The organism is Bradyrhizobium sp. CCBAU 53338, from assembly GCF_015291665.1.
Lineage (GTDB): Bacteria > Pseudomonadota > Alphaproteobacteria > Rhizobiales > Xanthobacteraceae > Bradyrhizobium.
In genome coordinates, this window is sequence record NZ_CP030048.1 from 4,691,134 (window position 1) to 4,746,889 (window position 55,756).

The following is a 55,756-nucleotide window of genomic DNA, read 5'->3' on the forward strand; positions in this document are numbered from 1 at the left end:
TCGGCAGCCCCGCCATCTTGGCGAGGAACGCCACGCCATAGGCGCCGAGGCCGAAATAGGCGGCGTGGCCGAACGACGCAAGCCCGCCGACCGACATCAGGAAATGGAGGCTGACGGCAAAGATCACGAAGATCGCGATCTCCGAGCCGACGGTCAGCGCGTAGTTGCCGGCAAACAGCGGCAGCATCGCCGCGATGACGAGCGCCGCGAGGGACGCCAGCCGCTCGTTCGACGTCAGCGGCCGCCAGGGATTGACTGACAGCCCCGGCGTCTTGCGCGCGGCCGCCTCCGGCTTGCCGAACAGGCCCCAGGGCCGGACGATCAACACCACCGCCATCACCAGGAAGACCAGGATGATGGAGATTTTTGGGAAGATCAGGATGCCAAACGCATTCAGCTCGGACACAAGCACGGCCGCCACGAAGGCGCCAACGATGCTGCCGAGACCGCCGATCACGACGACGACGAAGACCTCGACGATGATGCGCAGATCCATGGCGTGGTGCACGGCATCACGCGGGATCTGGAGCGCGCCGCCGAGCGCGGCGAGGAAGACGCCGACCGCGAACACTGATGTGAACAGCCACTTCTGGTTCACGCCGAGCGCTGCGACCATGTCGCGGTCCTGCGTCGCGGCGCGCACCAAGACGCCCCAGCGCGTGCGCTGGAACAGCAGCCAGAGAATGCCGAGCACCACAGGGCCCATCGCAATCAGGAACAGATCGTAGCTCGGGATGTTCTGGCCGAAGAAATCGACCGCGCCCCTGAAGCCCGGCGCGCGGCGGCCGACGAGATCGTCGGGCCCCCAGATCAATACCACGAGATCCTCGACCATCAGGGTCAGGCCGAAGGTACCGAGCAGCTGGAACAGTTCCGGCGCATGGTAGATACGCCGGAGCAGCACCATCTCGACGAGGACGCCGATCAGCGCCACCGCCAGCGCAGCCATCACCACGCCGCCCCAGAAGCCGAACGCACCGGAGAAACGCTCGGTGAGCGTGAAGGCGATGTAGGCGCCGATCATGTAGAAGGCGCCATGCGCGAAATTGACGATCCGCGTCACGCCGAAGATGATCGACAGGCCCGAGGCCACCAGAAACAGCGACGCTGCGCTGGCGAGACCGGTCAGAAACTGTACGACGTAAAAGGCCATCGGCGGTCCGGGTTAGGTCTGATTTTCACCTCTCCCCGCGAAGAGCGGGGAGAGGGAGAGCTAAAGAAGCCTTAATCCTTCGGCCGCAGCTTCTCGACTTCGGCATCGCTCGGCAGATAGTCCGAGCCCTTCCTGTAGACGGCGTCCACCATCACGCCCTTGCCGTCCTTCTGCGCTGTCTTGCCGACGAAGGCGCCGAGGGTCGACTGGTGGTCGATCTTGCGGAAGGTGATCTCGCCGAACGGCGACGGCATCGAGATGCCCTCGGCCGCCGCAATCATCTTGTCGGTGTCGGTCGAGCCGGCCTTGGCGATGATCGCCGCCGCCGCCTTGATGGTCTGGTAGCCGACGATCGAGCCGAGGCGCGGATAGTCGTTGTACTTGGCCTGGTAAGCCTTCAGGAACGCATCATGCTCCGGCGTCTTGATCGAGTACCAGGGATAGCCGGTGACGATCCAGCCTTCGGGAGTCTCGTCCTTGAGCGGATCGAGATATTCGGGCTCGCCGGTCAGGAAGGACACGACCTCGCGTCCCTTGAACAGGCCACGGGTGTTGCCTTCGCGCACGAGCTTGACGAGATCAGGACCGAAGGTGACGTTGAGGATCGCTTCGGGATTGGCCTGCGCCACCGCCTGCACCACCGGACCCGCATCGATCTTGCCCTGCGGCGGCCACTGTTCGTCGACCCACTGGATGTCAGGACGCTTCGCCGACATCAGTTTCTTGAACACCGCCACCGCCGACTGGCCGTATTCATAGTTCGGCGCGATCGTCGCCCAGCGTTTTGCCGGCAATTTGCTGGCGGCTTCCACCAGCATCGCGGCCTGCATGTAGTTGGAGGGGCGCAGGCGGAAGGTGTACTTGTTGCCCTTCGACCAGGTCACGGCGTCCGTCAGCGGCTCCGCCGCGAGGAAGAACACCTTCTTCTGGTTGGCGAAGTCACTGACGGCAAGACCGATGTTCGACAGGAACGTGCCCGTCAGCATCGCCACGCCCTCGCTGGAGACGAGCTCATTGGCCGCGGTCTGTGCGTCCGCGGGCTTGCCGCCGTCGTCCTTGGAGACGACGACGAGCTTCTTGCCGTTGATGCCACCGGCGGCGTTGATCTCTTCCACCGCAAGCTGCCAGCCCTTGCGATAGGGTTCGGTGAAGGACGGCAGCAGCGAGTAGCTGTTGATCTCGCCGATCTTGATGTCCTCCGCCACGGCCGAATGGCCCATGCCGGCAGCCAGAAGCGCAAAGGCCGCGCCGACGACGTAATTTTTTGCTCGCATCCCAACCTCCAGTTTTGAACTCTCTAACGTCTCTATCTCAAACCGTCTTCGCCCTTGACCTCGGCAACCGTCAGCCCGCCGACGCGCGGCAGCGGACGACCGCTGTCGGTGACGGCGACCGCGACCATGATCTCGTTGGCGCGCGGCGCGTCGTTGATCTGAACTTCCATGCCGTCGAAGTGACTGCGCACGAAGGCAGCGTCCTTGTGACCAAGCGGAATGTCCAGCGTCGTGCCGGGACCGCTGCGCTTCTTGGACGAGGGAATCAGCGCCGCGCCCTTGCCCAGAACTTTCCGCACCGGTGCACCCATCTTGGGGTGAAGGATCGCAGCGGCATGCTCCAGTTCGCCATTCTCGCCGACGGCGGCGGCCTTGCCGTAGCTCTGCGCTTTCGCACCATCGATACCGAGCGCCGCGACCGCGCGCTTCGACAGCAGCTCGCCAAGCTCCTCACCGATGGCGATCAGCGGCGAGAGGTCCTCGACATATTTTCCGGCAAAGGGATTTTCGATGACGGCGATCGCAGCGGCGCGCCGGGTCGGCGGCGAGACCTGGCGGCCCATCTCCATCTGCGTCTCTTCGACGACGGTGACGATCTTGCGGATGATCGCGCTCATGTTTCACGTCCCTGTTCAGGCATCGACCGCGTTCTCCAGCGCGAGCGGGCGCGCTCTTTGCTCTTCCATATCCTTGGTTCCGATCACAAGCATATCACCACAAAGCCGCAGCACGGCACCCTCGATCAATCCGCGGTCGAATAATTGCCGTGCACATTCCGCGCCAGATTCGAGCGCAGCCGCGATCTCCTCTTGCGATAATTCACCGACGTCACGGGTGACCAGACGTGCGCCAAGATCGCTGTCGGGCTGAAGCTCGTTGGCGGGTTGCCTGGTGATGGCGGGATGTCCGGGCAAATCGACGGCGTTCGCAATCACGGTCGCGGCCGCATCAGCCTGCGACGCCGTCGCCGCCAGAACCGTCACCGCGTCGGCAATGCCGAGCGAAAAGCTGCGGCCATGGCGGCCGCTGGTCGCAATGCCGCGCACGGGATCATCCGCGTCAACCCTCATGACCCTCATCACGCCGTCACGATCCGGCCGATCCATCAAGCCGACGGAAAAATGCTCGCCGCGCCCGAGATGCAGCGCGATGTCGCCGCCATTGTTGACATAGACCCGATCGAGCGGCGCTGCGTTCAGCATCGCAGCCAGGATTTCTTCAGCCACACTGCCGGCCACCGCGGCCATTGGGGTGATGAAGCAATCCGCGGCATAAGGCGCGACTGCGGCGTGCATCCGACGCGCGACCACGCCCTTCAGCGACGTCCGCGCCTTGGCGGCCGCCCGCAATTCCGGCAGCTCCGCACAGAGTTCGTCGAGCAGGCCCGTGAAACGCCGCGCCGCAGCCTCGTAAGCCGCGCGCAGCTCGTGCTCGCGCCCTCTCGCCTGCACGATCAGATCAATCGGTCCATCCTGCAAATGCAGCCGCCGGCCATCAGACAGCAATGCGATTTGCGGGAGCCGTGTCATGCCCGCCGTCCCGGGATCGGATTCTGCCAGGGCAACTGACGGACATCATCGCCGCCCCTGACCTCGGCGAGCGGCTTGACGTAGTCCATGTGTCCGCCGAGCGCGGCATAGTCGGTGAGTTTCATCGTGAACTCGATCGGCGCGACCAGCGCCGGCGTCGGCACATAACCGAATGCACCCGCCGGCATCTGCGTCACGTCCACCATGTAGGTGATACCGCCGCCGGGCCAGACATAGACCGCCGCGCCGCCGCTGGTGACGCGCGTCAGGGCGTCCTTCACCGACCGCGTCAGCCGCACCGGATTGTCGGTCACCCCGGCACGCAAGGAACCGCCGGCACCAGCCATGAACAACACCGTGCACAGCGCAGGCTCGCAATTTTCCTGGATGCGCTCGACCGAGAATTGCAGGTCGGCGGGCATTTCGGTCTCGATCGGCTTCAGGGCGTCGTCGAGCACGTAGTAGGACGAATGCTCGCCCGTGGTGGACACCATCAGCATCGACAGCCCGGGCCTGGCCTCCTTGGCGTCGAACGGCCCGAGGATGGCCAGCGGATCGGAGATGTTGGTGCCGCCCCACCCGGTGCCGGGATCGGCGACCTGGAAATAACGGCCGGGCGTCGAACGCCGCCCCTTCATCTTGATGCCCGTGTCGGCGATGTCGAGCAGCTTGCCGGCCTGGTGCTCCGAGAGCACGCCGGTGATGTGATCGTCGACCACGACGACCTCGTCGACCTTGCCATGCCATTGCTTGGCGAACATGCCGATGGTCGCCGAGCCGCAGCCGACGCGCATGCGCTCTTCCTTGACGCCGTTGACGATCGGCGGCTGGCCGGCCTGCACCACCACGCTGGCGCCGCCGTCGATGGTCAGCTCTACCGCCTTGCAATTGGCGAGGTCCATCAGCGTGTCGCAGGTGACGCGACCTTCTTTCTTCGAACCGCCGGTGAGATGATGCACGCCGCCGAGCGACAGCATCTGCGAGCCGTACTCGCTGGTCGTGACGTGGCCGACCGCCTCGCCCTGCGCGCGCACGGTCGCGGTCTCCGGACCGAGATAGCGGTCGGTGTCGATCTTCACCTTGATGCCGCAATAGGAGAAGATGCCCTCGGTGACGACGGTCACCATGTCGACACCGTCGACCTCGGAGGAGACGATGAACGGCGCCGGTTTGTAGTCGGGATAGGTCGTGCCCGCGCCGATCGCGGTGACGAAGGTCGAGGGCTCGTGGACGATCTTGCCGTCCCAGTCTTCGGTGCGGCTGAACGGCACGAGCTTGCCGCCCTGCGACACCGTGCGTTCGAGAATGATGTGGGGATCGACGCGGACGAGCTTGCCATCCTGGTTGGCATAGCGGTCGCAGGCGCCCGCCGCGCCCGGCTTGATGTAGCACATCACCGGACAAGCGTCGCAGCGGATCTTGTCGATGGCAGCGCTCGTTGTTTCCGTCACCATGTCAAAGCCAGCGGACATTGCGGTTATCATTCGTATACGAACGATGTTGCGCGCGGTCCTGATGGCTGTCAAGCGGCGCCGCGCGCGAAAAGTCGCGCCTGCCGAATAAAACCTCATTTGCCTCTCGCCTTGTCCACAAAGCGGGCAGTTGCGCTGCACTGCGGCATGGCCGCTTGCACGTTTGTGTACAAACGGTATCGTCGCAACGTACATTTCTGCGACCGCAGGACTTGGAAACGAGTAAGGCTTGGAAACGGGTAAGGCTTGGGAACGAGGATGACGCAAACACCGATCCGCCTCACCGTGAACGGCAGGATCCACGACGTCACGGCAGAACGCCAGACGCCGTTGCTTTATGTGCTGCGCAACGATCTCGGACTCAATGGCCCGAAATACGGTTGCGGCCTGGGTGAATGCGGCACCTGTACTGTCCTGATTGATGGCATGGCTGCGCGATCCTGCGTGATTCCGATCGGCGGCTGCGCCGGGCGCGACATCGTGACGCTCGAAGGCCTCGGCACGCGCGACAAGCCTGATGTGGTGCAGCAGGCCTTCATCGACGAGCAGGCCGCGCAATGCGGCTACTGCCTCAACGGCATGATCATGACCACCAAGGCGCTGCTCGCGGTCAACCCGCAACCGTCAGAGCAGGAGGCGCTCGCGGCGCTGCGCTACAATCTCTGCCGATGCGGCACGCATGTCGAGATCCTGCGCGCCGTGATGCGTGCTTCGGGCCAGCTTGCCGAGGCCGGTGATTGATGGCCTCCCCTGTTTCGAACGGATCCGAGCGGGGGTCGCTCGTCGTCTCCCGTAGCGTGGACGAAGTCACGTCCGAAACATTCGTGCGGATCACCGCGGATGGCTCCGTCACCGCCTATAACGGCCATGTCGATCTCGGCACCGGAATTCGCACCGCACTTGGCCAGATCGTCGCCGAAGAGCTGGACGTCTCCTTTGCGCGTGTCGTCGTCGTGCTCGGCGACACTGCGGTGGTGCCGAACCAGGGCGCGACGATTGCCAGCGAAACGATCCAGATCACTGCCGTGCCCCTGCGCAAGGCCGCAGCCCAGGCGCGTCACTTCCTGATCGCGCGCGCGGCCGAGCGGCTGGAGCTGCCGGCAGAGGAACTGAAGATAGAGGACGGCCTTGTCCGAGGTCACAATCGCAGCGTCAGCTATGGCGAGTTGATCGGCAGCGAGACCATCCGCCTCGAGCTTGCCGACGACGTCGCCGTCAAGGCCGTCGGTGACTACGCCATCGTCGGCCAGTCGATGCCGCGGGTCGATCTCCCGGCCAAGGCCACGGGCGAGTTGACCTTCGTGCACGATATCCGCCTGCCCGGCATGCTGCACGGCCGCGTGGTGCGCCCGCCCTATTCCGGCGTCGATGCAGGTCCCTTCGTCGGCACCAGCCTGATCGCGGTGGATGAAGCTTCCGTACGCGACATTCCCGGTCTCATGGCCGTCGTGCGCATCGGCGATTTCGTCGGCGTGGTGGCCGAGCGCGAGGAGAATGCGATTCGCGCCGCGGAGCAGCTCGCGGTGAGCTGGAAGCCGACGCCCGCGCTGACCGACCTTGCCGATGTCGAGACCGCACTGCGCGCCAATCCGTCGACGCCGCGCACGCTGATCGACAAGGGCGATGTCGATGCGGCGATCGCGGGCTCAGCGAGGCCGATGCAACGCACTTATGTCTGGCCGTACCAGATGCACGCCTCGATCGGCCCGTCCTGCGCGGTCGCGGATTTCCGGGACGGCAACATTCGCGTCTGGTCCGGCACGCAGAATCCGCACGTGCTGCGCGCCGACCTTGCGCTGCTGGTGGAGCGTCCCGAGAGCGAGGTCGAGGTCATCAGGCTCGAGGCCGCCGGCTGCTACGGCCGCAATTGCGCCGACGACGTCACAGGGGATGCGCTGCTGCTGTCGCGCGCGGTCGGCCGGCCGGTACGCGTCCAGTTGACGCGGGAGCAGGAGCACGCCTGGGAGCCGAAGGGCACCGCGCAGCTCATCGACGTCAATGGCGGCCTGGACGCGGACGGCGGCATCGCCGGCTACGATCTCGCCACGCGCTATCCCTCGAACGCCGCGCCGACGCTGGCGCTGCTGCTCACGGGGCGCATCTCGCCCGAGCCCTCGGTGCTCCAGATGGGCGATCGCACCGCGATCCCGCCTTACGACTACGATCACATGCGCGTCGTCGCCCACGACATGGCACCGATCGTGCGCGCGTCCTGGTTTCGCGGCGTCTCGGCGCTGCCGAACACCTTTGCGCATGAATCCTACATCGACGAGGCGGCATTCGAGGCCGGCGTCGATCCCATCGAATATCGGCTGCGCTACCTGAAAGACCAGCGGGCCGTCGACCTCGTCAATGCCGTGGCCGAACGCGCAGGCTGGACTCCGCGGCCGGTCCGCGAGGAGAAGGACGGCGACATCGTGCATGGGCGCGGCTTTGCCTATGCGATCTATGTCCACAGCAAGTTTCCCGGCTATGGCGCAGCTTGGTCGGCGTGGGTCGCAGACGTCGCCGTGAACAAGACGACGGGCGATGTCAGCGTCACCCGCGTCGTCGCGGGCCAGGACTCCGGCCTGATGATCAATCCGGACGGTGTCCGCCACCAGATCCACGGCAACGTCATCCAGTCCACCAGCCGCGCGCTGATGGAGGAAGTGTCGTTCGAGCGCGGCGCGGTCGCCGCGCGCGAATGGGGCGCCTATCCGATCATCCCCTTCCCCGACGTGCCCAAGATCGACGTGCTGATGCTGCCGCGCCAGGACCAGCCACCGCTCGGCGTCGGCGAATCCGCATCGGTGCCGAGCGCAGCCGCGATCGCCAATGCGATCTTCGATGCCACCGGCGTGCGCTTTCGCGAGCCGCCGTTCACGCCGGAACGGATCCTGAGGGGATTGCACGGCGAGACATCGCCCGTGCCGCAGGCCCTGCCCGCGCCCGCTGCGCCGAAGCCCTCTCGCTTCTGGGAAAATCCCTTCGCGAAGCGTGCCGGCATCTTCGCGACGATTGCCGCCGTGTGCACTGCTGCGATTGGCGTCGGCGCAGCACTTCTGCCGGGCCGAGCGATCGCGCCGATCGCGCGGCCCGATGCGTCGGTCTATTCCGCTGCGACCATCGGGCGCGGCGAGCAGCTCGCGGCGCTCGGCAATTGCGCGGAGTGCCACACCAGTTTGAGCGGCGTGCTCAACGCCGGCGGCCGCGCGCTGGAGACGCCGTTTGGCACGATCTACTCCACCAATATCACACCTGACATCGAGACCGGCATCGGCGCCTGGTCCTATCCCGCCTTCGAGCGCGCCATGCGCGACGGGCTGCATCGCGACGGCCGGCAGCTCTATCCCGCCTTCCCCTACACGCACTTCTCGAAGACCAGCGATGCCGACATGCAGGCGCTGTACGCCTATCTGATGGCACAGCCCGCGGTGCGCGCGACGGCGCCTGCGAATGCGCTGGCCTTCCCCTTCAATCTTCGCCCGCTGCTCGCCGGGTGGAATGCGCTGTTCCACCAGGCCAGGGAGTTCAAGCCCGATCCCGCCAAATCCGAGGCGTGGAATCGCGGCGCCTATCTGGTCGAGAGCCTCGGCCATTGCAGCGCCTGCCATTCGCCGCGCAATGCCCTCGGCGCCGAGCAGCGGCAGGCCTATCTCGCCGGCGGCTTTGCGGAAGGTTGGGAAGCGCCGCCGCTGACCTCGCTCTCTCACGCGCCGATCCCGTGGAGCGAAGACGAGCTGTTCGCCTATTTGCGCACCGGCCATTCGCGCTATCACGGCGTTGCCGCCGGCCCGATGGCGCCTGTTGTCCGTGATCTAAAAGCTCTGCCCGATCATGACATCCGCGCGATGGCGGTCTATCTCGGCTCGTTCAACGACGGCGCCGCCGACGCGCCCGCGCTCGCGACGAAGCTCGAGAGCGCAACGCAAGTCACCGTCGCCTCGTCCACCGGTGCGCGGCTCTATCAGGGCGCCTGCGCCGTCTGCCACGAGGTCGGCGGCCTGCCGCTGTTCGGCAGCCGTCCCTCGCTCGCGCTCAACAGCAATCTGCACAGCGCGACCTCGGACAATCTCGTGCAGGTGATCCTGCACGGCATCACCGAGCCCGCATCGAGCGATCTCGGCTACATGCCCGCGTTCGGCAACAGCATGAGCGATGCGCAGGTCGAGGAGCTCGTCAGCTTCCTGCGCAGCCAGTTCGCGCCGGACAAGCCGGCATGGACCAACCTGCGCGAGACGATCGCGCGCGTTCGCGGATCAACGCACTAGAGAGCACGCCATCAAGCGTGCTTCTTCATCTCCACCGGCGGCGTGCCGTGGGTGTGGAAGGATTCGATCGTCTTCAAGCCCCACGCCTGGCCCTTCTTGCGCTCTTCTTCCGTCCACACGATCGGCTTCCAGTCCGGCGCCAGGATGAGGCGGGCGCCGGCATTGGCGACTTCGACGCGGTTGCCGCCGGGCTCGTAGACATAGAGGAAGAAGGTCTGCTGGATCGCGTGCTTGTGCGGCCCGGTCTCGATGTGCACCCCGTTCTCCAGGAAGATGTCTGCGGCGCGCAGAATCTCCTCGCGGCTGTCGAGCGCGTAGGTGACGTGGTGGAAGCGGCCGGGCGTGCCGGAATGATCGAGCGAATAGGCGAAATCGTAGCTCTTGTTCGACATGGTCAGCCACATCGCCGCTTCCCGCCCGTCATTGAGCACGATCTGCTCGGTGAGGCGGCAGCCGAGGTAGTTTTCGAAGAACTCGCGGTTGGCCTTGATGTCGACGGCGAGGCAGTTGAGATGGTCGAGGCGGCGGACATTGACGCCGCGCGCCGGAAAGCGCTGCGCCTGGTTCTTCAGCGCCGGCTTCAGCTCCGGCGGCGCCTGATACCATTCGGTCTCGTAATAGAGCTCGACGATGTGCCCATCGGGGTCGCGGCAGCGGAACGTCGGCCCCTGCCCCATGTCGCCGTCGATCCAGCCGATGTCGAAGCCCGAGCCCTTCAGCGCGGCGACGCGGCGCTCCAGCGCCTGCTGGCTGCGCGCGCGCAGCGCCATGTGCTCCATGCCTGAGGTCTTCGACGCCGTGAGCTTGAGCGAATAGCGCTCGTAATCGTCCCAGCCGCGCAGGTAAACCGACTCGCCCTTCCGTCCGCTGACCGTCATGCCCATGACGTCGACGAAGAATTTCAGGCTCTCGTCGGGCTTCGGCGTCAGCAGTTCCATGTGGCCGAGATGGGCGAGATCGAGGATCGGTTCGGGCTGCATGGTGTCCTCCAAAGCGTTTCTTGCGATCCGTCTCACGGAATCGCGCAATCGGGCGCGGAGCGCAATGTTCATGGATGCGCCCGGGCGGCATCCGGGGCCGCGGGCTCATTTGTACTAATGTACAAATGATTAGGTCCCGTCAACAAATGAACGCCAACCGGCCGACGGCGGAGCCGGCCTTCCCAAACGCGACCATTCGTCCACAAAAGGTTGGCGGAGTGCCCGGATGGTAAAATCTTCCTTAATGCGATTTGGGCTCGAAGGCCTCGAAAAGCAGCATTTCCGGGCCGAATCTGCCCAAGAGTATGCATTCCGAACAAATCTCCTGGCCGAATTGTCGCAGATTTAACAAAGCCGCCGCGGCTCCCGTTTAACCGTTTGTCCAGCGACGGCGCCGCATAGTCCGAGAAACATTTTGTCTTCTCGGGTTCATCCATCGTGACATCCTTTGGACGTGTGATTTCGGTGCGCGGATCGCTCGCCCGGGTCGGGCTTCTGGCGCAAGGCCAGATGTCGATCTCGGAAGTTCGGGCCACCGTCGGCCGTTTCGTCAGCATCCGCAGCGGAAGCTCGGTCATCGTCGCCATGATCACCGAGGTGTCCTGCGAGAATTTGTCGAGCAGTGACAACTACATCGCGATCGCCTCGGTCGACCTGCTCGGCGAAATCCTCAATGCCGCCGACAAGGCCAAATTCCAGCGCGGCGTCACCAATTACCCGACCATCGGCGACGCCGTGGACCTGATCACCAGCCAGGAGCTGCGCACCATCTACGCGCCGACCGGGTCGGACCAGATCAACGTCGGCTTCCTCCAGCAGGACCGCTCGGTCATCGCCTATGTCGATGTCGAGGAAATGCTGTCGAAGCACTTTGCGGTGCTGGGGTCGACCGGCGTCGGCAAGTCCACCGGCGTCTCGCTGCTGCTCAACGAGATCCTGAAGGCGCGTCCGAACCTGCGCATCTTCCTGCTCGACGTGCACAACGAATATGGCCGCTGCTTCGGCGACCGCGCGCTGGTGCTCAACCCGCGAAACCTGAAGCTGCCGTTCTGGCTGTTCAATTTCGAGGAAATCGTCGACGTGCTGTTCGGCGGCCGTGCCGGCGTGCCCGAAGAACTCGACATCCTCGCGGAAGTGATCCCGCTCGCCAAGGGCGTCTATACCCAGTACCAGAACGCCGACCGCATCGGTCTCAAACGCATCGACCCCAAGCAGGTCGGCTACACCGTCGACACGCCGGTGCCGTACCGCCTGGTCGACCTGATGTCGCTGATCGACGAGCGCATGGGCAAGCTGGAAAACCGCTCCTCGCGCATCATCTATCACAAGCTGATCTCGCGCATCGAAGCCGTGCGCAACGACCCGCGCTACGCCTTCATGTTCGACAACGCCAATGTCGGCGGCGACACCATGGCCGAGGTGATCAGCCATCTGTTCCGCCTGCCCGCCAACGGCAAGCCGATGACGGTGATGCAACTCGCCGGCTTTCCGGCCGAGGTCATCGATTCCGTCGTCTCGGTTCTATGCCGCATGGCCTTCGATTTCGGCCTGTGGAGCGACGGCGTCTCGCCGCTGCTGTTCGTCTGCGAGGAGGCGCACCGCTACGCCTCCGCCGACCGCAACATCGGATTCGGCCCGACTCGCAAGGCGGTCTCGCGCATCGCCAAGGAAGGCCGCAAATACGGCGTCTATCTCGGCCTGATCACGCAGCGACCGGCCGAGCTCGACGCCACCATCATCTCCCAGTGCAACACGCTGTTCACGATGCGTCTTGCCAACGACCGCGACCAGGCGCTGCTGCGCGCCGCGGTGTCCGATGCGGCCGCGAACCTGTTGTCCTTCGTGCCGTCGCTCGGCACCCGCGAGGTGCTGGCGTTCGGCGAAGGCGTCGCGCTGCCGACGCGGCTGCGCTTCAAGGAAGTGCCGCCGCATCAATTGCCGCGCGGCGAAGCCACCATCTCCAGCGTACCCTCGGTTACCGCCGGTCACGACATGCATTTCGTCAGCGCCGTGCTGGAGCGCTGGCGCGGTGCCACCTCGCAGCGCGACGTGCCGAACGATCCGGTGTTCTCCGCGCCTCCCGCCAAGACGCTCGCGCCCGCCGAGGCGCCGATGCTGCAACCCTCGTTGGGCCTCGATCCGGATCGCTTCTCGCTGCTGAAGAAGCCGCTGCGGTAAAGCCAGGCTCGCGCCTCAGGTACGCCGCGGCCTCTTCGATCACTTCCGTCTCTGAAATACTGGATCGTCCGATTGAATCGGACGATGACACCGAGTTCGTGGCGCGTGCGCCCCGCCGGATATCGGCAGCACATTGAGGCTATCGCCCGCATGGACTATGTTTCCCGGCCCCAAGCCGGAATCCATGCCCATGACAAAGCTCGCGCAACGCTTCCCCGCACCCGCCATCGACAGCCTGCCCGACGACATCCGCACGCGCCTGCTCGCGGTGCAGGAGAAGAGCGGCTTCGTGCCCAACGTCTTTCTGACGCTGGCCTACCGGCCCGACGAGTTCCGCGCCTTCTTCGCCTATCACGACGCGCTGATGGAGAAGGACGGCGGCCTCACCAAGGCCGAGCGCGAGATGATCGTGGTGGCGACCTCGGCGGCCAACCAGTGCCAGTATTGCGTGATCGCCCATGGCGCGATCCTGCGCATCCGCGCCAAGAACCCGCTGATAGCCGACCAGATCGCGACCAACTATCGCAAGGCCGACATCACGCCGCGCGAGAGAGCGATGCTCGATTTCGCGATGAAGATCTCGGCCGACGCACAGCGCAGTTCGGAAGAGGATTTCGCGGCCCTTGCCCCGCACGGCTTCAGCGACGACGACATCTGGGACATCGCCGCGATCTCGGCCTTCTTCGGATTGTCGAACCGGCTGGCGAATTTCACCGCCATGCGGCCGAATGACGAATTCTACCTGATGGGGCGCCTGCCGAAAAAATGACGGAGCTCGACTGGTCCGATATCCTGCTGCGCCTCGGCGTCTAGCGGCCTGTGCTCAAATCTTCCACTCGCTTATTGATCTGAAGCGCCGATAATTGCCGCGACGGGTCTTCGCGGCTGTCGGCCAGCGGAACACGTTCGAACCCGAGAGACACGATGGATAGCAGTGCTCACGATCCCGGCGACGTCACGTTCGATTTCCGCGAACTGTCACCGCGCGACAAATACAAGCTGCTGATCGGCACCGTCGTGCCGCGACCGATCGCGCTGGTGACGACGGTCGATCCGCAAGGGCGGATCAACGCCGCGCCGTTCAGCTTCTTCAATTGCCTGTCGGCCGATCCGCCGATCCTCGCGCTCGGCGTCGAGAACCATCCGGACATGCGCTTCAAGGACACCGGTCTCAACATCCGCCTGACCGAGGTCTTCACCGTCAACATCGTCTCGCACGCCATAGCCGAGGCAATGCACGTCTGCGCCGTGCCATTCTCGCCCGAGCATGACGAATTGAAGGCCGCGGGCCTGACCGCAATGCCCGGCAAGACCGTGGCTTCGCCCTGGATCAAGGAAGCGCCGGCCGCCTTCGAATGCCGTCGCCATATCACGCTCGAGCTCGGCAAGTCGCGCCAGATCATCATGGGTGAGATCTTGTTCGCGCATTACCATTCAGACGTCGTCGACGCCGAGCGCCTGCGCATCGACCCTGCGAAGCTCGATGCCATCGCAAGGCTCGGCGGCAGCACCTGCTCGACCATTCGCGACCGTTTCGACATGGAGACGCCGACGCTCGACGACTATTGGAGCCAAAGGGAGTCGTAGACGGGCGTCGACTTCAGTCCCGGTCGGCGCTCACGACGTATGTCCGTCGAAGTCGCCCTCGACAGGGGTCTTCTTGGCGCGCTGGGGAGTCATTCTGGCGGGATCCGGCTGTCCGGGAACACCGCGCGGACCAAGCTGCGCCCGCTGAAGATCGTCCTCGGAGAACGACGGCTCGACCCCATTGGGTTCCGTCCGACGGGTGGCGTGGATGTCGTCTTTTCTGCTCATGCCGTGCTCCTGTCGCAGCTGGAGACGCCGGAGTTCCGCGTCGAGCGAGCTAGTTCCGCCGAGGCGATTTCGGAATCAGGCGTCGATCGTGCACTTCGTACGTGGCGTCATCGCCGTCCTCGCGAACGAGCTCACTCGCCCGCCGCGTCCAATCCTCGGCCTGTTGAAGCCAGTGTTGGCGCCGGGCCGGTTCATGCTCGGCCTGTTCCAGGCAAATCCGCGCCTTGTCCAGATATGTCTTGCGCTGCTCGTCCAATTTGGTGTCCCGCATCGCTTGCCGATGCGTGTCAAATCGGCACCCGGTGCGAGCGTTCCACCCCGGAGCAATTGTTGAAGTGTGGGAACGGCCTCTAAGCTTGCATTTCAAGGGAACAACTGCGTCTCTTCCGCGTCTCGGCGGAGCTAGCCATCCGCTTGTTCCTCCACCTCGAGCTTGATCGACACTTTCAGGCACGGCGCGTGCTCGTCCTCGCGAACATCGACGACGACATGATCGGCGCTGCCGGCCACGAATGCATCGCGCGCAATAGACGTCCCGGTCAGCACGGCCTCCTTGCGTGCAACGTCGACATTCGCGAAGTCCTGACCGTCTTCGTCGCGGAACAGGTGGCCGTCCTCGTGAACGTCGAAATGAAATCGCGGCATCGGGTGCCTCAAAGCGCTGGCGATTGATGGAGATAACGGCCGTCGAAATCAGCAAGTTCCAGAAATCTCCGCTCGTCGAGTACCGTGACGCGGCCGCGGTTGAGCTCGACGATTCCCTCCTCGCGCAGTTGCCTGATCACGCGATTTGCATGCACAGCGGTGATGCCCAGGGCCTCGCCGATCTGTTCCTGGGTCAGCGGCATCTCGAAGCTCGCCCCGTCGACGCGCCCGACGATCCGCAGGCGTTCGCGCAGCTCGATCATGACGTGGACAAGCCGCGCCGGCGCAGGACGCTGGCCGACATTGACGATCCATTCGCGGAACATGGCGGCGTCGATCAGCGTGTCCCGCCAGAACATCTCGGCGACGACAGGCCTGCGGCGATGCAGCTTTTGCAGCGTCTCGTGGCTGATGAAGCCGAGCGTCGCCGGCGTCAGAGTGGACAGATCATGGTCCATCACGTGGAGGAACAGGCTCATCAGGTCAGGGATTTCGCCGGGAATATGCAGCGAGAGAATCTGGCGCTTGCCGCTCGCGATCGTCTTGGAGCGCGCGCAGAAGCCGTCGGCAATCAGGACGCAGTCGGTCGCGCGCTCGCCGTCACGCACCACCGCCCTCTCGGCCGGATACTGGCGCACCGAAATGGGGAGGGATTCGATCTCCTTGATGTCCTCGTCCGCGATCGCGGACGATATGCGCAGGCGCCTGATGAGAGCCGCGCGGATCGCGTCGCTGGTCACTTCGCTTAACTCCGGTCGTGAACAAGGAGCCGAGGTTGGGCTGCGATGGCGTCATGCGCCATCGCGGGGAAAAACCCGCAATCGGCTTCACTGGTTCCAACAAAAGTTAAGGACGCGGTTTTCCCGCACATGATCTGCTCGACTCTCGAAAGGGCAAATCATGACCAAGAAACGCAACCGTACGCGACCGGCCTTGTCCCTCCAGGAGCGCCTCAACAAGTTCACGGAGGCAGCCAGAGCCGCAGCCAGGAAGCTCCCGGCCGGCGCCGAACGTCACGCCTTGCTGCAGAAGGTGCGTGACGGTGAAACCGCGGCCGACATGGAGCGATTGCTGTCCTCGCCCGACCAGCCAAATCCGAAATGATCGCGCGCGATAGCGCTATGGCGCTAGTGATTGACCATCAGCGGAAGCGCGGGCGCGAAGCGCTCGGCAAATGTCAGAGTCCTCGCCTGGTGGACTGCAGCGAACGAGGCCGAAATTCCTGCTGAAGCGACCGCCACCAAGGCAATTGCAAAAACCAGACGGCGCATGTGAGCCTCCTGTGTGAGCTCGACTACAACGATTAAGTGGGTCGCTGTGTTTCAGGACGGTTTCGTCGGCGCGGAAAATGATTGCGTTCAAGCGGCTGTGATCGGATTCAGCTTACCGGGCCGCAGGTCATAACCAACTCATGAGTATCGCCGTCGTCTTGCGGCCAACGCGAGCGGGGAATTTCACTCCCGCGATCACGATCATGAATCGCAAGACGGCCGCGAGGAGCAGCAATTTGCTCGAGTGCGGAGTCTTCGAGGAATGTTCAGATGAAAATCGTGATCCAGAGGCTCAATGGTCTATGGCACCTCATCGTCGGGTCGTGTCGGATCCGTACGCCGTTCCTGGAAACCCAGGATCGCGCACTGGTCGTCACTTACGCCCGCCGTGCTTATCCCGGCGCCAAGATCTTCCAGCGCGACTGATGCGAGCGTCAGCGCCTCAATCGTCCGATGCCGGCCCGCACCAGCCGGGCAGATAGACCGCGTCCCTGCTCCTGGCCGCGGCCAGGGCTTTCTCGAGCGCCTTGTCGAAATTGGCATCCACCGCCTTGCGCGTCAGTTTTCGGCGCAGGAAGTCGGCCCACAGGAATTCGGAGAACGGCGTCGTATCCTTGGCAAAGCCCCCCATGCGGCGCAGCTCGCCGGCGAGGCTGCGGAAAGGATCGTCCTTGAGATCGGCGACCGATTTCGGCAGATCGCGAAACGGGCGGCGCTCGCCCTTGGAGTCGTAAGGATAGACCCAGCGCTTGTTGTCCATCACGCCCCAGAACGCTTCGCGCTCGACCATGCGGAGATCGCCGACCACCGTGACCAGCACCTGCTTGATGCCCTCGTCGTGCAGCGCGCGGCCGAGATGGTGATGGTCGATGACGTAGTAGCGCCCGTCGGGTCCGGCGACGACGGGGATCATGTGGGTGCCGAGCAGGTCGGACTGCTTCTTCTTGTCGTGCTCGCGCCAGCGCTTGCGCTTCTCCTTGACCTCGCGCATGCCGACCGTCATCTGCGTCGGCCGCAGCGACAGGATCGACACCGGGTGCACTCTCGGCTCGCGCGCATTGGTTGTCATGATCGAACGGCCTCTCGTCTGGTGGCGCCTGTGGTCCGGGTTCCCGATTATGCCATGGGCCTTGCCGCGGCAATATGGGCTCGGGGCTGGGCAGCGCGGTTGTCCCGGCTGTTGTTGCAGTGCAATCCGTGCGCCCCTGACGCCGCGATGACAACCTGCTCCGAACGGCGTTCGCCCCTCGCCGAGAGCGCCCAAAAGCAGCGTCCGAGACGGGCCAGGAAAAATGATGCGAACGTGGAATGCACGTGCGCGTCGAGAAGATTTTCTGCAACGACTGTGTTGCCTATGCTATCTAAAAATCGCTGCTTCGGAGTAATCCCCGCCCCATGAAATCCCAGCGGCCCATAACCTCAGACGACGAGCACCGGGTGCTCCAGTTCAGGCCGCGCACGACGCCCTCTCCGGTGGTCCACCGGGGCAGCGGTATCGTACAGCCACTGCATGCAGCGACGCCCGAGCCGCTCGACCTGTCTCGCTACGAGCAGCCGCGCGAGGAGACGGACGATTTCCGCCATCGCATGCTCGCCAATATCGCCGCGCTCGCCTTCACCATCGCGCTGATCGCAATCGGGATCTGGCTCGCCGTCAGCATCGCCGATCTGCGCCGGACCCAGGATTGCGTGCTGATGGGCCGTCGGGACTGCGTCAAGATCACGACGCCGCACATCTAGGCCTCACCCCGGCCCCAAGGCCGTGCCCCCGGTGGACACCGCTCCGGACCGGCGTCCCCAGGCCTGTCCACGGCCCTGTCCGGCTCCATTGAACTCAGGGCGGCGCTCCGATATACGGGCTCTCGACCCATCCAGAGGGGGGTTAGAGGGCGTCATTTGGGGCGCGATGCCCACCCACCGTGCCACTCTGGGATATCTGAAAAATACCTGCAATATATCAAAGGCTTAGTGATGTCCTCTACATTCGATCAGGTCGCTACGATCATCGCTGAAACCTGCGACATCCCGCGCGACACGATCACGCCGGATAGCCACGCCATCGATGACCTCGGCATCGACAGCCTCGATTTCCTGGACATCGCGTTCGCGATCGACAAGCAGTTCGGCATCAAGCTGCCGCTGGAAAAGTGGACGCAGGAAGTCAACGACGGCAAGGCCACCACCGAGCAGTATTTCGTGCTGAAGAACCTGTGCGCGCGCATCGACGAGCTGGTTGCCGCCAAGGGCGCGAGCGCCTAATCGGGCGATCATGCAACTCGAATACTTCCACATGATCGATCGCATCGTCGACCTCAAGGTCGACGAGAAGACGATCGTCGTCGAGGCCCAGGTCCCCCAGGAGAGCACCATCTTCGAGGGGCACTTTCCGGGCTATCCCCTGATGCCTGGCGTGCTGCTGATCGAATCGATGGCGCAGGCTTCGGGCTTTCTCCTGCTTGGCGTCTTGAAGTTCGAGCGCATGCCGATTCTGGCCGCCGTGAAGGAAGCCAAGGTGCGCGGCTCGGTGTTTCCGGGTGACCTGATGACCCTCGAGGCGAGCGTGGCCCATGAGGGCTCGGGCTATGCCATGACCGAGGCCAAGATCCGGGTCGGCGGCAAGCTGCGCGCGAATTCGACACTCACCTTCACGCTGATCCCCTTCCCCAATGCGGATATGCGCGGATACATGGACGCGGTCGCGCAACGCGTCGGCTTTCCGCAACAGGCCGTCTCGCCATGACTGACACCGCTTCGAAGCCGGGCCAGACCGAAGTCTGGATCACCGGTATTGGTCTTGCCACCTCGCTCGGCGAAGGTCTGGACGCCAACTGGGCTGCGCTCCAGGAGAAGCGCACCAATGTCGACGAGAAGGGCTTTGCGCCCTTCATCGTGCATCCGCTGATGCCCGTGTCCTTCGACAGCCAGATCCCGAAGAAGGGCGACCAGCGCCAGATGGAAGCCTGGCAGCGCATCGGCGTCTATGCCGCGGGTCTCGCGCTCGACTCGGCCGGTATCAAGGGCAACAAGGACATCCTGTCCAAGATCGACATGGTGGTGGCCGCCGGCGGCGGCGAGCGCGACCTCAATGTCGACACCGGCGTGCTCAACGCCGAAGCCAAGGGCGCCAATGCACCCGGCTTCCTCAACGAGCGGCTGATGAGCGATCTCAGGCCGACGCTGTTTCTGGCGCAGCTCTCCAATCTGCTCGCCGGCAACATTGCCATCGTCAACGGTCTCGGCGGCACCTCGCGCACCTTCATGGGCGAAGAGGTTGCGGGCGCCGATGCGCTGCGCATCGCGCTGTCGCGCATCGCCTCGGGCGAGAGCGACATTGCGCTGGTCGGCGGCTCGCACAATGGCGAGCGCAAGGACCTCCTGGTCCTCTACGAATTCGGCGACTTCAACCTGAAGGACAAGTTCGCCCCCGTGTGGGCGCGCAAGGACCACGCCGGCTTCGCGCTCGGTTCGGCCGGCGCGTTCCTGGTGCTGGAATCCAAGGCGCATGCAGAAGCGCGCGGTGCCAAGCCTTACGCCAAGCTGTCGAGCGTGGTGACGGATCTCGCCCGCCGCAAGCAGTCCGGGGACATGAAAGCGACGCTGGACAAGCTCTGGGACAAGCTGCCCAAGCGCGACGGCAAGGGCGCAATCATCTCGGGCGCGACAGGCGCGGAGCCGGCAACGTCCGAGGAGCGCGACTTCCTGAAGAAGCACGCCGACTTCCCGGTACGCGCCACCGGTACGATGTTCGGGCACACCATGGAAACGCAATTCCCGCTCGGGATTGCGCTCGCGGCGCTCTCGATCTCGCGCGGTGCGCTGTTCCCGCCGAACGATTCGACCGGCACCGAGATTGAAATGCAGGGGGCGCCCACCCAGATTGTCGTGGTGGGAGCCGGACACTGGCGCGGCGAAGGCATGGCGCTGGTCGAGGCGATAAGCTAGAGCGCGCAGCGCTTTAGCCGGTTGTTGTTTTGAGCATGATCTGGTCGGAAAACCGCGTCACACTTTTCCGGATCATGCTCTAGCTCTATCTGGGGACGATCGACATGACTGCACCACGCGACAAACTCGGGCGTCCCGTTGTCGTCGTTACCGGCATGGGCATCACGACCTCGCTCGGCGCCGGCAAGGCCGACAATTGGTCGAAGCTGGTCGCGGGCGAATCCGGCATCCGCACCATCACGCGCTTTCCGGTCGACGGCCTGAAGACCACGATGGCCGGCACGGTCGATTTCGTCAGCGTCGATCCGTTCTCCTCCACCGGCCTGTCCGAACGCATGGCGGAGCTGGTCACCCAGGAAGCCCTCGAGCAGGCCGGCATCGGCGCCAAGGGCGATTTTCCGGGCCCCCTCTTCCTCGCGGTCGCACCGGTCGAGGTCGAGTGGCCGCAGCGCCGCGAGCTCGGCCGCGCCGTCGGCTCGCCCGACTTCACCTACGACGATCTGTTGCGCATCTCCGGCGGCGGCAAGTACACCGCCTATCACCACCGCTTCATGTTCGGCTCGGTCGCAGCCCACCTCGCCGAGACCTTCGGCACCAAGGGCTCGCCGATCTCGCTGTCGACGGCCTGCGCCTCCGGAGCCACCTCGATCCAGCTCGGCGTCGAGGCGATCCGCCGCGGCGAGACGGATGCGGCACTTTGCGTCGCCACCGACGGCACCGTGAATCCGGAAGCCTTGGTGCGCTTCTCGCTGCTCTCGGCGCTGTCGACCCAGAACGATCCGCCGCAGGCGGCCTCCCGCCCCTTCTCCAAGAACCGCGACGGCTTCGTCATGGCAGAGGGCGCAGGCGCCCTCGTGCTCGAAAGCTATGAGGCGGCCACCGCGCGCGGCGCGAAGATTCTCGGCGTGATCGCCGGCTGCGGCGAACTCACCGATTCCTTCCATCGCACCCGCTCCTCGCCCGACGGCAAGCCGATCATCGGCTGCATGAACAAGACGCTGGCCGATGCCGGCATGACCCCGGACCAGATCGACCACATCAACGCGCACGGCACCGCGACGCCCGAGAACGACAAGATGGAGTTCAACACGACCTCGGCCGTGTTCGGCGATCTCGCGCAGAAGATTCCGGTCACGTCGAACAAGTCGATGGTCGGCCACACCATCTCGGCCGCAGGCGCGGTCGAGGCGATCTTCTCGCTGCTGACGCTCGAGCATCAGCGCATTCCGCCGACCATCAACTACGAGACGCCGGATCCCACGATCCTCTTCAACGTGGTAGGCAACAAGGCGCGCGACGCCCGCGTCACCGCGGTGATGTCGAACTCGTTCGGCTTCGGCGGCCAGAACGCCTCGCTGATCCTGACCCGCGAACCGGCCTGACCGGACGCAAGCCATGGCGCTGATTCCCATCAGCACGAAGATTCGTGCGCGGAATGCAGCCAAATCGATCGGCGGAGGCCTGATCGGCGCTGCCACCGTCGGCATGCTGCGCACGACTCGCTATTTCGACCCGGTCAAGACTTCGGACTTTTTCGCGCGCGTCACCAAGACGATCGGTCCGCGCCTGCGCGAGCATCGCATCGGTCGCGCCAACCTGACCGCAGCCTTTCCCGAGAAGTCGCCGGACGAGATCGAGCAGATCCTGATGGGCGTCTGGGACAATCTCGGTCGCGTCGGCGCCGAGTTTGCCCATATCGATCATATCTGGGACTACGACCGCGCCCATCCGGAGCGCAGCCGGATCGAGCTTCCGCCGCGCACCGTCGAACTGCACGATCAACTCAGGGACGACGGCAAGCCGGCGCTGATCTTCGCCTCGCATCTGGCCAATTGGGAATTGCCGGCGCTCGCCGCCGTCGCGCACGGGCTCGACACCGCGATCCTCTACCGCCGTCCGAACATTGCGTCCGCCGACCGCATCATCGAGGAGATGCGCCAGGTCAACATGGGCACGCTGATCCCGGCGGGCCGCGACGCCCCCTTACGGCTCGCGCAGGCGCTCAAGGACGGCAAGCACGTCGCCATGCTGATCGACCAGTATCTGACCGGCGGTGTCGAGGTCACCTTCTTCGGCCGCAAGACCCGCGCCAACCCGATGCTGGCGCGCCTGCTCCGCCAGGTCGAATGCCCCATCCACGGCGTCCGCATCATCCGTCTTCCCGGCTACCGCTTCCGCGCCGAGCTCACCGAAGAGATCCCGCCGGTGCGCGATGCCGAGGGCAAGATCGACGTCCAGGGCACGACGCAGGCGATCACCGATGTGGTGGAAGGCTGGGTGCGCGAATATCCCGAGCAGTGGTTGTGGCTGCACCGGCGATGGCGGTAAGGCACAAGGCTCTGCCGACAGCGAAGCGACGGTGACTTTGCGCGCGGGCGCCGATTCGACGAGTTCGCGTCACGACTTAACCGCCGCCAGCGCCGCCAACCCTCCGGTCACGGTTCTACTGTGCATGGGGTTGTTTTGCGGATTTGAGTGGCCGGGCCGGTGCCGCGACCGGCCGCGCCCCTACCTTCCCGTCTTCACCCTGGTCCAGAGCCGGTTGATGATGCGCTGGGTGGCGGGATCGCGGGCGGTGATGACGAACAGTTTTGCGAGCGTGGCGTCGTCCGGATAGATGTTCTTGTCGTTCAGAATTTTCGGATCGACCAGCTTCTGGCTAGCGAGGTTGCCGTTGGCGTAGGACAGGAAGTCCGAGTTCTTGGCGGCCACATCCGGGCGGTAGAGGTAGTTGATCAGCTCGTAGGCCTCTTTGACGTTCTTGGCATCCGCAGGGATCGCGAGATTGTCGAAGAACATCTGCGCGCCCTCCTTCGGAATGGCGTAGCCGATCTCGATGCCGTTCTTCGCCTCGGCCGCGCGAGCGCGCGCCTGCATGATGTCGCCGGACCAGCCGACCACGAAGCAGATCTCGCCGGTCGCGAGCGCGCTCAAATATTCGGACGAGTGGAACTTGCGCACGAAGGGGCGGATCTTGGCGACCACGTCGGCGGCCTTCTCGAGGTCGGCCTGCTTGGTCGAGTTCGGATCGAGCCCGAGATAGTTCAGCGCCGCCGGAAAGATGTCGTCGGCGGAGTCGAGCATGTGCACGCCGCAGTCCTTGAACTTGGCGAGGTTCTCCGGCTTGAAGACGATGTCCCAGCTGTCGATCTTCGCATCCGCGCCCAGGATCTCCTTCACCTTGGCGACGTTGTAGCCGATGCCTGTCGTGCCCCACATGTAGTTTGCGGCAAACGCGTTGCCGGGATCGTAGGTCGCGAGATTCTTGGTCACCATCGGCCAGGCGTTGGCGAGGTTCGGCAGCTTCGACTTGTCGAGCTTCTGGAAGATGTTCGCCTTGATCTGGCGCTGCAGGAAGTAGGCGGTGGGCACCACCACGTCGTAGCCGGACTTGCCGGCCATCAGGCGCGTCTCCAGCGTCTCGTTGGCGTCGAAGGTGTCGTAGACCACCTTGATGCCGGTCTCCTTGGTGAAGTCATCAAGGACATCGGGCGCCATGTAGTTCGACCAATTGTAGAAGTTGACGACGCGCTCCTCGGCCCCGGCGGGTGGCGAGAGCAACGTCAGCGCGGCGGCGATTGCAAAACCAAGGCAAAGCCCCAAGCGGCCGACGTTCGTCATCTCGGTCTACCTCTTGCGTCCGCGTATCGCGTCCGACAGCCGCTCCAGCGCGGTGTCGAGCGTCTGATCCTTCTTGGCAAAACAGAAACGGACCACCGAGGTCACGGGGTCCTGCTCGTAGAACGCCGAGACCGGGATCGCGGCGACCTTGTAGTCCTTCACGATCCGCCAGCAGAACTCGGCGTCACTCTCGTTGAGCCCGAGCGGCGACAGGTCGACGGTCAGGAAGTAGGTGCCCTGCGACTTCAGCACGGGGAAGCCCAGGCTTTCGAGCCCCTTGGTCAGGCGGTCCCTGCTCCGCGTCAGGTCCTTGCGCATCGACAGGAAGTACTCGTCGGGCTTGCCGAGGCCATAGGCGACGGCGGCCTGGAGGTTCGGCGCGGTCGTGAAGGTGAGGAACTGATGCACCTTGGCGGCGACGCGCAGCAGCTGCGGCGCGGCGCAGACGAAGCCGATCTTCCAGCCCGTGAGCGAGAAGATCTTGCCGGCCGAGCCGACCTTGATGGTGCGCTCGCGCATGCCGGGGATGGTGATCAGCGGGATGTGCTTGTGCTCGTCGAAGGTGACGTGCTCCCAGACCTCGTCGCAGATCGCGATGACGTCGAACTCCTGGCAGTAGCGTGCCAGCAGCTCGAGGTCCTCGCGCGGATAGACCACCGCCGACGGATTCAGTGGATTGTTGAACAGCACCGCCTTGGTCTTTGAATTGAAGACGCTTTTCAGCATGTCCTCATTCAGCCGCCAGCCCGGCGGCTCGAGCCGCACCAGGCGCGGAATGCCGCCGGCCTGGCGGATGATCGGCAGGTAGGAATCATAGACGGGTTGGAAGCAGACGACCTCATCGCCGGGCTGCACCACCGAGAGGATCGCCGAGGTCAGCGCCTCGGTGCCGCCTGATGTCACCATCACCTCGCTCATCGGATCGAGCTCGAGGCCGTGCCAGTGGCCGTAATGGGTCGCGATCGCCTGGCGCAGCTCCGGGATGCCCATCATCGACGGATACTGGTTGTAGCCGTTGAGCGAGGCGTCGGCCGCGGCGCGGCGGATGTCCTCGGGGCCGGGATCGTCGGGAAAACCCTGGCCGAGATTGATGGCGTTGTTGTCGCGTGCGGCCTGCGACATCGCCTCGAAGATGGTGACGGGAAGGTCGGCGAAGACCTTGTTCAGCGAGGAGCTCTTGGTCGTCATCTCGGAGTTAGCCGCCGACCTTGCTGGGAAGCCCCGCCGCCTTCCAGCCCAGCATGCCGCCGGCCAGATGCTTGTCGTAGGGCAGGCCCGCGGCCTGGGCGGCGAGCGAGGCGGTCACCGATCGCTTGCCCGAGCGGCAGGCGAACACGACCTCTTTGCCTTGGGGATCGGGGATGGCCTTGGGATCGAAGGTCGAGAGCGGGACGACCACGCCGTAAGGGTAAGCCTCGGCCTGGACCTCGTTCGGTTCACGGACGTCGACGAGCAGATAGCGGCCCTCCGCGGCACCCTTGGAAACCTCCTCGGGGGTCAGATCCTGAACTTGATTTGCCACATCATCCTCCAACGTCGCGGGTCGCTCGCCGGGCGATCCCGGCCGGCGGGCAACCTCGCCTCTCGGCATGCGAAAATCAAGCGCTACAAAGGCTTGAGCTGCCTTGCGCAAGTTAAAGCTAAATCGCAGCGACTTGAAGCGCGGCTTTGGCTTGCCTGCCTAGATCGTCACCTGCGTACCGACCTCGACGACGCGCCCCGAGGGGATCTGGAAATAGTCGGTGGCATCGTTCGCCGAGCGGCTGAGCGAGATGAACAGCCGGTCCTGCCAGCGTGGCATGCCCGAATGGGCAGCGGGCTTGAGCGCCCTCCGCGACAGGAAGAACGAGGTCGACATGATGTCGAACTGCCAGCCGAGCTTGCGGGCGATGGCGAGGGCCTTGGGCACGTTCGGCGATTCCATGAAGCCGAACTTCAGCGTCACCTTGGAGAAGGTGGGGCTGATCGCATCCAGCTTCACGCGCTCGGCCGGATCGATGCGCGGGGTCTGCGCGGTCTCGATGGTGAGAATGACATTCTTCTCGTGAAGCACCTTGTAGTGTTTCAGGCTATGCATCAGCGCGGTCGGGGCGCTCAGGGGATCGCTGGTCAGGAACACCGCGGTTCCGGGCACCCGCTGTGGCGGCCGCTTCTCGAGCATCGCCACGAGGTCGGCGAGCGGGAACTCCAGCTTGCGCGACTTCTCGAACAGCAGACGGCTGCCGCGTCGCCATGTGTACATCATGATGATCATGAGCGAGCCGAGCGCGAGCGGCACCCAGCCGCCCTCGAACACCTTGAGCAGATTGGCGGCGAGGAAGGTCAGGTCGAGGAACAGGAACGGCGCGATCAGGGCGGCGGCGGCGAACGGCGACCACCGCCATACCTTCCAGATCACGACAAAGCCCATCATCGCCGTGACCACCATGGTCCCGGTCACGGAGATGCCGTAGGCCGAGGCCAGTGCGCTGGATGAGCGGAACAACAGCACCAGGAGCACCACCGCGACCAGCAGCAACTGGTTGATGCGCGGTATGAAGATCTGGCCGGAATGGGCTTCCGACGTATGGCGAATTTCGAATCGGGGCAGCAGGCCAAGCTGGATCGCCTGCCGCGTCAGCGAATAGGCGCCGGTGATGACGGCCTGGCTTGCGATAACGGTGGCGGCAGTCGCGAGCACGACCATGCCGCCGCGCATCCAGCCTTGCGAAAATAGCTGGAAGAACGGGCTCTCGATGGCGGCGGGATCGGCGAGCACGAGCGCGCCCTGCCCGAGATAGTTCAACGCCAGCGACGGCAGCACGATGAACAGCCAAGCGGTCTGGATCGGCCGCTTGCCGAAATGGCCGAGGTCGGCATAGAGCGCCTCGGCACCAGTGACCGCCAAGAACACCGCGCCCAGCGTCACGAAGCCGATGATGCCATGATGCAGCATGAAGGACACGGCGTAGAGGGGGTTCAGGGCAAACAGCACCTGCGGCTGCGCGATGATCGGGTGGATTGCCGCCACAGCGATCACCGCAAACCAGACGCACATGACGGGTCCGAAGAATGCCGCAACGCGGGCGGTGCCGCGGGATTGCACGGCGAACAGGACCACCAGGATCACCACTGTCAACGGAACGATGTAAGGCTCGAACGTGAGGGTGACGTCCTTCATGCCTTCGATCGCCGACAGCACCGAAAGTGCCGGCGTGATCACTGCGTCGCCGTAGAACAGGGCGCCGGAGATGATGCCAAGCATGACAATGGTCGCCCCGCGGGTGCCGACTGCTCGCTGGGCCAGCGCCATCAGAGCGAGCGTACCCCCCTCGCCGTTATTGTCGGCGCGGAGCAGGATCACGACGTATTTGAGCGTCACCACGACGATCAGCGCCCAGAGGATCAGGGAGACCACGCCGAGAATGGCCACTGTAGTCGGCGCGCCTTCGGCGCCGGACGCCGCGATCACCGCCTCGCGGAACGCGTAGAGCGGGCTGGTGCCGATATCGCCATAGACGACGCCGATGCTGCCGAGCGTCAGCGCGCCGAAACCGGCGGTGGTGTGGGCATCGCCATGCCCATTGGCCGCCGCCGTTTCCGGGGCGGGAACTGCTACGTCACTTGTCATGGAGAGCCTGGTGGCCTCTAAAAATGCTTCACTGCACAACGGCTGAAGAGAGCGCGCGGCTTATAGTCCTGCGCTGCCGGCATAGCCTAGCCCGATTCTGGGCCCTTGGCATGCAAAATTCACATAGGTCCGCAAATTGCGCTCCCACGGAAGCCCTCAAATGGTGACCTGGGTTCCAACTTCAACCACCCGCCCGGTCGGAATCTGGAAGTAGTCGGTGGCGTCGTTGGCAGAGCGGCTGAGGGCGATAAACAGATGGTCCTGCCAGAGAGGCATGCCCGACTGCGCCGAGGCTTTCAACGAGCGCCGCGACACGAAGAACGACGTCGACATGATGTCGAACTGCCAGCCCTGCTTGCGCGCGATCGCGAGGGCCTTGGGCACGTTTGGCTGCTCCATGAAGCCGAAGCGCAGGCGGACTTTCGAGAACTTCTCGCTGATCTTCTCCATGCGGAAACGCTCCGACAGATCGACCCGCGGCGTGTGCGCGGTCTCGATGGTCAGGATGACGTTGTGCTCGTGCAGCACCTTGTTGTGCTTGAGATTGTGCAGAAGCGCGGTCGGCACGAAGGCGGGATCGCTGGTGAGAAACACCGCCGTGCCTTTGACGATGTGCGGCGGCCGTTTCTCCAGGCTGCGGATCAGGTCGTCCAGCGGCACCTCGATCCGGCGTGTCTTCTGAATCAGGATCCCGGAGCCGCGCCGCCAGGTCCAGATCGTCCCCGCCATCGCCACGCCGAACAGCAGCGGCACCCAGGCGCCTTCGAGCAGCTTCAGCAGATTGGCACTGAAGAAGGTCATGTCGACCATGACAAAGGGCAGAATCACGGCCGCAGCGGTCGCGGCCTTCCAGTTCCACAATTTCCAGATCACCACAAACCCCATGATGCCGTCGGCGACCATGGTTGTGGAGACGGCGATGCCATAGGCCGAAGCGAGGTTGCTGGGCGTGTGGAACAACAGCACCAGCAGCATCACGCCGATCAACAGCAGCCGGTTGACGCGCGGCAGATAGATCTGGCCGGCATGGGTTTCGGAGGTGTAGCGCACCTCGAAACGCGGCAGGAGCCCAAGCTGCACCGCCTGATAGACCAGCGAATAGGCGCCGGTGATGACCGCCTGGCTGGCGATGACGGTGGCCGCGGTTGCAAGCCCGACCAATGGCAGCACCAGATGCTCGGGCACCATGCGGTAGAACGAATGCTCGATCGCACCTGGGTTGGACAGCACCAGCGCGCCCTGCCCGAAATAGTTGATCAGCAGCGACGGCAGCACGAAGAACATCCAGGCCGACTGGATCGGCTTGCGGCCGAAATGACCGAGATCGGCATAGAGCGCTTCGCCTCCGGTCACGGCGAGGAAGACGGCGCCGAGCGTCACCAGGCCGATCGTGCCGTGCGACAGCAGGAACTGCAGGGCGTAATAGGGATTGATCGCAGCCAGCACCGTGGGATCGTCGGCGATGTGGATGACGCCAAGCACCGCCAGGACGGCAAACCAGACCACCATCACCGGCCCGAAGGCCGAGGCCACCAGCGCGGTCCCCTTGCTCTGCACCGCGAACAGCAGCACCAGGATCAGCACCGTCAACGGCACGACATAATGCTCGAACGCGGGCGTTGCGAGCTTGAGGCCGTCGACGGCCGACAGCACCGAGATCGCCGGCGTGATCATGGAATCACCAATGAACATGGAGGCGCCGACGACGCCGAGCGCGAGCAGGAACCAGCTCCGCCGCCCCAGCGCACGCTGGCCGAGCGCCATCAGCGAGAGGGTGCCGCCCTCCCCGTTATTGTCGGCGCGCAGCAGCAGCAGAACGTATTTGGCGGTGACGACGATCAGCAGCGCCCACAGGATCAGCGACAGCACGCCGAGCACCATGATCCGTGTCACGGGCTCGCCGTGGGCCGCGCCTCGAACCGCCTCGTGGAACGCGTAAAGTGGCGAGGTGCCGATGTCGCCGAACACGACACCGATGCTCCCGAGCGTAAGGGCCCAAAAGCCCGAGGTGACCGGGCCTTCCTGGGTCTCAGCCGATGTGATGCTCGCCGTCATGAGGGTGGAAAACGCTTCGTCCCTGGAATTGATCCGGCGCCTTTTGACGCTTCCAGCGCACCTGTCAATCGGCCAGCCACCATAGCAGGCGCCACGGCGGATGTAGTGACGAGGCGGCCACGTTCTTCGCCTGCGCGACTGATTGCCTCAGGTAAGATGGTAGCGCAAGAAAATTTAGGGCTTCAAGTTCGGAGGCAGCGGCGGATCTTCACGCATCAAGGTGATGGTCACGCGGCGGTTCGCGGCGAGCGACGGATCGTCCGGGAACAGCGGCTGGGTGTCCGCCTTGCCGGAGACGGCGAAGATGTGCGACGGCGGCAGGCCCTCGCGCTCGAGAATCTGGCGCACCGCATTGGCGCGGTCGGCCGACAAGTCGAAGGCGCCGTAATCGCTGCGGGTCGGCACGAAGCCGGCCGCGGTGTGGCCTGCGATCGAAACGCGCAAGGGGGTCGCCTTGAGCGGAACCGCCAGCTTCTCGATCAGGCGGCGGGTGCGGTCGTAGGGCACCTTGGAACCATCTGCGAACATCGAGCGGCCGTCCTGGTCGACGATCTCGAGGTTGAGACCCTGCTTGGTCTCCTCGAACATGATGTGCTTGGACATCTCGGTCAGTTCCGGCATGTCCTGCAACGCCTGGCGCAACGAGGCCGCAGCGAGCGCGAAATTGCGGTCGATCTTCATCTTCGCACCCTGAGTGCGGTCGCGATCCTCCTGATCCGGCGTCGGCGTGTTGGAGGCGTCCTCGGGCTCGATGTGATCGACATTCTTCAGGCGTGGGCGGGTCGGCAGGCCATCGGACTCGATGATGCCGGCGTAGCGCGCTTCGCTCTGGACGCCGAAGGCGTCACGCATGGAGCCGGCGACGACCTTGAGCTTGTTGGCGTCCTGGGTCGAGAACGCCACGAGCATCACGAAGAAGCTCATCAACAGGCCCATCAGGTCGGCGAAGGTCACGAACCAGCCGTGACCGCCACCGTGAGCATCGCCGCGCTTCTTCTTGGCCATCTCTCAATATCCGGACCGGGCGGCGTTAGGCCGGCACCGGCTCGCCCTCGGCATGGCGATGCTTCTCCGGCAGATAGGCCAGCAGCATTTCGCGCACGAGCGTCGGGCTCTTGGAGTCGCGGATCATGAGGATGCCGTCGATGATGAGCGTGCGGTTGGTTTCCTCGTCGAGCAGCTTGCCGTGCAGCTTGTCCGCGATCGGCAGACAGAACAGGTTCGCCACGAGCGCGCCGTACAGCGTCGCGAGCAGTGCGGTCGCCATGAACGGGCCGAGCTTGGACGGGTCGGTCATGTTCGCGAACATCTGCACCATGCCGATCAGGGTGCCGATCATGCCGAATGCCGGGGCGCAATCGCCGATGGCGCGGTAGATCTTGCTGCCCTCGTCGAGGTGCATCAGGAAGTTGTCGCGGTCGCGCTCGAGATTGTCGCGGATGAAGTCGAGGTCGTAGCCGTCGGCAACATAGCGGATGCCCTTGGCGAGGAACGGCTCGTCGGTCTCGACCTTTTCGAGGCCGACCGGTCCCTGCTTGCGGGCGATCTCGGCGATACGGGCGAGTTCGTCGACCAGGTCGTGGGCCGACAGCCGGCTCATGGTGAAGGCGAATTTGGCGCCGAGCGGCAGACCGTGCATCAGCGCAGACAGCGGGAAGCGGATCATCGTTGCCGCCGTCGATCCGCCGAAGATGATGATCATCGCATGTTCGGAGATGAACATGTGAAGATCGCCGCCCAAGAGCATCATGGTGGCGATGACGCCAAAGCCCACCACAAGGCCAACGCCCGTCATGATATCCATGGGAGACTCCAACGCGAACGCAACAACGGCCGTCCTGGCCGTTGGCACGGCCCAACCCCGAGCCGCGTCGGAAACCCTAGAGCGCCGCCCTTAAAGCCGCGTAAAGGTTAAGTTCATCCGACGCGACCGAGCGGCGCAACGCGACGGAAGGATGGCGGCTTTGCCGTTACGCGACATGAATCTCAACACTTTGCTAACCATAATTGCGGCGCGTCAGGACGATAATCCTGTCAGCTCCAGGCTGAGCACGCGCAGGCGCCTGCGCGCGTCGGCATCATAGGCCTGCGGATTGGCGCGGGCTTCGTTCATGCCGTTGAAGAACACGCCGCTCTTGCCGGCGACGTCGTCGCCTTCGACCAGATGCAGGATCGCGGCGCCGCCCTGCTCCACCGTCGAGATCGGCGTGATGCCACCGGCACGGACCATGGTCGTGTTCATGTAGGTCGCCGGATGCAGCGCGTTCACGGTGATGCCGGTGCCCTTCAATTCCTCTGCGAGATCGATCGTGAACATGATCTGCGACAGCTTGCTCTGCGCGTAGGCACGCGACCCGCTATAGCCCTTGGTGATCATGACATCGTCGAAATCGACCGGATGCTGGCCGAGCGAAGCGACATTGACGATGCGCGAAGGCGCGGCGGCCTTCAGCAACGGCAGCAACAGACGCGCGAGCAGGAAGCCCGAAAGATAGTTCACGGCAAAGCGCAGCTCGTAACCGTCGCAGCTCTCCTGGCGTTGCGGCCCGTCGCTCTGCGAGCCGATGCCGGCATTGCTGACGAAGATATCGAGACGCTTGTGATCGCGTATCACGGCCGCGGCGAGCTCGCGCGTGCCGGCCATCGACGATAGATCGGCCCGATAGAAGGTCGGCGCAGCATGGCCGGCCCTCACGATCTCGTCGATCAGCGCATTTGCGCGCTCGGCACTCCGGCCATGGATCAGGACATCAGCGCCCTCGGCGGCAAGGCGGCCCGCGACATAGCGCCCGACACCATCCGTCGAGCCCGTGATCAGCACCGTCTTGCCGCGCATGTCCATGGCGTTACCTTTAGGGCTCAGTGGATCTCCGCGGAGCGCTTCAGCGCGGCCTTGAGCTTCTCCAGCGAGAAGTCGGGGCTGCGCGCGATCTCCAGGATCGGCGTCTCGCGGCGGCCACAGAGCTCGGCGGCCTCGGGGAGTTTCGCGGCGACGTCGAGCGGGATCACGATCGCGCCATGCTGGTCGGCATGGATCAGATCGTCCGATTTCACGGTCATGCCGGCAACGCGCACCTCGCCGCCAAAGCTCTCGGCATGCACCCATGCATGCGACGGGCCGATCGAGCCGGCCAGCGCCTGGAAGCCAGGAGCCCATTGCGGGATGTCGCGGATCGAGCCGTCGGTGATGACGCCGAGGCAGCCGAGTGCCTTGTGCACGTTGCTCTGCACTTCGCCCCAGAACGCGCCGTAGCCGACATCAGGGCCATCGATGTCCTGGATCACCGAGATGCGCGGCCCAAAGCCGGTGCCGACATATTCGTAGTACTCGATGCGGCGTTTCGACTGCTCTTCGGCCGGCAACGAGGACTTCAGCACCGAACGGATCGCGACGGTGCGGGCGTAGCCGACGATGGGCGGCAGATCCGGGAACGGGCAGACCAGCTGCTTGGTGGTGTAGCCGATCAGCCGGCGCTCAGGCGCCACGATCTCCATGGCGTTGCAGATCGTCGGCGTATCGTAGCGGCCCAGTGCTTCAAGGACGGAAGCGGGCAGCGGCCCGGTCGCGGAATTGGTCACGGCGTTCTCTCCCAGATTGGCGGCCGCTGTTGGCGCGGTGCCGCCGGCACTGGGCGATATAGCCGAGATCGGGCCTCAACCCAACTCAGGCGCTCTCATGGCAGATATCCGCGTGCGATCGCTCAGTGCAACCGTCCGGGCCGGTCATCGTCGTGAGGCGGCTCGGACAGGCTTGCCATCGTCGGTGCCGACGGCGGCGACGAGACCTCGCCGGCCGCAGGGGCCGCGGCTTCCGTCGCGCGCGCCTGGTCGCGGTAGGATTTGTAGCCGAGCGGCAGGCAGAGGAGATAGAGCACCGTGCCGGCCGAGAGCACATGCCAGGGATAGGCGATCAAGAGCGCGATGAAGACGATGACAGCGACGAACGCCGGCAGCACCAGCTCGGGTGGCACGCGCATACGCTTGGTCTTGCCGGAGAACACCGGCAACCGCGAGACCATCAGGAAGGCGATCAGCAACGTATAGGCGGCGGTCAAAGCCGCGGGCGCGCGACCGAGCTCGAGGAACGCGACGTAGATCGGCAGCAGCACGGTGATGGCACCGGCCGGCGCCGGCACGCCGGTGAAGAAATTGGCGGCGAAGGCGGGCTTGTTCGGATCGTCCATGGTCGCGTTGAAGCGCGCGAGCCGCAGGCCACCGGAGATCGCAAACACCATCGCGGCGATCCAGCCGGCATTGCCGAGCTCGTGCAGCTGCCAGAAGTACAGCATCAGGCCGGGCGCGACGCCGAAATTGACGAAGTCGGCGAGGCTGTCGAGTTCGGCGCCGAACTTCGACTGGCCCTTGATCATGCGCGCGACGCGGCCGTCGATGCCGTCGAGCGCGGCGGCGAACACGATGGCGTAGACGGCGAGCGACATTCGCCCTTCGATCGACAGCCGGATCGAGGTCAGGCCGGCGCAGATCGCCAGCAGCGTGATGACGTTGGGCACCAGCATGCGCACCGGGATCGGGCGGAACCGCCGGCGGCGAAGGTCGGGATCTCTGTAGTCGTAGGGCGTCATAGGCTCGTCCTCACCTGTAGACGAGATATAGCAAGTCGCCTTCCCCTCCGCCATCGCGTCCGAAGGCCCCCGACACCGGCTTCCTGGTTAATTGGCGCGGTAGGTGCGACTGGGATCATCTCCGGTGAGGTCGGCCAGGATGGTTTCGCCCGCGATTGCGGTCTGCCCTTCCGAGACCAGTGCCTTGGTGCCGACGGGCAGATAAACGTCGAGCCTCGAGCCGAAGCGGATCAGGCCGAACCGCTCGCCGGCGCCGACCGCCTGCCCCTCCTTGACGAAGCAGACGATACGCTTGGCGACGAGGCCCGCGATCTGGATCACGCCGATGCGGCCCTGCGGCGCCGAGATGACGAGCGAGTTGCGCTCATTGTCCTCGCTCGCCTTGTCGAGCTCGGCATTGATGAACAGGCCGGGCCGATAGGCGATGCGATCCACCCTGCCCGCGACGGGAGCGCGGTTCACATGGCAGTTGAACACGCTCATGAACACCGAGATGCGCGGCAGCGGCCGGTCACCGAGCCCAAGCTCGGCCGGCGGCAGCGCCATGGTGATCATCGAGACGCGACCGTCGGCGGGCGACACCACAAGGCCGTCGCGCTGCGGCGTCACGCGCACCGGATCGCGGAAAAACAGTGTACACCAGACGGTGAGGATCGTGCCGATCCACCCCAGCGGCGACCACAGCCAGAACAGGACGAGGCTTGCCAGCGCAAAGCCGCCGATGAAGGGATAGCCCTCCTTGTGGATCGGCGGAATCTGACGCTGGATCGAATCGAGAATGGACATCGCTATCTGCCGCTCAGGGGTTGATGGCGCGGGTCGTCTCGCGCACCGGGGTTGTTTAGGCCAGAGTTGGGACCGGAGACAAGCTCACTCCGCGGCCGCCTGCGCCGTGAGGACGTCCGCGACCGGCGGCGGCTCCCGGTTGGGCGCCTCGCTGCTGTCGGCCATCCGGGCCAGCTTCTCGCGCGCCGCCTCGGCCTCGCGCTGCCTGTTCCACATGCTGGCATAAAGACCACCCTGCGCCAGCAGGCTGGCATGGGTGCCGCGTTCGGCGATGCGGCCCTGGTCGAGCACGATGATCTCGTCGGCGCCGACGATGGTCGAGAGCCGGTGCGCGATGACGAGGGAGGTGCGGTTCTTCGCCACGCGGTCGAGCGCGCCCTGGATCTCGTGCTCGGTGTGGGTATCGAGCGCCGAGGTCGCCTCATCGAGCACCAGGATCGGTGGAGCCTTCAAGACGGTGCGTGCGATCGCGACGCGCTGCTTCTCGCCGCCCGACAGTTTCAGGCCGCGCTCGCCGACCTGGGTCTCGTAGCCCATCGGCGCCATGCGGATGAAATGGTCGATCTGCGCGAGACTCGCGGCCTCCTCGACTTCCGCGTCGGTCGCGTCCCAGCGGCCGTAGCGGATGTTGTAGCGGATGGTGTCGTTGAACAGCACCGTGTCCTGCGGCACCATGCCGATGGAGGCGCGCAAGGAGCCTTGCGTGACCTCGCGGATGTCCTGGCCGTCGATCAGGATCTTGCCACCCGAGACGTCGTAGAGGCGGAACAGAAGGCGCGAGATGGTCGACTTGCCGGCGCCCGACGGGCCGACGATCGCCACCGTCTTGCCGGCCGGCACCTCGAAGCTGATACCTTTCAGAATTGGCCGCGTCGGCTCATACGCAAAGCGCACGTCCTCGAAACGCACTGTGCCGGCAGAGACGGCCAGCGGCTGAGCATTCGGGACATCCTTGATCTCGGCCTCGCGGCCGATCACGTTGAACATCTTCTCGATGTCGATGATGGCCTGCTTGATCTCGCGATAGACCATGCCCATGAAATTCAGGGGCTGGTAGAGCTGGATCATCATGGCATTGACCAGCACGAAATCGCCGACCGTGTTGGTACCGTTGCGCACGCCGATCGCGCACATCAGCATGGTCGCGGTCAGGCCCAGCGTGAAGATCACGGCCTGCCCGGTGTTGAGCACCGCGAGCGAGGTGTAGGTATTGATGCTCGCTTCCTCGTAGCGCGCGACCGATTTGTCGTAGCGCTGCGCCTCGCGGGCCTCGGCGCTGAAATATTTGACGGTCTCGTAATTGAGCAGCGAGTCGATCGCCTTGGTGTTCGCCTCGGTGTCGGAATCGTTCATCTTGCGGCGGATGCCGATCCGCCACTCGGTCGCGATATAAGTGTAGTACATATAGACCGTGACCGTGATCAGGGTCGCGACCACGTAGCGCCAGTCGAACTGCCAGAGCAGCACGGCCATCAGCAGCGAGACCTCGACGATGGTCGGGATCAACTGGAGGATCACCATGCGCACGATGACCTCGATGCCTTCGCGGCCGCGCTCGAGCACGCGCGTCAGGCCGCCGGTCTTGCGCTCCAGGTGAAAGCGCAGAGACAGCTCGTGCATGTGGACGAAGGTGATGGTGGCGAGCTTGCGCACGGCATGCATGGCGACGCGGGCGAAAATGCCGTCGCGCCATTGTGTCAGCACCGCCATGACGATGCGCATGACGCCGTAGCTGGCGGTCAGGAGCAGCGGCGACGCGACCACCCAGAGGTGCCAGTTGCCGGCCTGCACCGGCGCGGTGTTGGCGCCGGTCAGCGCATCCGTTGCCCATTTGAAGCTGAACGGTACCGTCAGCGTGATCAGCTTGGCGGCGAGCAGCAGCACCATCGACCACACCACCCGCATCTTCAGGTCGAAGCGGTCGCCCGGCCAGATATAGGGCCACAGATGCGCCAGTGTGCCCATCAGGGTGGCCCGCTCCAGCGGTCCGCCGGCAGCCTCGGGCACTTCGGGAACGTCTGGCGAACGAGGTGGGCTCATCAAGAAACCTGAAAGGCCCGCCGGATGCGGGCGCGGTGCGATTTGCGAATTTCGCTCGTCATATAGAAGCTTCCGGGCCGAAGCGCACCCCGCCAGATGGCGAATCTTCGATTGTTTGTCGCCATTTACCGGTAGATTTCCGGGTAGTCCGAATCACCTGAGGGGCTTGACGCCCCTTCGCTGCAATGCATCATGGCACCAATGAGCACGATCAAAACCGTCTGTGTCTATTGCGGCTCCGGCCCCGGAACCAATCCCCAATTCACCGAAGGCGCCAAGGCGTTCGGCAAGGCGCTCGCCGAGAACAACATCCGCCTGGTCTATGGCGGCGGCTCGCTGGGCCTGATGGGCTCGGTCGCCACCTCCGTACTGGATCACGGCGGCACCGTCACCGGCATCATTCCCGAATTCCTGCGCAAGCGCGAGAACGCGCTGACCCGGGTGCAGGAGATGATCGTCACCCCCGACATGCACGAGCGCAAGCGGCTGATGTTCGAGCGCTCCGACGCCTTCGTGGCATTGCCGGGCGGCGTCGGCACGCTGGAGGAGCTGGTCGAGCAACTGACCTGGAAGCAGCTCGGCCGTCACGCCAAGCCGGTGCTGCTCGCCAATTTCGACAATTTCTGGGAGCCGCTGTTCTCGCTGCTGTCGCATATGCGCCAGACCGAGTTCATCCGCGCCGGCCTGTCGGTCGATATCCTCAAGGCCGATCGCGTCGAGGATATCCTGCCGAAGCTGAAATCCGCCGTGGCCCAAATCGCCGACGAAGAAAAGCAGCTCTCCCCGGACGTCGCGCGCAAGCTGTAAGAGTTCTTGTTTGCGCATGATCCTTCGGAAAACCGCCGCACACTTTTCCGGATCATGCGCTACTCCTGCGGAAACGTTACCGCCTCGATCCGGTTGCCGTCAGGATCGGTCACGAAGGCCGCGTAGTAGCGCACGCGGTCATGCGGGCGGATCCCCGGCGCACCGTCGGATGCGCCGCCGGTCGCAAGCGCAGCGGCATGAAACGCGTCGACTTCGCCTGTCGTCTTCGCCCGCAGGCAGATGTGCACGCCGCTCTCCGGTGCTACGCGCGGCATCGCCTCCCGCAGGTTGATCCAGAATTCCGGATAGGTCTTGCCGAAGCCGACCGTGCGCGGCCGTGTGACGAGGCGCGCGAGGCCGAGCGCGGCGAGCGTGGCCTCGTAGAATTTCGCGGCGCGTTCGAGATTGCTGACGCCGACGGAGATGTGGTCGATCATCGCCCTGCCCTCTCCTCACTCTCCGCTGTCATCGCCCGGCTCGACCGGGCGATCCAGTATTCCGAGACGCCCGAAAGCAACCGTGAAGCCGCAGCGTACTGGATACCCCGCTTTCGCGGGGTATGACAGTCGTCGTGGCCGCCTACGCCGGCGCGCCCGATTTCACGAGCTTGTAGATCACCGAATCCATCAGCGCCTGGAACGAGGCGTCGATGATGTTCGGGGACACGCCGACCGTGGTCCAGCGATCGCCGTTCTCGTCTTCGCTCTCGATCAGCACGCGCGTGACCGCGCCGGTGCCGCCGTTGAGGATGCGGACGCGGTAGTCGATCAGCGTCAGGCCCTCGATGTACTTCTGGTACTTGCCGAGGTCCTTGCGGAGCGCGACGTCGAGCGCGTTGACGGGTCCGTTGCCTTCGGCCGCCGAGATCAGATGCTCGCCGGCGACGTCGACCTTGACGACGGCCAGCGCCACGGTGACGCGCTCGCCGAGCGCGTTGTAGCGCTGCTCGACATTGACGTCGAACTGCTCGACCTCGAAATAATGCGGGACCTTGCCGAGCGTGCGGCGCGCCAGCAGGTCGAACGAGGCGTTGGCGGATTCGTAGGCGTAGCCCTGCGCCTCGCGCTCCTTCAATTCCTCGACCAGCCGCGTCAGCTTGGGATCGCTCTTCTCGTAGGCAATACCGGCGCGATCGAGCTCGGCGATGACGTTGGAGCGTCCGGCCTGGTCCGATACCAGCACCTTGCGGTGATTGCCGACCGTCTCCGGCAGCACGTGCTCGTAGGTCTGGGGGTCCTTCATCACGGCGGAGGCGTGAATGCCGGTCTTGGTGACGAAAGCGCTCTCGCCGACATAGGCCGCATGCCGGTTCGGCACCCGGTTGAGCATGTCGTCGAGCGTGCGCGAGACCTTGACGAGGGTCGCCATCTTCTCCGCCGTAACTGATATCTCGAAGGCGTCCGAGAACTCCTTCTTCAATTTCAAGGTCGGGATCAGCGAACAGAGATTGGCGTTGCCGCAACGCTCGCCGAGACCGTTTAAGGTGCCCTGGATCTGCCGGGCGCCGGCGCGCACCGCCGCGAGCGAGTTCGCTACCGCCTGCTCGGTGTCGTTATGGGCGTGGATGCCGACATGGTCGCCGGGGATGTGCTTGGTTACCTCGGTGACGATGGCCTCGACTTCGTTCGGCATGGTGCCGCCATTGGTGTCACACAAGACCACCCAGCGCGCGCCGGCCTCATAGGCCGCCTTGGCGCAGGCGAGCGCAAAACTGGCATCTTCCTTGTAACCGTCGAAGAAATGTTCGCAGTCGAGCATGACCTCACGGCCGGCGGCCTTCGCCGCCGCGACGCTGTCACGGATCGAGGCGAGGTTTTCTTCCTTCGTCGTCTCCAGCGCGACACGCACCTGATACGCTGAGGACTTCGCGACGAAGCAGATCGCGTCCGCCTTCGCCTCCAGCAAGCCGGCGACGCCGGGATCGTTGGAGACCGAGCGCCCTGCCCGCCGTGTCATACCGAAAGCGGTGAAGCGCGCATGATTGAGCTTCGGCTTGCTGCCGAAGAACTCCGTGTCGAGCGGATTGGCGCCGGGATAGCCGCCCTCGACGTAGTCGATGCCGAGATCGTCGAGCATGCCTGCAATGACCCGCTTGTCGGTCAGCGTGAAGTCGACACCGTTGGTCTGCGCGCCGTCGCGCAGCGTGGTGTCGAACAGATAGAGGCGCTCCTTGCTCATTGCGCTGCTCCGAGCGTCTTCTTCATGGTGGTGTTGGCGAGCCATTCGTCATTCATGGTGACGCTGTTGCGCTGCTGGGCCGTGTAGCCGCGCTTGGCGAAGAAATTCTGCGCGGTGTCGCTGGCGTCGACTGTGAGCGCCGCAGCGCCACGACCGCCCGCGAGCTTCTCCAGCGCGTCGACCAGCATGGTCGCGATGCCCTGCCGGCCGACGGCCGGATGCACATAGAGCATCCGGATGTGATCGGCGCCGCGCAGCGAAGCGAAGCCGACGGGCGAACCTTCGAGCGTCGCGATCAAGGTCAGGTCGGCGGCCAGCCGCTTGCCGAACTCCGCGGTCTCGGCCGCCTCCATCCAGGCTTCCTGCTGCGCCTCGCTGTAATCGTCGCCGGTCAGCTCCTGGATGCTGGCGGCGAAGATCGCGGCCAGCATCGGAACGTCATCAGGCAGGAACGGCCGCAGGCCGGGCTTGGGATGCGCTTGTGCCATCGTCTTCACCACAAACCATAGAGTTTCAGCACGATCGCCACCGCGGCGCCGAGCAACAGGATCTTCAGCGCGATGTAATAGAGCCAGTGCCGCGGAAACGGCGTATCAGGTCGTGTCATCGCGCGACCTCCCAGGTCGTGCCGTCCTTGGAGTCCTTGATCGCGACGCCCATCGCGGCGAGTTGATCGCGAATGCGGTCGGATTCCTTGAAATCCTTGCGCGCCCGCGCGGCCGTCCGCTCCGCGATCAGGCTCTCGACCTCCTTGCCGTCGATGCCGCTCGCCTGCTGCTTGCGCCCTTCCCATTGCGCCGCGCTCTCGGACAGGAAGCCGAGCAGCCGCAACGAGCCCGCAAGGGCCGGTACGTCGCCGCCACGCAGGCTGTGCAGCGCCGCGATCGCCTGCGGCGTGTTGAGGTCGTCGAGCAGCGCTTCGACCACGGACGCAGCCGGCTTGCCGGCTTCGACGTCGGCGGCGACCCGATACCATTCGTCGAGGGTCCTGGCGCTCTCCTCCAGCGACTTCATGGTCCAGTCGATCGGCGAGGTGTAATGCGTCTTCAGCATGTTGAGGCGCAGGGCCTCACCCGGCCAGTCCGCGAGCAGCTCGTGGATGGTGATGAAGTTGCCGAGCGACTTCGACATCTTCTCACTCTCGACCTGCAGGAAGCCGTTGTGCATCCAGTAGTTCGCCATGCGCTGCTGGTGGAAGGCGCAGCAGGTCTGCGCCACCTCGTTCTCGTGATGCGGAAACACGAGATCGATGCCGCCGCCATGGATGTCGAACTGTTCGCCGAGATGCTTCCAGGCCATGGCCGAGCACTCGATGTGCCAGCCCGGACGCCCCTCGGCCTCGATGCCTGATGGCGACGGCCAGGACGGCTCGCCGGGCTTGGACGGTTTCCACAGCACGAAGTCGGTATTGCCCTTCTTGTAGGGCGCGACATCGACGCGAGCACCGGCGACCATCTCGTCTAGAGAACGGTTCGACAGCGCGCCGTAGCGCGGCAGTCCGTCGTTGGCCGCGTTCATCGCCTGCGGCGAGAACAGCACGTGGTCCTCGGCGACATAGGCAAAGCCACCTTTGACGAGGCGTTCGATGATCTCGCGCATCTCGCCGATATGCTCGGTCGCACGCGGCTCGACGCTCGGCCGCAGCGCACCGAGCGCATCGACGTCGGCGTGAAACTGCCTGCCGGTCTGCTCGGTGACCTTGCGGATCGCCTCGTTCAGCGGCAGGCCGGGAAAATCCCGCGCCGCGCGGTCGTTGATCTTGTCGTCGACGTCGGTGATGTTGCGGACATATTTGACGTGGGCCGCGCCATAGAGGTGGCGAAGCAGCCGAAACAGCACGTCGAACACGATCACCGGCCGCGCATTGCCGATATGGGCGAAGTCATAGACGGTCGGTCCGCAGACATACATGCGGACGTTGTTCGCATCGAGCGGCACGAAGGTGCGCTTGTCCCGGCTCAACGTATCGTAAAGGCGCAATTCCATAAGGACACCTGTCGGCTGTTGGCCGGGCGTCCAGTGCTCTCAATGTGTTTTGAGAAAAGACGGCTCCAGCCAGCGAATCGCTAGCTCGTAATCTCGCGGCAAATAATGCAGATGGCGAGGAGACCGTTCATGCGGCGACATATGGGCCACGAAGGGCCTTGGCGTCAAGAGAGCCGCGAAAATGCCGCTTTATGTCCGCAAACGGCCGCCGTCCGCCTTGATGGTTCATCATCCTTAACCATTTGAGCGCATTCTGGAACTGGCGGTTCCTGCTTTTTGCCCCCAAGGTGTTTTCATGCGATCCTTGCTCGCGCTCGTGTCTTGCGCCTCCATCCTTGCGGCCTCCAGCGCCTTGGCCGAGACCCGCGTCTTCATCGTCGCCAACCAGGCCGGCGGCTATGGCGTCGACCAGTGCCTGGCCAAGGGCGAGAAATGCGGCGCGCAGGTCGCCCGGACCTATTGCCAGTCACGAGACTTTGCACAGGCATCGGCCTACCGCCGGGTCGATCCCGACGAAATTACCGGCTCTGTCCCCAAATCCGGCGCAAACTGCTCCCATGGCCATTGCGACGAATATGTCGCAATCACCTGCCAGCGCTGAATTCTCTCGGAACTGGCGGACCTTAGGACCCGTTTACGGCCCCTGAAACGACGTGACGCTGCCGCAGGAAGCGGCTATTGGAGGGCGCGCTTCGGCCCCCCAGATCCTATTGAAAAGTCACTCGGGGCCGTGACCTCGCTAGAATGGCGGATATGCCTGAATTTTTGTCTCTGTCCCGTCCCCGCGCCCTCCTCGCTTGCACCGTGCTTCTCAGCGTCGTGCTCGCCACTGACGCTTTTGCGCAGGCCGGCCCGCCCGGTGCACCGCCTCCGCCCGCCCAGGGCGGGCTCGGATCGAACCCGATGTGCGTGCGGCTGGAAGGCCAGCTCGCCGCGCTCGACCGCGGCGGCAGCAGCGACCCCGCGCGCGACGAGCAGATCCGTCGCTACCAGGATTCCCAGAGCCGCCAGCAGGCCGAGCTCGATCGTGTCTCCATGCAGGCCAAGCGCATGGGCTGCGAATCCACCGGCTTCTTCTCGCTGTTCAACGGCCAGTCGGCGCAATGCAGTCCGGTCAACACCCAGATCCAGCAAATGCGCGCCAATCTGGATCAGATCACCAGCAATCTTGAACGCCTGCGCAGCGGACCCGGTGCCGGCGGCCCTGAACGGGACAGCCAGCGTCGCTCCGTGCTGGTTGCGCTCGCACAGAACAATTGCGGGCCGCAATACGCCAACGCCGCGCAATCACAAGGCGGCGGCAACTTCCTGAGCAATCTGTTCGGCGGCGGCAACAACCCGAACAATCCGCAGCCCGTCCCGCCGTCCGATCTCGGCCCGCAATCCGGCACCTATCGCACCGTGTGCGTGCGCACCTGCGACGGCGCCTATTTCCCTATCTCGTTTGCGACCGTGCCGGCGCGCTTCGCCGACGACGAAAAGACCTGCAAGGCGCTTTGCCCGGCGGCCGAAGCGGTGCTCTACGCCCACCGCAATCCCGGCGAGGACATGAACTCCGCGGTCTCCATCAGCGGCCAGCCCTACACATCGCTGCCGACCGCCTTCAAATTCCGCAGCGAGTTCAACCCGTCCTGCTCCTGCAAGGCGGCAGGCCAGAGCTGGGCCGACGCGCTGAAATCGGCCGACGACAAGGCGGCTGCCGAGCAGCAGGGTGACATCATCGTCACCGAGGAAAGCGCCAAGAAGATGCAGCAGCGGCAGCTCACCAAGGGCGCGCCGACCAAGAAGGGCGCAGCTCCCGTGCCGGCGACCGCAGCCGCACCCGCCGCCACGCCGCCTGCAGATGCGAGCACCATGACCACGCCGGACAACAAGCCGATCCGCTCGGTCGGCCCGATCTTCCTGCCGCAGCAGAAGTAAGGCTCACCCCTCGAACGCGTCGATCGACGCCTTGCTGCCGCGCGACACCAGCGTCTCGTCGGGTGCGGGCAGCTTCTCGCCCCGATCGCGAAAGCGATTGGTGATGGGATAGCGGCGGTCGCGGCCGAAATTCTTGCGCGTCACCTTCACGCCGGGCGCGGCCTGGCGGCGCTTGTATTCGGCGACGTTGAGCAGATGGTCGATGCGGGTCACCGTCTCGCGATCGAAGCCGGCTTCGATGATCTGGTCGAGCGGCTCCTCGCGTTCGACCAGACGTTCCAGGATCGCATCGAGCACGTCGTAGGGCGGCAGTGAATCCTGATCGCTCTGATTTTCGCGCAGCTCCGCCGTCGGCGGACGCGTGATGATGTCGGGCGGGATCACTTCGCCCGCGGGCCCCAATGCACCGTCGGGCTTCCACGAATTGCGCAAGCTTGCGAGCCGGAAAACCTGCGTCTTGTAGATGTCCTTGATCGGATTGAAGCCGCCGTTCATGTCGCCATAGAGCGTGGCATAGCCCACCGACATTTCCGACTTGTTGCCTGTGGTCACCACCATCAGCCCGATCTTGTTGGAGATCGCCATCAGCAGCGTGCCGCGGGTGCGGGCCTGAAGGTTCTCCTCGGTGATGTCGGGCGGCAGGTTCTTGAAGAGGCCGGACAGGATGGTCTCGAAGCCGCTCACGGCTTCAGCGATCGGCAGTACTTCGTAGCGGATGCCGAGATGGCCGGCGAGTTCGCCGGCATCCGCAATCGAGTGTGCTGCCGTGTAGCGATAAGGCAGCATGACGCCGTGCACCTGGTCGGCACCAAGCGCGTCGACCGCGATCGCCGCGCACAGCGCGGAGTCGATGCCGCCTGAGATGCCGAGCAGCACACCGGGAAAGCCGTTTTTGGCGACGTAGTCGCGCAGACCCAGCACGCAGGCGGCATAGTCGGCCTTGTCGCCCTCCGGCTGCTCGGCAATCGGACCGGTGCAGCGCCAATCGCCGCCGTTCCTCGTGAAGCGCAGCGTGGTGATGCTCTCTTCGAACGCCGGCAGTTGCGCGGCGAGCGAGAGATCGCCGTTGAGCGCGAACGAGGCGCCGTCGAACACGAGCTCGTCCTGGCCGCAAACCTGGTTGAGATAGACCAGCGGCAGGCCGCTCTCGGTGACCCGCGCGACAGCCACCGACAGGCGCACATCGTTCTTGTCGCGGGCATAGGGCGAGCCGTTCGGCACCAGGATGATCTCGGCGCCGGTCTCGGCCAGCGTCTCCACCACGTTCTCGTAATCCTCGGACTCTTCCAGCCAGATATCCTCGCAGATCGGCACGCCGATCCGCACGCCGCGCACGGTGACGGGACCTGCGGCGGGGCCGCGCGCGAACAGTCGCTTCTCGTCGAATACGCCATAATTCGGCAGGTTGCATTTGAAGCGCAGAGCGGCGATGCGCCCGCCGTCGAGCAGCGCGCAGGCATTGTAGAGCTTGCCGTCCTCGACCCAGGGCGTGCCGACCAGCAACGCCGGACCGCCGTCGGCGGTCTCGCGCGCCAGCGCTTCGATTGCCGCGCGGCAGGCGGCCTGGAAGGCCGGCTTCTGCACCAGATCCTCCGGCGGATAGCCGGCGATGAACAATTCCGGAAACAGCACGAGATCGGCGCCATCGGCGATGGCGCGCGCGCGGGCGAGCCGAACCTTCGCGGCATTGCCCGCGATGTCGCCCATGGTTGGATTGAGCTGGGCGAGCGTGACCGCGAATGCGTTGAGACGTTCGGTCATGGCCGCCTCGTCCAGCTAGAGGAATCCCAATCGCTCGATGACGGCGATGATCCAGAACGCGCCGGCCATCAGCAGCGCAACGCCGACCGCGGCCGAGCCCATGTCCTTGACCCGGCCGATCTGCTTGTCGTGATCCATCGTCAGGCGGTCCGCGAGCTTCTCGATCGCGGTGTTGAGCAACTCGACCACCAGCACGAAGGCGACCGCACAAACCAGTTCGACCGCGCGCGTCGCTGTGGCGGCGACGAACCACGCCACCGGCAGCGACAGGATCAGCGCAAAGATCTCCTCGCGGACGGCCTGCTCCGAGCGGAACGCAAAGGCCAGACCGTTACGGGAATTGATCGTGGCCTTCCAGATGCGCAGCAAGGTCCTAGAGCCCCGCTGCGAACGGCATCGGCTTGGTTTTGCCGACGCGTTCCTGCTTGAGCAGCTCCGCGATCAGGAACGCCATGTCGATGGATTGCTCGGCGTTGAGGCGGGGATCGCAGACCGTGTGATAGCGGTCGTTGAGATCCTCGTCCGTGATGGCGCGGGCGCCGCCGATGCACTCGGTGACGTCCTGGCCGGTCATTTCCAGATGCACGCCGCCGGCATGGGTGCCTTCGGCGGCATGGATCGTGAAGAACGACTTCACCTCCGAAAGCACGCGGTCGAACGGCCGCGTCTTGTAGCCGGTGGTCGAGGTAATGGTGTTGCCGTGCATCGGATCGCACGACCAGACCACCACCCTGCCCTCGCGCTTCACCGCGCGGATCAGGCCGGGCAGATGATCGGCGACCTTGTCGGAGCCGAAGCGGTTGATCAGCGTCAGCCGGCCCGGCTCGTTCTCGGGGTTGAGAATGTCGATCAGCTTCAACAGCTCGTCGGGCTTGAGCGACGGGCCGCATTTGAGCCCGATCGGGTTCTTGATGCCGCGGAAATATTCGACATGGCCGTGATCGAGCTGGCGGGTGCGGTCGCCGATCCAGATCATGTGGCCCGAAGTCGCGTACCAGTCGCCGGTGGTGGAATCGACGCGGGTCATGGCCTGCTCGTAGCCGAGCAGCAGCGCTTCATGGCTGGTGTAGAAATCGGTGGCGCGCAGCTCCGGATGGCTCTCCAGATCGAGGCCGCAGGCGCGCATGAAGTTGAGCGCGTCGGAGATGCGGTCAGCCAGTTCCTTGTAGCGGCGGGACTGCGGGCTATCCTTCAGGAAGCCGAGCATCCATTGATGCACGCTGCCGAGATTGGCGAAGCCGCCGGTCGCAAAGGCGCGGAGCAGATTCAGCGTCGCGGCCGACTGGCGATAGGCCATCAGCTGCCGCTGCGGGTCCGGCACGCGCGCTTCCTTGGTGAAGGCGATGTCGTTGACGATGTCGCCGCGATAGCTCGGCAGCTCGACGCCATTGACCTTCTCGGTCGGCGACGACCGCGGCTTGGCAAACTGGCCGGCGATGCGGCCGACCTTCACCACCGGCACCGCGCCGGCATAGGTCAGCACCACCGCCATCTGCAGCAGCACGCGGAAAAAGTCGCGGATGTTGTTGGCGCCGTGCTCGGCAAAGCTCTCGGCGCAATCGCCGCCCTGGAGCAGGAAGGCGTCACCGGCCGCAACGCGGGCCAGCGCCTTCTTCAGATTGCGCGCCTCGCCGGCGAACACCAGCGGCGGAAAGGTTGCAAGCTGCGCCTCGACGTCGGCCAAAGCCTTGGCGTCGGGATATTCGGGCACCTGTAGCACCGGCTTGCTGCGCCAGGACTCGGGCGTCCACCGCTCGGACATCGCAATCTCTCCGTGAAGCAAAAAAGTGCAACCTGATCTGTGGGTTGCGAGGGCCGCCTTATACACAGGCTGGCGCGACATCGCCAGTTGTAAATCCGTTTCGCAATGCAAACCCTTGCGGGCAAAGCCGAATTCGCATTTGCTAGGGGTGGTAGAGGAAACCGGCAAGACAGCTTCCACCCATGGACGCGCCACTGGACGACGTTTTCATCGACGAGATCAGCTTCCCGGCGACCGACGGGTATGCGCTGACCGGCACCCTGTTCCTGCCGCGCGGCGCCAAGCGGCATGCCATCCTGATCAACTCGGCGACTGCCGTCCCGCGCAAGATCTACAAGGGCTTTGCCTCCTACCTCGCCCATCGCGGCTGCGCGGTGATGACCTACGATTATCGCGGCATCGGGGACTCCCGGCGGCCGGCGATGGTCGGCTACAACCAGCCGAAGTCGCTGGTCGGCTTCAAGGCCTCGATGTCGGACTGGGCTGCGCGGGACGTCACCGCCGCGGTGCGCTGGATGCGCGAGCGCTACAACACCCTGCCGCTCGCCTATGTCGGCCACTCCTACGGCGGCCAGGCGCTCGGGCTGATCGAGAACAACAGCGAGATTTCGCGCGCCGCGTTCGTGGCATCGCAGGCCGCGACCTGGCGGCTGATGACGTCGCCGGAAAAATACCGCGTCTTCGCCTTCATGAATTTTGTCGGCGTGCCGCTCACCCACGCACTCGGCTACGCGCCGGGCTGGGCCGGGATCGGCGAGGACCTGCCCAAGGGCGTCTTCCTGCAATGGGCCGAGTGGGTCTCCAGCCCGCGCTATCTGTTCGATTCCAAACTGCCGGCGCTGGAGAATTTCGCGAAATTCAAGGGCGCGCTGCGCGCGCTCTGCTTCTCCGACGATCCCTGGGCAACACGGCCCGCAGTCGAGTTGCTGACATCGGGCTTCACTGCGATCAAGCCGGAGGTGCTGACCGTGAAGCCGTCCGAGGTCGGCGCCAAGGCGATCGGCCATTTCGGCTTCTTCCGCCCCGAGCATCGCGACACGCTGTGGCGCGGCATGGCGGAATGGATCCAGGGGGAATGACAGTCAGGCGGTGGCCGCTGGCAGCTTGACCAGAACACGCAGTCCGGTCCGCCCGCCCTCGGTCATGTTCGCAACCTCGACCGAGCCACCGAGCCGATCGACGATCCGCTTGACGATCGACAGGCCAAGTCCGACGCCATCGCCTTCCTGATGCTGGCCGCGGAAGAACGGCTCAAAGATCCGACCGATCTCCTCGGGCGCAACCCCGGGCCCGCTGTCCTCGATCTGCAGGATCGCCGCGTCGCCATCGCGATAAACCCATGCATCGATCCGCCCGCCCTGCGACGTGAAGCGAAGTGCGTTGTCGAGGAGGTTGCGCAATAGGGCGGCAGGCATCACAGCTTCGCTGCGGACAACCGCCGGCTCGACAAGCACAAAACCGAGGTCGATGCCCCGACTGGCCGCCTCGGGCAACAGTCCAGCAACGACCTCCTTGGCAACGTCGTCCAGCCTCACGACAGGCATCGCCACGGCATCGGCCTGTCCCGCATCCTGTCTCGCGAGCGCAAGCAGCTGTTCGAGCAGATGCCTGGTTCGGCCAATCCCCTGCCGAAGCGACCCCACGCGATCGCGGGCGCTGGAAGGCAGATCAACGGCCGCGAGATTTTCCGCCTGCAGGCTCAGCGCCGTGATTGGCGTGCGCAGCTCATGTGCGGCCTCAGCCACGAAGCGGCGTTGCTGGTCCATCAAGAGGCGCATCCGCTGCAACAATCCGTTGATCGACGCGATGAAAGGATGCAACTCGCTCGGCATCTGCGCGGTCGGCAGCAGCGTCATGTCGTCGGCGCGCCGTCCGTCAAGATCGCCAGCAAGATGCACCATCGGCCGCAGGGAGCGCGCAATGACGATGGCCGTGACCAGCAACAGGCAGGGAATGAGCGCCGCAATCGGCAGCACGGTGCGGAACGCCATGTCGCTGGCGATCTCGTCGCGCACGGAGGTACGCTGTGCCACCGCGAACCGCGCGCCGTCGGCGCGGGTCCGCAGCAGCACGCGGATCGGCTGTCCGTTTCGCACCGCCAGGGCAAGACCATCCTTGAGGCTCCAGAGCCTCGCGTCGTCCTCGGACGCCTGCGGGGCAGTGGCCTGATCAATCAACCAGACCTCTGCATCCAGATCCACCCCATGCAGCGCCCGGCCGCCGGTGAGGCTGCCACCTTGCACCAATCCTGCGATCTGGATGAGGACTGAGTCCTGCATCTCGATGGCCTCGCTGAAAGCCCAGTGATAGGCGAGCAGTCCGCCGATCATTCCTGTCAGGAGAATGATCGTGGTGACGCCGGCAAAGAGACGGCCCCGCAAGGACCTTATCATGGGCGGTCCACCATCCAGCCGACGCCGCGCACGTTTCGGATCGCATCCACACCCAGTTTCTTTCGTACCGCGTGGATCAGAAACTCGATCGCGTTGCTCGCGACCTCCTCGTTCCATCCGTAGAGCTGTCGCTCCAGCTCGCCGCGCGACAGAATTGCGCCGGGTCGCGCCAGCAGCGCCTGAAGCAGCGCGAATTCGCGCGCCGTCAGCACCGCCGATTTCGTCAGGTAAGATGCCTCGCGGCTTGCAGGGTCCAACCGCAGCGTCCCATTGCCGAGCAGCGCCGGCGCGCCGCCGGCTTCGCGGCGTGTGACGGCACGCATCCGCGCCAGCAATTCGCGGATCTCGAAGGGCTTGACGAGGTAGTCGTCGGCACCGAGATCGAGCCCCTCGATCCTGTCGTCGATTGCGTCGCGCGCAGTCACAACGATGATGGGAAGCTTGCGGCCGTCCGCGCGCAACCGCCGCAGAACGTCACGGCCATCTGCGTTCGGCAGGCCAAGGTCGAGCAGCAGCACCTCGTAGTTTTCGTTTTCCGCCGCGAGCAGCGCTGTCGCGGCATCCCTGACCCAGTCGACGGCGTAAGCAGCATCCCTCAGCGCCTGCTCGACGGCTGCGCCCACCATCTTGTCGTCCTCGATCAACAGAACCCGCAAAAATCGGTCCTCAAGCTCCGCCGGACGTTCCGGCCGTCTCATCCTGTCCATCACGACTTAGCACTGACTTAGCCGACGCCAGCCGGCCCAAATTGCGGCGAAGGCTGCGCTATCAGGAAATTTCTTGTCCCTAAGTCGGACCTAAGTCCAGGGCGCGACGGTCCGACATCGCATCGGCTTCGGGAGGGATAGGCGTGTCGCAAGATTCAGGCTTCGGTACAAGACAGATGCTGAACAAGGTTCCGGGGGTCAGCGCGATCTTCTGGGCCATCAAGATCCTCTCCACGACCGTGGGAGAGACCGGCGCCGACTATCTTGCGGTGCATGTTGGGCTGGGCGCCGGCAGGACTGCAATGTGCATGACTGGCTTGCTGGTTGCCGTCCTCCTCATGCAATTGAGCCGTCGCGCCTACGTGCCCTGGATATATTGGCTCACCGTCGTCCTCGTCAGCATCGTGGGCACGCAGCTCACGGACCTCCTTACCGACAAGCTCGAGATCAGCCTCTACATCAGCACCGCCGCGTTCGCCTGCGCACTCGCCGCAACCTTCGCGATCTGGTTCGGCGTCGAGCGCACGCTGTCGATCCACAGCATCGTCACGACGCGGCGCGAGTTGTTCTACTGGACCGCGATCCTGTTCACCTTCGCGCTGGGCACGGCTGCCGGCGATCTCGCCACGGAAGCGCTCGGCCTCGGCTTCCAACTCGGCGTGGTCGCCTTCGGTGCGCTGATCGCAGCGATTGCGATCTCCTACCATGTCGGAGGCAACCCGATCCTCACCTTCTGGCTCGCCTACATCCTCACCCGCCCGCTCGGTGCCGCGCTCGGCGATCTGCTCTCGCAGTCGCGCGAGTATGGCGGCATCGGTCTCGGCACGGTCCTGACCAGCATCGTCTTCCTGACCGTCATCGTCGGCCTCGTCGCTCGGGTGACGTTCGAACATCGCGGCACGTACCGCACCGATCCGGCCCAATAACTCCAATCCCAACCTCAGCGCATCCTGCACGAGCGCAGGAGCGACACCAGGAGAGACCAAATGAAACTCATCCGCGCCATTGCCGTTTGCCTCGTGATAGCTTTCGTCGGCGAGCCGAGCATGCATGCGAGCCAGCATTTCACCTTCGTGCCGCTCGCGGAGGCGGCGACCGCGCAGCTCGGCGACCTCGCTCCGTTCCGCAGCATCGTAGTCGACGTCGCAGGGCTGATCGATAAGGGCGACCTTGCCGGCGCGAAGGCAAGGATCAAGGACCTCGAAACCAGATGGGACGAAGCCGAGGCGGGGTTGAAGCCGCGAGCGGCCGCCGACTGGCACATCATCGACAAGGCGATCGACTGCGCGCTCGAAGCGTTGCGTGCCGGCACTCCGGATGCCGCGAAATGCAAGCAGGCCATCACTGACCTGCTCTCGATCATGGACAGCGTTACCAAGGCCTGAGATCTCCGCGCAGCGCGCAACATAGAGGACACCATGGAAGACACTACGAAGAGCAGCCTCCTCAGCGAGAGCAAGGTCCCCGAAGTCACCCTCGGCTTCTGGATCATCAAGATCGCCGCCACGACGCTGGGCGAGACCGGCGGCGACACCGTCACGATGACACTGAACTGGGGTTACCTCGCGGGCACATGCCTGTTCCTGGCGGCGATGATCGTCCTCGTTACCGCGCAAATCCGCGCGCAAAGATTTCATCCCGCACTGTATTGGGCGACCATCGTGGCCTCGACCACCTTCGGGACCACGATGGCCGACTTGGCCGACCGCTCGCTCGGCATCGGCTACACCGGCGGCTCGACGCTGCTGCTCACCTGCCTCGTGCTGGTGCTCGGCCTCTGGTATCGCGCCGAAGGCACGATCTCGGTCAACAGCGTCAGCACGCCGCGGGTCGAAGCCTTCTATTGGGGAGCGATCACCTTCTCGCAGACGCTGGGCACCGCGCTCGGCGACTGGATCGCCGACACCGGCGACATGGGTTATCGCGGCGGCGCGCTGATCTTTGCGGCCGCGCTTGCCGTCATCGCGGCGCTGTATTTCTGGACCCGAATCTCACGCGTCACGCTGTTCTGGGCGGCGTTCATCCTGACACGTCCGCTGGGCGCGACCGTTGGCGACTTCCTCGACAAGCCGCACGATCACGGCGGGCTGGCACTCAGCCGGCCGCTGGCCTCGATCGCGATCGCGGCGTTCATGGTGGCCTGCCTTCTGCTCGTCCCGCAACGCGCAGGACAGCATCCCGGCGGCCATGCAGCCGAGCGCGCTTAGCGGATGATCGTCGTCAGCGACGAGTAGCGCTTGTTCGGCTTTGCTTCAGCCGCGGAGAACTGCGCGAAGGCGTCGCTGACGCGGGTCGCCGGCGGTGTGTCGCTGGCGAAACGGAATTCCTGCTGCTTCGGCGCGTAGAAGCTGGCGCTGTAGTAGGAATCGTCGAAGCGCGCCTCGCCGACCCCGAACAATGCGTCGCAGGCGAACAGGAGCGCGTAGACTCCCGCGACCGCCACGACGACCTCCTTGAGAACCGACATGTTGATGCCCCACTCTTTTGCGTGAGGATGCACGTCGGTTCCAAAGCCGAGGTTTAAAGCGGCCGCCTTCTTGTCCGCAGGGTTTGCCGCCACTGAGCGGATTGCAGACAATTCTATCGATCTGGAAAAAGAGAGCCTGCCTGACCGGTGGGTCAGGCAGGCTCCAGGGGTTGGCCGCTCGGGAGGTGTCAGACGGCCAAATTCATCCAGACGGCCTTGGGCTCGGTGAAATTGTCGAGCGCGGCAGTGCCGTGCTCGCGGCCGAGGCCGGAGTCGCGCTCGCCGCCCCAGGGCAGCCGCACGTCGGTATAGCCATAGGTGTTCATCCAGACGGTGCCGGCGCGCGCCCGCTTGGCGAAGCGCTGGAGCTTGCCGATGTCGCGGCTCCAGACGCCGGCGGCTAGGCTGTAGGCCGTGCCGTTGGCGATCCGTAGAGCATCGGCCTCGTCCTTGAACTTGATGACGCTGACGACGGGGCCGAAGATCTCCTCCTGCGAGATCCGCATCTCGTGCGCGACATCGGCGAACACCGTCGGGCTGATGAAGTAGCCGCGCTCGCCGACCCGCGCGCCGCCGGTGACGAGCCTCGCGCCTTCCTTCTGGCCGATCTCGACATAGTCGAGGATCGACCTCATCTGCTTCTCGGAGATCACGGGGCCGAGCGCGGTCTTGCGGTCGAGCGGATCGCCGATCTTGATCGACCTTGCGCGCGCAGCGAGCCGCTCGACGACCTCGTCATAGGCGCTCTCCTGCACCAGCACGCGCGAGCCCGCCGAGCAGACCTGGCCCGCATTGAAGAAGATGCCGGAGGCGGCTGCCTTGCTGGCTGCTTCGAGGTCGGCGTCGTGAAAAATCACGTTGGCCGATTTGCCGCCGAGCTCGAGCGAGACGCGCTTGAAGTTGCTGGCCGCGCCCTTCATGATTCCGCGGCCGACGCCGGGCGAGCCGGTGAAGGTGACCTTGTCCACGTCAGGGTGATTAACCAGCGCGTCGCCGACGACACGGCCAGGTCCTGTCACGACGTTGAAGACTCCTTTCGGCAAACCTGCTTCAAGGGCGAGCTCGGCGATGCGCAGCGCCGACAGTGAGGTCAATTCGGCCGGCTTCATCACGATGGTGCAGCCGCAGGCGAGCGCCGGCGCAAGCTTCCACATGCCGATCATCAGCGGGAAATTCCACGGCACGATCGCCGCGACCACGCCGACCGGCTCGCGCATGGTGTAGGTCAGGGCATCGTCACGCACCGGCACGACGTCACCGCTGATCTTGTCGGCCCAGCCGGCGTAATAGGTCAGCGTGTCCAGAGCCGCCGGAAAGTCCTGGCGCATCGTCGCGGTCACAGGCTTGCCGGCGTCGATCGACTCGAGCTCTATGATCTCGTCGGCGTGCACTCTCAACAGATCCGCCCAGTGCAGCAGGATCCGGCCGCGCTCCGACGCGCGCATCGTACGCCACGGACCTTCGAAGGCGCGGCGCGCGGCGGCTACGGCAAGCTCGACATCGGCCTCGCCGCCTTCGGCGATGGTGGCGATGGCTTGGCCGGTGGCAGGATTGAGCGATTTGAAGGTGCGGCCCGAGCTTGCAGGGACGCGGCGGCCGTCGATCAGCAGATGCTGCGGCCGGGCCATGAATTCGGTCGCCGGCGAATGCGCAAAATCATATGCAGCTGACATCATATCTTCTCCCAATCTGGTATGCCAGAATAGGCGCCCATTTGCGGGAGTAAATATGATATGGCTTGCAATTAAGCGCCCTACATATGAAGTTAAGTTCATAAGGATATCGGATGCTCCAGATCGAGATCGAGGCCGTCTGGCGGTTTCGCCACGAAGGCAGCCCGCGCACCACGGTCGTCATGCTGGGCGTGCTCAACGAGATTCGAAAGACGGGAAAGATCACCAGCGCGGCCAGCGACGCGCACCTGTCCTACCGGCATGTCTGGAATCTGATCGAGCAATGGTCCGAGTTCTTCGGCACGCCTCTCGTCGAGACCCAGCGCGGCAAGGGCTCAAAACTCACGCCGTTCGGCGAGCGGCTGGTGTGGGCCGGCGAGCGCATGCAGGCCCGGCTCGGGCCGCAGCTCGAGAATCTGGCGCAGGAGCTCGCAAGCGAGATCAAGCCGTTTCTCGAACAGCGCCCTTCCGTGATCCGCGTCCATGCCAGCCACGGCTTTGCGGTGGCCAAGCTGCGCGAATTCCTCGACCGGGAGCCCGGCATCGGCGTCGACCTGCGCTATGTCAGCAATCAGCATTCGCTGGTCTCGCTGGCACAGGGCGCCTGCGATCTCTCAGGCCTGCATCTGCCGCACGGCACGCTGCGCGCCCAGGGCATCAAGGCGGCGCGCGAATGGCTCGATCCGCGCGAGGACCGCATCATCAGCTTTGTCACGCGCGAGATGGGCCTGATGGTTGCGCGCGGCAATCCGCTGCGCATCGCCTCGCTCAGTGACCTCACCCGACCCATCGTCCGCTTCGTCAATCGCGATCACGATTCCGGTACGCGGCTTCTGTTCGATCAACTCATCGACGCGCATGGCATCGACGAGAGCAAGATCAACGGCGCCCAGCA

General features: G+C 64.6%; 55 protein-coding genes and 1 pseudogene (2 of these 56 running past the window's edge). 21 read left to right on the forward strand and 35 right to left on the reverse strand.

Features of this window, described 5'->3' with window-relative positions; genetic code table 11:
• The 5 genes from XH90_RS22195 to XH90_RS22215 all read right to left on the reverse strand — a co-directional run.
• On the reverse strand, positions 1-1,153 hold the 5' portion of the coding sequence (locus tag XH90_RS22195) for an ABC transporter permease (protein ID WP_194476464.1). 737 nt of this gene lie to the left of the window's left edge; 1,153 of the gene's 1,890 nt are visible here — the first part of the coding sequence; it begins with the start codon at positions 1,151-1,153; the stop codon falls past the left edge of the window.
• A 71-nt stretch (positions 1,154-1,224) separates the two neighbouring features.
• Positions 1,225-2,427 (reverse strand): ABC transporter substrate-binding protein, encoded by a 1,203-nt coding sequence (locus XH90_RS22200; RefSeq protein WP_194476465.1) that lies wholly within the window; start codon positions 2,425-2,427, stop codon positions 1,225-1,227.
• 32 nt (positions 2,428-2,459) lie between these two features.
• A complete protein-coding gene (locus XH90_RS22205; protein ID WP_194476466.1) occupies positions 2,460-3,044 on the reverse strand; it encodes an amino acid synthesis family protein in 585 nt (194 codons plus the stop codon).
• 15 nt (positions 3,045-3,059) lie between these two features.
• Positions 3,060-3,956, reverse strand: a complete 897-nt coding sequence (locus XH90_RS22210; protein WP_194476467.1) for a UPF0280 family protein — start codon at positions 3,954-3,956, stop codon at positions 3,060-3,062.
• Entirely contained in the window at positions 3,953-5,410 is a 1,458-nt protein-coding gene (locus XH90_RS22215) for a 6-hydroxynicotinate reductase (RefSeq protein WP_194482767.1), read from the reverse strand. The genes XH90_RS22210 and XH90_RS22215 overlap by 4 nt, the downstream gene beginning before the upstream one ends.
• A gap of 276 nt (positions 5,411-5,686) precedes the next feature.
• Here XH90_RS22215 and XH90_RS22220 point away from each other — a divergent pair, with 276 nt between their 5' ends.
• Entirely contained in the window at positions 5,687-6,169 is a 483-nt protein-coding gene (locus XH90_RS22220; RefSeq protein WP_194476468.1) for a (2Fe-2S)-binding protein, read from the forward strand.
• Positions 6,169-9,681 (forward strand): molybdopterin cofactor-binding domain-containing protein, encoded by a 3,513-nt coding sequence (locus XH90_RS22225; RefSeq protein ID WP_194476469.1) that lies wholly within the window; start codon positions 6,169-6,171, stop codon positions 9,679-9,681. The genes XH90_RS22220 and XH90_RS22225 overlap by 1 nt, the downstream gene beginning before the upstream one ends.
• 11 nt (positions 9,682-9,692) lie before the next feature.
• On the opposite strand, the gene XH90_RS22230 is transcribed toward XH90_RS22225, so the two are convergent.
• Positions 9,693-10,661, reverse strand: coding sequence for a catechol 2,3-dioxygenase (locus tag XH90_RS22230; protein WP_194476470.1), 969 nt, complete (start codon positions 10,659-10,661; stop codon positions 9,693-9,695).
• Between the two features lie 438 nt (positions 10,662-11,099).
• On the opposite strand from XH90_RS22230, the gene XH90_RS22235 reads away from it, so the two are divergent.
• From XH90_RS22235 to XH90_RS22245, 3 genes are all read left to right on the forward strand, one after another.
• Positions 11,100-12,839, forward strand: coding sequence for an ATP-binding protein (locus XH90_RS22235; protein ID WP_194476471.1), 1,740 nt, complete (start codon positions 11,100-11,102; stop codon positions 12,837-12,839).
• A 190-nt stretch (positions 12,840-13,029) separates the two neighbouring features.
• Positions 13,030-13,608 carry a peroxidase-related enzyme gene (locus XH90_RS22240; protein ID WP_194476472.1) on the forward strand — a complete coding sequence of 193 codons (579 nt, stop codon included), beginning with the start codon at positions 13,030-13,032 and terminating at the stop codon, positions 13,606-13,608.
• Between the two features lie 155 nt (positions 13,609-13,763).
• Positions 13,764-14,426: a flavin reductase family protein gene (locus XH90_RS22245; protein ID WP_194476473.1), complete on the forward strand. Its 663-nt coding sequence runs from the start codon at positions 13,764-13,766 to the stop codon at positions 14,424-14,426.
• 30 nt (positions 14,427-14,456) lie between these two features.
• Here XH90_RS22245 and XH90_RS22250 read toward each other — a convergent pair whose 3' ends face one another.
• From XH90_RS22250 to XH90_RS22265, 4 genes are all read right to left on the reverse strand, one after another.
• The gene (locus XH90_RS22250) at positions 14,457-14,654 is read right to left on the reverse strand and encodes a hypothetical protein (protein WP_194476474.1); all 198 of its coding nucleotides are present in this window, start codon (positions 14,652-14,654) and stop codon (positions 14,457-14,459) included.
• A 49-nt stretch (positions 14,655-14,703) separates the two neighbouring features.
• Positions 14,704-14,910, reverse strand: a complete 207-nt coding sequence (locus XH90_RS22255) for a hypothetical protein (RefSeq protein ID WP_194476475.1) — start codon at positions 14,908-14,910, stop codon at positions 14,704-14,706.
• Between the two features lie 146 nt (positions 14,911-15,056).
• Positions 15,057-15,299 (reverse strand): hypothetical protein, encoded by a 243-nt coding sequence (locus XH90_RS22260; RefSeq protein ID WP_194476476.1) that lies wholly within the window; start codon positions 15,297-15,299, stop codon positions 15,057-15,059.
• An 8-nt stretch (positions 15,300-15,307) separates the two neighbouring features.
• On the reverse strand, positions 15,308-16,039 hold the full coding sequence (locus tag XH90_RS22265; protein ID WP_194476477.1) for a Crp/Fnr family transcriptional regulator: 732 nt from the start codon (positions 16,037-16,039) through the stop codon (positions 15,308-15,310).
• A 160-nt stretch (positions 16,040-16,199) separates the two neighbouring features.
• Here XH90_RS22265 and XH90_RS22270 point away from each other — a divergent pair, with 160 nt between their 5' ends.
• On the forward strand, positions 16,200-16,403 hold the full coding sequence (locus XH90_RS22270; protein WP_194476478.1) for a hypothetical protein: 204 nt from the start codon (positions 16,200-16,202) through the stop codon (positions 16,401-16,403).
• Positions 16,404-16,426: 23 nt separating this feature from the next.
• Here the strand turns inward: XH90_RS22270 and XH90_RS22275 are convergent, their stop codons facing one another.
• Positions 16,427-16,570: a hypothetical protein gene (locus tag XH90_RS22275; RefSeq protein ID WP_194476479.1), complete on the reverse strand. Its 144-nt coding sequence runs from the start codon at positions 16,568-16,570 to the stop codon at positions 16,427-16,429.
• A gap of 270 nt (positions 16,571-16,840) precedes the next feature.
• Here XH90_RS22275 and XH90_RS22280 point away from each other — a divergent pair, with 270 nt between their 5' ends.
• Entirely contained in the window at positions 16,841-16,996 is a 156-nt protein-coding gene (locus tag XH90_RS22280) for a hypothetical protein (protein ID WP_194476480.1), read from the forward strand.
• Between the two features lie 16 nt (positions 16,997-17,012).
• Here XH90_RS22280 and XH90_RS22285 read toward each other — a convergent pair whose 3' ends face one another.
• Positions 17,013-17,639, reverse strand: a complete 627-nt coding sequence (locus XH90_RS22285; RefSeq protein ID WP_194476481.1) for a ParB-like protein — start codon at positions 17,637-17,639, stop codon at positions 17,013-17,015.
• A gap of 326 nt (positions 17,640-17,965) precedes the next feature.
• Here XH90_RS22285 and XH90_RS22290 point away from each other — a divergent pair, with 326 nt between their 5' ends.
• The 6 genes from XH90_RS22290 to XH90_RS22315 all read left to right on the forward strand — a co-directional run bounded on the left by XH90_RS22290 (position 17,966) and on the right by XH90_RS22315 (position 22,840).
• On the forward strand, positions 17,966-18,310 hold the full coding sequence (locus tag XH90_RS22290; protein WP_194476482.1) for a hypothetical protein: 345 nt from the start codon (positions 17,966-17,968) through the stop codon (positions 18,308-18,310).
• Between the two features lie 231 nt (positions 18,311-18,541).
• Positions 18,542-18,829 (forward strand): acyl carrier protein, encoded by a 288-nt coding sequence (locus XH90_RS22295; protein ID WP_007592476.1) that lies wholly within the window; start codon positions 18,542-18,544, stop codon positions 18,827-18,829.
• A gap of 10 nt (positions 18,830-18,839) precedes the next feature.
• Complete coding sequence (locus tag XH90_RS22300) at positions 18,840-19,310, forward strand: 3-hydroxyacyl-ACP dehydratase FabZ family protein (protein ID WP_194476483.1); 471 nt, start codon at positions 18,840-18,842, stop codon at positions 19,308-19,310.
• Positions 19,307-20,512, forward strand: coding sequence for a beta-ketoacyl-ACP synthase (locus XH90_RS22305; protein WP_194476484.1), 1,206 nt, complete (start codon positions 19,307-19,309; stop codon positions 20,510-20,512). The genes XH90_RS22300 and XH90_RS22305 overlap by 4 nt, the downstream gene beginning before the upstream one ends.
• Positions 20,513-20,616: 104 nt before the next feature.
• Positions 20,617-21,894 (forward strand): beta-ketoacyl-ACP synthase, encoded by a 1,278-nt coding sequence (locus XH90_RS22310; protein ID WP_194476485.1) that lies wholly within the window; start codon positions 20,617-20,619, stop codon positions 21,892-21,894.
• A 13-nt stretch (positions 21,895-21,907) separates the two neighbouring features.
• Entirely contained in the window at positions 21,908-22,840 is a 933-nt protein-coding gene (locus tag XH90_RS22315) for a lipid A biosynthesis lauroyl acyltransferase (protein ID WP_194476486.1), read from the forward strand.
• A 180-nt stretch (positions 22,841-23,020) separates the two neighbouring features.
• Here the strand turns inward: XH90_RS22315 and XH90_RS22320 are convergent, their stop codons facing one another.
• From XH90_RS22320 to XH90_RS22375, 12 genes and pseudogenes are all read right to left on the reverse strand, one after another.
• Entirely contained in the window at positions 23,021-24,133 is a 1,113-nt protein-coding gene (locus tag XH90_RS22320) for a polyamine ABC transporter substrate-binding protein (RefSeq protein ID WP_194476487.1), read from the reverse strand.
• A 6-nt stretch (positions 24,134-24,139) separates the two neighbouring features.
• Positions 24,140-25,321, reverse strand: a complete 1,182-nt coding sequence (locus tag XH90_RS22325; protein WP_194476488.1) for an aminotransferase — start codon at positions 25,319-25,321, stop codon at positions 24,140-24,142.
• A gap of 7 nt (positions 25,322-25,328) precedes the next feature.
• A complete protein-coding gene (locus XH90_RS22330) occupies positions 25,329-25,655 on the reverse strand; it encodes a rhodanese-like domain-containing protein (protein ID WP_194476489.1) in 327 nt (108 codons plus the stop codon).
• Between the two features lie 159 nt (positions 25,656-25,814).
• On the reverse strand, positions 25,815-27,743 hold the full coding sequence (locus XH90_RS22335; RefSeq protein WP_194476490.1) for a potassium transporter Kup: 1,929 nt from the start codon (positions 27,741-27,743) through the stop codon (positions 25,815-25,817).
• A gap of 156 nt (positions 27,744-27,899) precedes the next feature.
• Positions 27,900-29,798: a potassium transporter Kup gene (locus tag XH90_RS22340; protein ID WP_194476491.1), complete on the reverse strand. Its 1,899-nt coding sequence runs from the start codon at positions 29,796-29,798 to the stop codon at positions 27,900-27,902.
• A gap of 174 nt (positions 29,799-29,972) precedes the next feature.
• Positions 29,973-30,803, reverse strand: a complete 831-nt coding sequence (locus XH90_RS22345) for a flagellar motor protein MotB (protein WP_194476492.1) — start codon at positions 30,801-30,803, stop codon at positions 29,973-29,975.
• A 25-nt stretch (positions 30,804-30,828) separates the two neighbouring features.
• Complete coding sequence (locus XH90_RS22350; protein ID WP_057759060.1) at positions 30,829-31,602, reverse strand: motility protein A; 774 nt, start codon at positions 31,600-31,602, stop codon at positions 30,829-30,831.
• A 213-nt stretch (positions 31,603-31,815) separates the two neighbouring features.
• Complete coding sequence (locus tag XH90_RS22355) at positions 31,816-32,640, reverse strand: SDR family NAD(P)-dependent oxidoreductase (RefSeq protein ID WP_194476493.1); 825 nt, start codon at positions 32,638-32,640, stop codon at positions 31,816-31,818.
• A 17-nt stretch (positions 32,641-32,657) separates the two neighbouring features.
• Positions 32,658-33,377, reverse strand: a complete 720-nt coding sequence (locus XH90_RS22360; protein ID WP_194476494.1) for an RraA family protein — start codon at positions 33,375-33,377, stop codon at positions 32,658-32,660.
• 122 nt (positions 33,378-33,499) lie between these two features.
• The gene (locus XH90_RS22365; RefSeq protein WP_194476495.1) at positions 33,500-34,381 is read right to left on the reverse strand and encodes a phosphatidylcholine/phosphatidylserine synthase; all 882 of its coding nucleotides are present in this window, start codon (positions 34,379-34,381) and stop codon (positions 33,500-33,502) included.
• Between the two features lie 87 nt (positions 34,382-34,468).
• Positions 34,469-35,194: pseudogene (locus XH90_RS22370) on the reverse strand (phosphatidylserine decarboxylase); the annotation flags it as partial.
• Between the two features lie 57 nt (positions 35,195-35,251).
• Complete coding sequence (locus XH90_RS22375; protein WP_194476497.1) at positions 35,252-37,207, reverse strand: ABC transporter ATP-binding protein/permease; 1,956 nt, start codon at positions 37,205-37,207, stop codon at positions 35,252-35,254.
• Between the two features lie 201 nt (positions 37,208-37,408).
• On the opposite strand from XH90_RS22375, the gene XH90_RS22380 reads away from it, so the two are divergent.
• Positions 37,409-38,014 carry a TIGR00730 family Rossman fold protein gene (locus XH90_RS22380; RefSeq protein ID WP_194476498.1) on the forward strand — a complete coding sequence of 202 codons (606 nt, stop codon included), beginning with the start codon at positions 37,409-37,411 and terminating at the stop codon, positions 38,012-38,014.
• A gap of 59 nt (positions 38,015-38,073) precedes the next feature.
• Here XH90_RS22380 and XH90_RS22385 read toward each other — a convergent pair whose 3' ends face one another.
• The 4 genes from XH90_RS22385 to cysS all read right to left on the reverse strand — a co-directional run bounded on the left by XH90_RS22385 (position 38,074) and on the right by cysS (position 42,178).
• Positions 38,074-38,451 carry a VOC family protein gene (locus XH90_RS22385; RefSeq protein WP_194476499.1) on the reverse strand — a complete coding sequence of 126 codons (378 nt, stop codon included), beginning with the start codon at positions 38,449-38,451 and terminating at the stop codon, positions 38,074-38,076.
• A gap of 142 nt (positions 38,452-38,593) precedes the next feature.
• Positions 38,594-40,192: a citramalate synthase gene (gene cimA, locus XH90_RS22390; RefSeq protein WP_194476500.1), complete on the reverse strand. Its 1,599-nt coding sequence runs from the start codon at positions 40,190-40,192 to the stop codon at positions 38,594-38,596.
• On the reverse strand, positions 40,189-40,680 hold the full coding sequence (locus tag XH90_RS22395) for a GNAT family N-acetyltransferase (RefSeq protein WP_194476501.1): 492 nt from the start codon (positions 40,678-40,680) through the stop codon (positions 40,189-40,191). The genes cimA and XH90_RS22395 overlap by 4 nt, the downstream gene beginning before the upstream one ends.
• 115 nt (positions 40,681-40,795) lie before the next feature.
• Entirely contained in the window at positions 40,796-42,178 is a 1,383-nt protein-coding gene (gene cysS / locus XH90_RS22400; RefSeq protein ID WP_194476502.1) for a cysteine--tRNA ligase, read from the reverse strand.
• 295 nt (positions 42,179-42,473) lie between these two features.
• Between cysS and XH90_RS22405 the strand changes: the two genes are divergently transcribed.
• Positions 42,474-42,779 carry a hypothetical protein gene (locus XH90_RS22405; RefSeq protein ID WP_194476503.1) on the forward strand — a complete coding sequence of 102 codons (306 nt, stop codon included), beginning with the start codon at positions 42,474-42,476 and terminating at the stop codon, positions 42,777-42,779.
• Between the two features lie 143 nt (positions 42,780-42,922).
• A complete protein-coding gene (locus XH90_RS22410) occupies positions 42,923-44,098 on the forward strand; it encodes a DUF2865 domain-containing protein (protein ID WP_194476504.1) in 1,176 nt (391 codons plus the stop codon).
• A 3-nt stretch (positions 44,099-44,101) separates the two neighbouring features.
• Here XH90_RS22410 and XH90_RS22415 read toward each other — a convergent pair whose 3' ends face one another.
• From XH90_RS22415 to XH90_RS22425, 3 genes are read right to left on the reverse strand one after another with little or no spacing between them, the layout of a single operon-like run.
• The gene (locus XH90_RS22415) at positions 44,102-45,859 is read right to left on the reverse strand and encodes an NAD+ synthase (protein WP_194476505.1); all 1,758 of its coding nucleotides are present in this window, start codon (positions 45,857-45,859) and stop codon (positions 44,102-44,104) included.
• Positions 45,860-45,874: 15 nt separating this feature from the next.
• The gene (locus XH90_RS22420; protein ID WP_194476506.1) at positions 45,875-46,228 is read right to left on the reverse strand and encodes a diacylglycerol kinase; all 354 of its coding nucleotides are present in this window, start codon (positions 46,226-46,228) and stop codon (positions 45,875-45,877) included.
• Between the two features lie 4 nt (positions 46,229-46,232).
• Positions 46,233-47,621: a class II 3-deoxy-7-phosphoheptulonate synthase gene (locus tag XH90_RS22425; RefSeq protein ID WP_194476507.1), complete on the reverse strand. Its 1,389-nt coding sequence runs from the start codon at positions 47,619-47,621 to the stop codon at positions 46,233-46,235.
• 182 nt (positions 47,622-47,803) lie between these two features.
• On the opposite strand from XH90_RS22425, the gene XH90_RS22430 reads away from it, so the two are divergent.
• On the forward strand, positions 47,804-48,700 hold the full coding sequence (locus XH90_RS22430) for an alpha/beta fold hydrolase (RefSeq protein ID WP_194476508.1): 897 nt from the start codon (positions 47,804-47,806) through the stop codon (positions 48,698-48,700).
• 3 nt (positions 48,701-48,703) lie between these two features.
• On the opposite strand, the gene XH90_RS22435 is transcribed toward XH90_RS22430, so the two are convergent.
• Positions 48,704-49,951 (reverse strand): ATP-binding protein, encoded by a 1,248-nt coding sequence (locus tag XH90_RS22435; RefSeq protein WP_194476509.1) that lies wholly within the window; start codon positions 49,949-49,951, stop codon positions 48,704-48,706.
• Between the two features lie 59 nt (positions 49,952-50,010).
• Entirely contained in the window at positions 50,011-50,670 is a 660-nt protein-coding gene (locus XH90_RS22440; protein ID WP_194476510.1) for a response regulator transcription factor, read from the reverse strand.
• Positions 50,671-50,897: 227 nt separating this feature from the next.
• On the opposite strand from XH90_RS22440, the gene XH90_RS22445 reads away from it, so the two are divergent.
• The 3 genes from XH90_RS22445 to XH90_RS22455 are packed head-to-tail and all read left to right on the forward strand — an operon-like array spanning position 50,898 to position 52,928.
• Positions 50,898-51,647, forward strand: coding sequence for a hypothetical protein (locus XH90_RS22445; protein ID WP_194482768.1), 750 nt, complete (start codon positions 50,898-50,900; stop codon positions 51,645-51,647).
• 60 nt (positions 51,648-51,707) lie between these two features.
• A complete protein-coding gene (locus XH90_RS22450) occupies positions 51,708-52,106 on the forward strand; it encodes a hypothetical protein (protein ID WP_194476511.1) in 399 nt (132 codons plus the stop codon).
• Between the two features lie 33 nt (positions 52,107-52,139).
• Positions 52,140-52,928, forward strand: coding sequence for a hypothetical protein (locus XH90_RS22455; RefSeq protein WP_194476512.1), 789 nt, complete (start codon positions 52,140-52,142; stop codon positions 52,926-52,928).
• Here the strand turns inward: XH90_RS22455 and XH90_RS22460 are convergent.
• Together XH90_RS22460 and XH90_RS22465 are read right to left on the reverse strand one after the other, a co-directional pair.
• Entirely contained in the window at positions 52,925-53,188 is a 264-nt protein-coding gene (locus XH90_RS22460) for a hypothetical protein (protein WP_194476513.1), read from the reverse strand. The genes XH90_RS22455 and XH90_RS22460 overlap by 4 nt on opposite strands.
• Positions 53,189-53,376: 188 nt before the next feature.
• On the reverse strand, positions 53,377-54,861 hold the full coding sequence (locus tag XH90_RS22465) for an aldehyde dehydrogenase family protein (RefSeq protein WP_194482769.1): 1,485 nt from the start codon (positions 54,859-54,861) through the stop codon (positions 53,377-53,379).
• 113 nt (positions 54,862-54,974) lie between these two features.
• On the opposite strand from XH90_RS22465, the gene XH90_RS22470 reads away from it, so the two are divergent.
• On the forward strand, positions 54,975-55,756 hold the 5' portion of the coding sequence (locus XH90_RS22470; RefSeq protein WP_194476514.1) for a substrate-binding domain-containing protein. Its footprint extends 301 nt past the window's final position; 782 of the gene's 1,083 nt are visible here — the first part of the coding sequence; the start codon lies at positions 54,975-54,977; its stop codon lies off the right edge, out of view.

Bases quoted from the DNA above. Each gene is read 5' to 3' on its own strand.
- XH90_RS22200 (WP_194476465.1), bottom strand. From the start codon at position 2,427: ATGCGAGCAAAAAATTACGTCGTCGGCGCGGCCTTTGCGCTTCTGGCT.
- XH90_RS22205 (WP_194476466.1), bottom strand. From the start codon at position 3,044: ATGAGCGCGATCATCCGCAAGATCGTCACCGTCGTCGAAGAGACGCAG.
- XH90_RS22210 (WP_194476467.1), bottom strand. From the start codon at position 3,956: ATGACACGGCTCCCGCAAATCGCATTGCTGTCTGATGGCCGGCGGCTG.
- XH90_RS22215 (WP_194482767.1), bottom strand. From the start codon at position 5,410: ATGGTGACGGAAACAACGAGCGCTGCCATCGACAAGATCCGCTGCGAC.
- XH90_RS22220 (WP_194476468.1), top strand. From the start codon at position 5,687: ATGACGCAAACACCGATCCGCCTCACCGTGAACGGCAGGATCCACGAC.
- XH90_RS22225 (WP_194476469.1), top strand. From the start codon at position 6,169: ATGGCCTCCCCTGTTTCGAACGGATCCGAGCGGGGGTCGCTCGTCGTC.
- XH90_RS22230 (WP_194476470.1), bottom strand. From the start codon at position 10,661: ATGCAGCCCGAACCGATCCTCGATCTCGCCCATCTCGGCCACATGGAA.
- XH90_RS22240 (WP_194476472.1), top strand. From the start codon at position 13,030: ATGACAAAGCTCGCGCAACGCTTCCCCGCACCCGCCATCGACAGCCTG.
- XH90_RS22245 (WP_194476473.1), top strand. From the start codon at position 13,764: ATGGATAGCAGTGCTCACGATCCCGGCGACGTCACGTTCGATTTCCGC.
- XH90_RS22250 (WP_194476474.1), bottom strand. From the start codon at position 14,654: ATGAGCAGAAAAGACGACATCCACGCCACCCGTCGGACGGAACCCAAT.
- XH90_RS22260 (WP_194476476.1), bottom strand. From the start codon at position 15,299: ATGCCGCGATTTCATTTCGACGTTCACGAGGACGGCCACCTGTTCCGC.
- XH90_RS22270 (WP_194476478.1), top strand. From the start codon at position 16,200: ATGACCAAGAAACGCAACCGTACGCGACCGGCCTTGTCCCTCCAGGAG.
- XH90_RS22275 (WP_194476479.1), bottom strand. From the start codon at position 16,570: ATGCGCCGTCTGGTTTTTGCAATTGCCTTGGTGGCGGTCGCTTCAGCA.
- XH90_RS22280 (WP_194476480.1), top strand. From the start codon at position 16,841: ATGAAAATCGTGATCCAGAGGCTCAATGGTCTATGGCACCTCATCGTC.
- XH90_RS22285 (WP_194476481.1), bottom strand. From the start codon at position 17,639: ATGACAACCAATGCGCGCGAGCCGAGAGTGCACCCGGTGTCGATCCTG.
- XH90_RS22290 (WP_194476482.1), top strand. From the start codon at position 17,966: ATGAAATCCCAGCGGCCCATAACCTCAGACGACGAGCACCGGGTGCTC.
- XH90_RS22295 (WP_007592476.1), top strand. From the start codon at position 18,542: ATGTCCTCTACATTCGATCAGGTCGCTACGATCATCGCTGAAACCTGC.
- XH90_RS22300 (WP_194476483.1), top strand. From the start codon at position 18,840: ATGCAACTCGAATACTTCCACATGATCGATCGCATCGTCGACCTCAAG.
- XH90_RS22305 (WP_194476484.1), top strand. From the start codon at position 19,307: ATGACTGACACCGCTTCGAAGCCGGGCCAGACCGAAGTCTGGATCACC.
- XH90_RS22310 (WP_194476485.1), top strand. From the start codon at position 20,617: ATGACTGCACCACGCGACAAACTCGGGCGTCCCGTTGTCGTCGTTACC.
- XH90_RS22315 (WP_194476486.1), top strand. From the start codon at position 21,908: ATGGCGCTGATTCCCATCAGCACGAAGATTCGTGCGCGGAATGCAGCC.
- XH90_RS22320 (WP_194476487.1), bottom strand. From the start codon at position 24,133: ATGACGAACGTCGGCCGCTTGGGGCTTTGCCTTGGTTTTGCAATCGCC.
- XH90_RS22325 (WP_194476488.1), bottom strand. From the start codon at position 25,321: ATGACGACCAAGAGCTCCTCGCTGAACAAGGTCTTCGCCGACCTTCCC.
- XH90_RS22335 (WP_194476490.1), bottom strand. From the start codon at position 27,743: ATGACAAGTGACGTAGCAGTTCCCGCCCCGGAAACGGCGGCGGCCAAT.
- XH90_RS22340 (WP_194476491.1), bottom strand. From the start codon at position 29,798: ATGACGGCGAGCATCACATCGGCTGAGACCCAGGAAGGCCCGGTCACC.
- XH90_RS22345 (WP_194476492.1), bottom strand. From the start codon at position 30,803: ATGGCCAAGAAGAAGCGCGGCGATGCTCACGGTGGCGGTCACGGCTGG.
- XH90_RS22350 (WP_057759060.1), bottom strand. From the start codon at position 31,602: ATGGATATCATGACGGGCGTTGGCCTTGTGGTGGGCTTTGGCGTCATC.
- XH90_RS22355 (WP_194476493.1), bottom strand. From the start codon at position 32,640: ATGGACATGCGCGGCAAGACGGTGCTGATCACGGGCTCGACGGATGGT.
- XH90_RS22365 (WP_194476495.1), bottom strand. From the start codon at position 34,381: ATGACGCCCTACGACTACAGAGATCCCGACCTTCGCCGCCGGCGGTTC.
- XH90_RS22375 (WP_194476497.1), bottom strand. From the start codon at position 37,207: ATGAGCCCACCTCGTTCGCCAGACGTTCCCGAAGTGCCCGAGGCTGCC.
- XH90_RS22380 (WP_194476498.1), top strand. From the start codon at position 37,409: ATGAGCACGATCAAAACCGTCTGTGTCTATTGCGGCTCCGGCCCCGGA.
- XH90_RS22385 (WP_194476499.1), bottom strand. From the start codon at position 38,451: ATGATCGACCACATCTCCGTCGGCGTCAGCAATCTCGAACGCGCCGCG.
- cimA (WP_194476500.1), bottom strand. From the start codon at position 40,192: ATGAGCAAGGAGCGCCTCTATCTGTTCGACACCACGCTGCGCGACGGC.
- XH90_RS22395 (WP_194476501.1), bottom strand. From the start codon at position 40,680: ATGGCACAAGCGCATCCCAAGCCCGGCCTGCGGCCGTTCCTGCCTGAT.
- cysS (WP_194476502.1), bottom strand. From the start codon at position 42,178: ATGGAATTGCGCCTTTACGATACGTTGAGCCGGGACAAGCGCACCTTC.
- XH90_RS22405 (WP_194476503.1), top strand. From the start codon at position 42,474: ATGCGATCCTTGCTCGCGCTCGTGTCTTGCGCCTCCATCCTTGCGGCC.
- XH90_RS22410 (WP_194476504.1), top strand. From the start codon at position 42,923: ATGGCGGATATGCCTGAATTTTTGTCTCTGTCCCGTCCCCGCGCCCTC.
- XH90_RS22415 (WP_194476505.1), bottom strand. From the start codon at position 45,859: ATGACCGAACGTCTCAACGCATTCGCGGTCACGCTCGCCCAGCTCAAT.
- XH90_RS22425 (WP_194476507.1), bottom strand. From the start codon at position 47,621: ATGTCCGAGCGGTGGACGCCCGAGTCCTGGCGCAGCAAGCCGGTGCTA.
- XH90_RS22430 (WP_194476508.1), top strand. From the start codon at position 47,804: ATGGACGCGCCACTGGACGACGTTTTCATCGACGAGATCAGCTTCCCG.
- XH90_RS22435 (WP_194476509.1), bottom strand. From the start codon at position 49,951: ATGATCGGCGGACTGCTCGCCTATCACTGGGCTTTCAGCGAGGCCATC.
- XH90_RS22445 (WP_194482768.1), top strand. From the start codon at position 50,898: ATGCTGAACAAGGTTCCGGGGGTCAGCGCGATCTTCTGGGCCATCAAG.
- XH90_RS22450 (WP_194476511.1), top strand. From the start codon at position 51,708: ATGAAACTCATCCGCGCCATTGCCGTTTGCCTCGTGATAGCTTTCGTC.
- XH90_RS22455 (WP_194476512.1), top strand. From the start codon at position 52,140: ATGGAAGACACTACGAAGAGCAGCCTCCTCAGCGAGAGCAAGGTCCCC.
- XH90_RS22460 (WP_194476513.1), bottom strand. From the start codon at position 53,188: ATGTCGGTTCTCAAGGAGGTCGTCGTGGCGGTCGCGGGAGTCTACGCG.
- XH90_RS22465 (WP_194482769.1), bottom strand. From the start codon at position 54,861: ATGTCAGCTGCATATGATTTTGCGCATTCGCCGGCGACCGAATTCATG.